A 57541-nucleotide genomic window follows, 5' to 3' on the forward strand; every position below is an offset into this window, starting at 1 on the left:
CTATCAAACGTGCTTAGCCGTTATTTTATGGTGGGCCTTAGGGCCACCTTCCAAAAATGGGGCGGAAGGCCGCAACGCAACGGAAAAGAGTTGAAACGTAAAGGCGACGGTAGTTTTATTTATTAGAGAGCATTTGCTTTAATTAGGAAAACTACTGCTCGTAAATAAATTTTTGCATGCTATAATCATCGGGATATTCTCGGCGTGCTTTGTCTTTAAGCGACTTATTGGCAGCTCTTTGCATATACTCTTTATCCGCTAATTGTTGGTCATAAACAAATTTTTGCATACTATAATCGTCAGGGTATTGCTTAGTAGCAATTAGCTTTACTTCCATGTCTGTAACCCTTTTCATATATGATTTGGCTGATATTTGTTGGTCATATACAAATTGCTGCATGCTGTAATCATCAGGGTATTGTTTTGTCGCTATTAATTTTACTTCTGCATCAGTTACAACAACCATATAGCTATATGCCTTTTTTTGTTGGTCATATACAAACTTCTGCATACTGTAATCATCGGGATATTGCTTCTTAGCTATTAACAATAGTCTGGATTCAATGCTTTGTCCGAAAGCTGTAGTGCAAAACATAACTACAGCTAAAAAAGAAAAAAATAGTCTCATTGTGATAAGATGTAATAAGGATGAGGAATTACGCTCAATATAACAACTCCAATTTTATTTATAGAAAATAATTTAAAAAAAATCACCAAAAATTTTGATATACGAAAACTATCGTATATGTTTGTACGAAGAAATTCGTATTGACAATAAAGATCTAAAATGCAGCGCCTAAATTACATAGCAGATACATATAAAGGATTAGTTGTTTTTAAAGGTGAGTTAACCCTAAAAGACGAGCAAATTGAAGCGTTTTTAAATGATACCGATAAACCTTTTATTGAAAATGTAAAGGAGCATTATAACTGGGCTTCAGCGTGGGCAGGTGTTAAATTGCCATTAGTGGATGAACTCATTCACCATGGTTATAACCTGTTTTACGCTAAAAGATATCAGGAGGCGATTGCCCTCTTTACCTGGGCACTTTCTGTTTATCCGCATAATTTGAATTTATATGACAGCATGGGTGAGATACAGCAAGGAGTGGGCAATAAACAAACTGCATTAAAATTTTATTTGGCGGGGCTTGATGAAGTAGAAAATCAAGAGCGAATATTGGACAATAAAGAGTACGATCAGTTTATAGCAGGTTTTAAAAGAAGAATTAAAGCATTAGATATATTAAAATGGAACTAAAACCAACAGAAAGCGAACTGGAAATATTACAGGTTATCTGGAAAAAAGGCCAGTGCACCGTGCGCGATGTACATGAAGAATTGACCAAAACCAAGGATGCCGGCTATACCACCACCCTAAAATTAATGCAAATAATGCATGATAAAGGTTTGGTTGAGCGCGATACAACATCCAAAACTCATTTATATAAAGCAGTTATTACCCGTGAGCAGGCCCAAAGCACCGCTTTAGACAAAATACTGGATACCGTATTTAAAGGCTCAACAGCCGACCTGGTGATACAGGCCCTTGGTCAACACCGTGCATCAAAAGATGAGATTGATGCTATAAAAAACTACTTGCAACAATTTGAAACTAAAAAGTAAACGTTATGGAACAGCTGTTTTATAATATAAGCCAGATACTGGGCACCACCATTATCCACTCGTTATGGCAGGGCCTGCTGATATACGGCGCGCTGCAATTGATATTTGTAGTAGTGCTGGGTTTATCGGCCCAACGGAAGCATAATATAGCTATGCTGGGTTTATTTAGTATGGTGGCCTGGTTTGGTTATACTTTTTATACAGAGTTTACCAACTATAACTGGAACCCCGCAGTAAGCAATTATAATTTAAGCGATAGCCTTACTTTATCCCTGTATAACACCTATGCGGTTACTCCTGTTGCGCATAGCACGTTTGAGGGTTATAAAATAGAGTTCTTTAATGCCATAAAAGTTTACCTGCCATATATAGCTATTTTGTATACAGCGGGGCTGATCATCAACCTGTTTAAATTGGGCGCCTCATGGAACAAAATACGCCTTATAAAAAAAGCATTAACCCCTAATTTGGCGTTGCAGGCACAGGTTAATGATATTTCGCGCAAGCTTGGCATACGCAAAGCCGTGCAACTAAACTTTAGTACCCGGGTAGACGTACCCTGTGTTATCGGTTATATTAAACCTATTTTACTGTTACCGGTAACCATAACCACCCAGTTAAATGCCGACGAGGTGGAAGCGATACTGATGCATGAGCTATCGCATATTCAAAGCAACGATTATTTGTTGAATGTTATACAGCAGGTAATAACGGTGTTGCTATTTTTTAATCCCTTTGTAATACTCATTAATCGCATCATCAGTACTGAACGCGAAAATCGCTGCGATGACCTGGTAGTACAAACCACCGGCGATCCTTTAATTTATGCGCAGGCATTATTAAAACTTGAAGAGACCCGCCACAGTAATTTACAACTGGCTTTAGCCGCCACCGGCAAAAAGTATCATTTATTAACCAGAATTGAACGTATCATGAAAAATCAAAAACCCACCGGGAACTTTAAACATATACTACTGGCAGTGGCCATAATGGCTGGCAGCATTGGAAGCATATCATGGTTAAACCCCGAAATTAAGGATGGCAAAGTGATCCTTAAACGAACTGCAGCTAAAGTATTAAATGAAACTCTTGATGCACCCCTATTTGAGACAGAAACACCTGTCGCCTCAAAAAATAAAAATCATTTTACCATTGTAGCTGACGATACCACGCGTTTAACCCAATTGGTAGATACTACTAAAAAGAAAAACACCATTAAAATTGTGATGGAGGATGAGAACGGCAACAAAAAAGAATATACCACCATAAATGATATGCCGGCTGATGCGCGTAAAGAGTTTTTAAGCCAAAACTTAAACATCAATACTGACTTGAACTTAAACCTTAAATTGGATACCGCCCGCTTTGGGGATGTTACCAGAAATCTAAATTTCAGATTGAACAACGACGTGGTATATAATGGTAACGTCCCGGTATTTAAAGGCAATGACTTGCAAAATTTGAGATTTAACAGTGACTTTAAGGTATTTAATGAAAAAGAGCTGAAAGAACTCAAAGAGATGAACGCAGAGTTTAAGAAGCTAAACGCCAAACAATTGGAAAAAATGAAGGCCGATTTAAAGAAACTAAATGCCAAAGAGCAAGAGAAACTCAAAGAAATGAATGCAAACTTAAAGAAGTTGAATGGGAAAGAGTTGGAGGCAATAAAGAAGAAAAAAACAAAAGAGTTGGAGAAAATAAAGAAGTTAAAAACAAAAGAGTTGGAAAAAATAAAGACCTTGAATACAAAAGAGTTGGAAAGAATGAAATCACTCCAAAAAAACTCGGCCGACTTAGATAAAATGTATTCAAGCCGTGAATGGCAAAAAAACATTGCTGATATCACCAAAGCGTCAACAGATTTTGCAGCTCAATTTACCCAAAGCGGCGAATGGCAAAAATCGTTGAAAGAACTAACAACAGAAAGCATGAAGTTTAGCAATGACTTTTTAAACAGTCCCGAATGGAAAAAGTACCAGGAAGACCTGATGAAACAGGTTCAGGAACTCTCAAAACTACAGGAAGGATCTTCAAAAGAAGCCAGAGAAAAAGCAAAAGAAATAGGCGCCGAAATACGTGAGCGGACCATGGAGTTAAGAAACAGCTTACAATCAGAACGCGAGGAACGACCTGAAAAAATAGAAAAGCCTGAGAAAGCCGAAAAGCCCGAGCGTCCTGAACTACCAGAAACTCCTAATAAACAATAGTTTTTCCATAACTATAATTGATTGAGTAACAAGAGGGGCCAGGCCCCTCTTTGTTTTTTATGTGGTGTGCACCCAATAAATAACCAGATATGAACTTGAAGTTAAAACTAAAGGTAATCGCTTTATTGGTTGTGGGGCTTACTATGCAGTTAAGCGGACAAAGCATCCCCGTAAACTTAAACCGGTATATTAACGAGGCATCCCAAAATAATGAAATTAATGCTAATGTTTTAATTGCCGATAATGGTCAAATCCTCTATAAAAAATCTTACGGCTACAAAAACATAGCCGGGAAAGAATTACTTAACGACAGTACCCGGTTTCCGCTGGCTTCCATATCAAAAACCATCACTGCAGTAGCCATATTACAATTAATGGAGCAGGGTAAGCTACAGTTAGATGATCCATTGGTAAAATACCTTGCTGACTTTCCATATCCCGCAATTACAATAAAGCAGCTTTTGTCGCATACATCAGGATTGCCGGACATTGAAGCGGTGATAGATGAATGGGTAGCCAAACAACCCGATAAAATTTTCACTAATGCTGATGATATGCCTGCCTTAAGGTTATATAGCCAAACCAAGCAATTACCTTTTCAACCCGGCGAAAGGTGGGGCTACTCTACATTAGGCTACCATTTTTTAGCATTGCTTGTTGAAAAAATCAGTCGCGAGACTTTTGACGGATATTTAAATCAGCACATTTTTAGGTCGGCAGGGATGAATGACACTTACTTACAAACCTCCTTGGCACAGGCAAAGGATAAAACTCGCACGCTAAATTACCTATATAACAATCACTATGAGATGAAACTGGAATGGGTTGACACGCTTGCCGATAGGCGTGAATGGACCTATAACTTAACCGGTATGGTGGGTGGTAATAATGTGGTGGGTACCGCTATTGACCTGCTTAAATTTGACCAGGCTTTATATAGCGGAAAACTGTTAAAGCCGGCAACGCTTGAATTAATGTTTACTCCTGTTAAACTTAATAATGGCCAAAACAACCAGGCAATAGCAGGCACATCATGCGGCTTAGGTTGGTTTATATTTACTGATACATCCAACGGAAAAATAGTTTGGCATTCGGGCTCAAACCCAGGTGTTACCACTCTATTCGTCATGAATATCACCAAAAAACAAACCTATATAGTCCTGCAAAATATTGCCATTTCCAATCCGGTATATAAAGATATGTTAAGTATTATTACCGGCAGCACTATTACTTATAAAATACCATTGGGTTTTATATACGCACAGGATATTTATAAAAAAAACGCGGATTATGCTTACGCCCGTTTAAATGAGCTTAGTGCCGACACCTTAAAATATTCGCTCAAAGAGGAAGACATGGCCCGCACAGGTTTGGAGTTTAGCCGCTCCCGACGCTTATATAACCTTGGCTTGGAAACTTACAAATTAAATACTTTACTTTTCCCAAATAGTTGGAGAGCTTATACTGATTATGCCGACTTGCTGAGTAGTCAACCGGCAAATAAAGAAACTGCAATTATGTTTTACAAAAAAGCGTTGTTGCTTAATCCGGCTAATGAAAAAAATAAAATTAGCTTGAAACAGTTGATAGAAAAGTAGGCCGTTACATCATTGGATTTTGTAATTTAGTATCCTCAACAAACAGAGGATACTTTTTTTATGCTCCAAAAGCTCAGTATAAGTAATTACGCGTTAATTGATAACCTGGAAATTAGTTTTGACAGTGGCCTAAACATCCTAACCGGCGAAACCGGCGCGGGTAAATCTATCATACTGGGTGCCTTATCATTAATACTGGGTCAGCGCGCCGAGAGCCGTTATTTTTTTAACCAGCAAAAAAAATGCGTGATAGAGGGCTCGTTTAAAATTGGCGAGTTTCATCTTAAATCTTTTTTTGAAGATAACGACCTGGATTACGAAGCCGAAACCGTTTTAAGGCGCGAGATATCTGCTGATGGTAAGTCGAGGGCATTTGTTAATGATACGCCGGTTAATTTAACCTCGCTAAAATTATTAGGCGAAAAGCTGATAGATATACACTCGCAACATGCTACGCTGGAGATCAACGACCCGGAGTTTCAGTTATTGGTGGTTGATTCGGTTGCCGGGCATCATGAGTTATTAAACGACTATCAAACCAAATTCAGATCCTACAAAAAAAGCACCGCTAAACTGGCGCAATTAATTGATGAAAGCGATAAGGCCAAAGCCGACCTGGATTATTACCAGTTTCAGTTTGATGAGTTAGAGAAAGCTAATTTAGATGCCGATGAACAGGAAAAACTGGAACAGGAATTGGCCGTACTAAACAATGCCGAAGAAATTAAGCGCAATTTATTGGGGGCACACTATTTAATGCAGGAGGGCGAAACATCAGCAATTTTGCTATTACGCGAGGGGTTGCATCAATTATCCGCCATAGAAAAATTTAATCCGCAGATAGAGGAACTGCACCAAAGGCTTAACTCTACCATTATCGAACTTAAAGATATAGCTGCCGAAATTGAAAATATTGAGCAGCGTACCCATACAGATGAGGCACGGGCAGAAGAAATAAACACTCGTTTAACGCTCATCTACACCCTGCAAAAAAAGCACCGGGTAAATACCAATACCGAATTATTGGAACTACAGGAAGAACTATCCGGTAAAATACAACAAGCCGTTTTTGGTGATGAGGCCATAGAAAAACTACAACAACAATTATCCCTGAATAAAAAAGAACTGGAAGAATTAGCAGGGCAATTATCTGCCAACCGCAGCAAAGCTATCCCCCAAATAGAAACCCAGGTACTGCAAACCCTGGCGGAAATGGGCATGGGTAATTCAGCATTAAGAATTGAGCAGGTGGTCCGCAAGTCGGGAAGTACGGAAGACGGAAAGAACGAAGCTTTGAGTAGAACCGGGGTGGATGATATTAAATTTTTATTCTCGGCCAATAAGGGCCACGCGCTGGCTGAAATGAGCAAAGTAGCATCGGGTGGTGAGCTTTCAAGGCTGATGTTAAGCATTAAATCATTAGTGGCTAAAAACACCGCTTTGCCGACCATTATTTTTGATGAGATAGATACAGGGGTGTCGGGTGAGGTAGCTCATAAAGTGGGTCAGATCATGGAGCAACTATCGCAAAACCTGCAGGTTATTACCATAACACACTTACCGCAAATAGCCGTTAAAGGTGCCAGTCATTATTTTGTTTATAAGGATGAAGAAGGTGCGACCACCTATACCCGTATTAAGCAACTGGATAAGCAGGAACGCGTGGTGGAGATAGCTAAAATGCTAAGCGGCGACAACCCCGGCGAAAGCGCCCTGCAAAACGCGAGGGAACTATTGAACTACTAAACTATTGCAGGTAAAATAATAATTATAACTTTACCGCTTTATAAACAAAATCAAACATGGCTTATAATTTATTAAAAGGCAAAAAAGGAATTATTTTCGGCGCGCTGGATGAAAACTCTATCGCCTGGAAAACTGCCCAGCATTGTTATGCAGAAGGTGCACAAATTGTATTAACTAACGCACCCATCGCTTTGCGCATGGGTACTATTAATAAACTGGCCGATGAGATAAACGCACCGGTTATACCTGCTGACGTTACCGTTGCGGAGGATATTGAAAACCTGTTTGCTAAATCAATGGAGCATTTTGGTGGTGGTGTTGATTTTATTTTGCACTCTATAGGCATGAGCATCAACGTGCGTAAAGGCATACATTATACCGAAAACAACTACGATTTTACCCATAAAGGTTTTGATATATCATCATTAAGCCTGCACCGCGTATTGCAAACTGCCATGAAAATGGATGCCATAAACGAGTGGGGATCAGTAGTAGCATTAACCTACATTGCAGCCCAACGTGTATTCCCTGATTATAACGACATGAGCGATAACAAAGCCGTGCTGGAAAGCATTGCCCGTAACTTTGGTTATTTTTATGGCACCAGGAAGAAAGTACGTGTTAACACCGTATCGCAATCGCCAACCCGCACTACTGCCGGATCGGGTGTAAAAGGGTTTGATGGCTTTATCAACTATGCAGAAAAAATGAGTCCGTTAGGTAATGCCGATGCCGACCAATGTGCCGACTATTGCGTAACCCTGTTTAGTGACCTGACCAGGATGGTTACCATGCAAAACCTTTTCCATGATGGTGGTTTTAGTTACACTGGTGTTACTGCCGATGTAATAGCACAAATGGAAAAATAGTTATTGATTTCGGATATCGGATTTTCAATTTCGAATTTAAAGGCTGACCAAATGGCCTTTTTTTATAAAATATAACCGAAATTAAAAGCGGGCAAAGGCCTGCCGGAAAACCGGGCCAGGGTGTTTTGCCTCGCGGGCGGAAGGTTTTTTCCGGCTTGATGTTTGGTTACTTTGCATCTAAGGTAAAGTAACAGCCTCCGCGGCAAATGAGCGGACGATGATATAATCTGGGAGTACAATAACTCTTTTGGTTTTGATTTGCGAGTGCAGAGATTGCTTCGTTCCTCGCAATGACGCGCAGAATTACGTCAAATAAACACAATCCTCTTCCCCCTCCTGATCCAACACCACCTCAATATGATCTTTAATAATGGTAGATAGCGCTATCCCTGCATAATCGGTTTTAATGGGGAAGCTTTTATGGTTACGGTCTATCAATACAACGGTGCGTAGTTTTTTAAGCGGGGCATTCAAAAACACACCGAAGCCATAGGCCAGGGCCTTGCCGCTGTTCAATACATCATCCACCAAAATAACTACTTTGTTATTGCACTCGGTTATGTCAAAATCAAACTTGGCATTAAGGCTGGTGCTGTTGCGGTCCACATCCAGGGTAAGCAGTTTGCTTTTAAATGGGGCTATTTTGTCCAGTATGGTTTTTAGGCGCTGGGCTATATGCGTACCTCGCGGCAGCATCCCGGCAATCAGAATTTCCTTTTCATCAAAATTATCTTCCAGTATCTGGTAGGCAATACGGTCTATCTTTTGCTGTATTTGCTGCTGATTAAGTATAAGGAGTTTTCTATCTGGCATGGAAGTAATTTATTGAAAGCTAAATTAATAAAAACCTGTGTTAAAACCTCTTGTCATTTCGAACGTAGTGAGAACTAACTCTTGAGCGTAGCGAAAAAATCTATACACATGCAAAGTGGGAGTATCTTTGTATGGATTTCTCCTCGTCCCTCGTCGAAATGACAGGTGGAGATGGCTACCCTTTCCCATAGGGCACAAACACAAAATTTGCACCCTCGGGCGTAACCACAAATACGCAGATAAATTTATTAGGATCTTTATAAGTATCCTCAAAGCGTTGCTTCAATTCTTTTTTGATCACACCGCGCTCCAAAAACTCTTCCAGCGTACTGGCGTGTATGCTCCAGGTGCTGGCCAGGTCATGGCGGTCCAATATTAACTCGCCCAGGGCAAGTTCATGCTGGTGGGCAACAAATATCGGGTATTCAGATAATCCCTCTACCCTTATTTCCATCGCCACTTCGCGTATCGAATCCTGGAAAAATTTCAGGTCCTTCTCCAAACTCAGCAACGGACTCTCCGCCGCAGCCTTGCGGCCATCGTTATTACCTTCGTTAAGCAGATCTTCTGGTTGCATATTCACCCCTCTAAATCTCCCCAAAGGGGAGACTCCATTATTGTTTAACATATTATAATTCCCCTGCTAGCTCCTCCCCTTTGGGGAGGCCGGGAGGGGTTTACCTCAACTCCAACAACACCACATTCTCCACATGCTGTGTATGCGGAAACATATCTACCGGCTGTATTTTCACCGTATCGTATTTTTCTTTTAGTACCAGCAGATCGCGGGCCTGTGTGGCGGCGTTACAGCTTACGTACACAATTTTTTGCGCTTCAATCTCCATTAACCGGGCTACCACATCCGGGTGCATGCCTGCCCGTGGCGGATCGGTGATGATCACATCCGGTTTACCATGCTCGGCGGTGAACTCGGGGGTCAATACATCCTTCATGTCGCCGGCGTAAAATTTGGTATTGGTAATGTTGTTAATGGCGCTGTTAATTTTAGCATCTTCAATCGCCGTAGGCACATACTCAACCCCTACCACCTCGCGCACGCTGCCTGCTATAAAGTTAGCGATTGTTCCCGCGCCGGTGTATAGGTCATAAACCAGCTCATCGCCTTTAAACCGGGCAAAGTCGCGGGTAATTTCATATAGGCGCAGCGCCTGTATGCTGTTGGTTTGGTAAAACGATTTCGGGCCAATCCTGAACCTAATGCCGTTCATTTCCTCGTGTATAAACTCAGGGCCTTTATAGGCCACTACCTCCTGGTCAAAAATGGTATCGTTCTTCTTTTCGTTAAGTATGTATAGTAATGATGTTATCTCCGGGAAACCGCTGTCAATAAAGTCCATTAGTTTATCAATCTCTTCCTGCGTAGGGTAGGCGAATACTACGATCACCATGATCTCGCCCGTGCTGCTGGTACGGATGATCAGGTTACGCAGCGCGCCGGTATGGGCGCGAAGGTCATAATACCTATAGCCATTAGCTTTGGCAAACTCGTCAATGCGGTTACGCAGGTCGTTGCTTGGGTCGGCTTGCAGGTAGCAGTGTTGTACATCCAGTATCTTATCAAACCGGCCAGGAATATGGAAACCCAGCGCATTCATATTCAATGTTTCGTCCTCCCGGCTCTCGCCGTCATATAGCCAGCGCTTGTTGCTAAAGGTAAACTCCAGTTTGTTGCGGTAATACCTGTCCGCGGGCGAAGGTACAATAGGCATCACGCCACCCACATCTATCTTAGCCAAACGGCCCAGCGCATCGGCAACCGACTTTTGTTTAAATTGCAGTTGCGCATCATACGTCATGTGCTGCCATTTACAGCCGCCGCAGGTACCAAAATGCTCGCAAAAAGGCGTAACCCTATGCTCCGATGGCTTTACTACGTTCAATATCTTAGCCTCGCCAAAGTTTTTTTTACTGCGATACACCTGCACATCCACCACATCGCCGGGCACGGCTTTCTCTACAAATAACACAAAATCATCTGCCTTGCCTACGCCCTTGCCTTCCTCGGCAATATCAATAATGGCAACGTTATTAAAAAGTTGGTTCTTGGCTCCTCTGCTCATTGCGGCAAAGGTAGCTGTAGATGTGCAGATGTGCAAATGGATGTGCAGATGTGCGTATATATCCCTATAGCTATCGGGACGGGGTTTGTAAAATGGGGGATGGTGGCAGTAGTTTGTCAGTAAAAACTATTATGGGGGTGTTTAAAGCACTCCTAACTTTCCAGTAGCATTCCCGGCTTAATGTCAAGTGCTTTGGCCAACGCAAACACTACCGATATACTGGTATTGAGTAAACCGCGCTCAATGCGGCTCACCTGGCTGTACTCCATACCTGCCGCGTTGGCCAATGCCTCCTGCGATAGGTTTTTAGCCGTCCGGTACTTTCTAAGGTTCAGGGCCAGGGTATTAATGGCTGTTTGGTTACGTAGTTGTGGCACAATTCAAAACTACTGTTACGCCCGCTTAAGATTCACGGCAAATTTGCCTTATTTTATTTGCTTATATGGCAAATTTGCCCTAATATTGATCGTAGTTCTTAACTCATATTTAATCACTTTATGAAAAGCAAACCGCCTAAACTTGATGCAACCCAACAAGAGTACTTAGTGCACTTTTGCAGCACTTATCCGTTAATTAACGTTAAAACAGAATTGTTGAAATGGCTGGTACTTACCGTTAAAGCCAAAGGCGAGGCAGGCACCTACGTGCAAACGGAAGAATTCCGTAATTTTTACGATGATTTAACCAATATGATCACCGCGGTTTATTGGGTGCATTATAAATCAAAGAAATAATTAATTTGTACTTCCAAAATGCTGTTTGTTAGTTATAACTACAATCATTTCGCTATCTTTAATGAAACAAACCACTACCCATGCTTACCATTGATAATTACCTGGATAACCATTATATAAGCCGCAGCAACTGGCTGCGGGCGGCAGTTTTAGGGGCCAATGATGGTATCATATCGGTATCAAGCCTGGCTATTGGCGTGGCGGCGGCAAGCCACACCCGCGAACCTATTTTGCTGGCTACCGTTGCCGGGTTGGTGGCGGGCGCATTATCTATGGCGGCGGGCGAGTATGTTTCGGTAAGCTCGCAAACCGACACCGAAAAGGCCGACATTGCCCGCGAAGCCCTTGAATTGCAGGAAATGCCCGAAGAGGAACTGCAAATGCTGGCGTTGATATACGAAAAACGCGGCCTTAAAAAAGAAACCGCCATGAAGGTGGCCCTGGAGCTTACCGAAGTGGATGCCCTGGGCGCCCACATGCGCGACGAATTAGGCATCAACGAGATTACGCAGGCTAACCCTATACAGGCGGCATTGGCATCAGGCGCGTCATTTACTGTTGGTGGCTTGTTACCGCTATTGGTGGTCATATTTGCCCCGGTATTGCACATGGAATATTATTTATACGGCTTCACTATTGTGTTTTTAGCCATACTGGGTGCCATGGCCGCCAAAACAGGTGGCTCGGGCATTGGCAAAGCCATTATACGCATTACCATTTGGGGTACGCTGGCCATGGGCCTGTCGGCACTGGTAGGGTATATTTTTGGCGTCAGGGTATAAGCCAAAAGGGCATCAGCAGCAGGCACATCCAAATATCGGGCTTTATAAAATCAATTATGCTGACGGTGGTTTGTCAGTCCGAAGGACGCTTATGGGGTGTTCCAAAGTGTTCCACTCACGCAAAATGGAACACTTTGGTACTATCGCTTTATGAACACACCCCTGCCCCTCTCAAGAGGGGAACCCTTCCCTAAAGCCAAATCAAATAAATTCGAAATCGAAAATCCGATATCCGAAATAAAAAACTACTAATCAAAATTATAAGTCAACACACCGTGCTGGTTGGCTTCGTCTTTTTTTAGCTTGCTAAATTTGGCTTCGCGTACGGCTTGCTCATATTTGGCAATCAGGTCGCGGTTGGTTATGGTAGTGGCGCGTGGGTCGGCTTTGGCGGCTATCACGTTACCTTTCCAGTCGATAGTGAACCCGATAGATATTTTACCTGATGCGGGCCTTACTTTGCCTAAATGTGGCTGTATTAATATATTGCGCCCCTCGGGGATATCAGATACATAAGCTATATCGTGGCGTTTTTGTGCCGAAGCGGTAAACACGCTGCCCAGCAGCAACATTACCAGTAGTGCTTTGGTTAACTTTTTCATAATTGTATTGTTGTATTAGTGGGGGTAACAGGTGAAGGGGTGGTTTTGTTTTTTTGGCTTATTGTGATTGCTTCGCAGAGGGCTGTAGTCCTAGATTGGAGCATCGTCCCGCTCATGGCCGCGGGAGGGCCTAGTCCTTTTTCCTTGATGAAAAAGTACCAAAAAATCAAGTCGGAAAAAACCTTCCCCGCTCGAGGCAAAACTCCCTGGCCCGGTTTTCCGGCAGGCCTTTGCCCGCTTATGTTTACGGGGGTGTTAGTAGGCACGTTCTAATTATTAAACGTGACTCCGTCAGCAGAAAAGCTTCGGGCGAAATCAGGTAAAACAATGGTGGGCTGTGCGGCTGCAGGGGCATACAACATTTGCAGAAGGGGTGGCTTGCGCGCCTTGGGGCAATTTTTGCGGCCCCAGGTTTTATCTGATTTGCAGGGCAAAGGCCAAGTGCGGCAAAGAAGCCTCTCTGCTGACTTGATCTTTGGTTACTTTCTATCAAGAGAGTAACAAGCCTTTCCCGCGGCGAATGAGCGGGCGGATGACGTCGTTTAGAATACATTTCGTGGCTTAGCTTTCGTAGAGATTATTGATGAGTTAATTGCTTTTAATGGTATCAATGAACTCGCTACGCTCGGTTGTCTTCGTTCCTCGCAATGACGGTTGGATAATATTTAAATGGATACCGCAGCCTTTACCAAATACGGCAGCATTTCTTTTTGGAAGGATACAAAGTTTTTGCGTACGTCGGAGTCAGATACCGAGGTGAACGCAAAACTGAAAACAATACTTTTACTGCATTTGATTAAAAATCGCATACGCTGCTGGTAAGAGTCTTGCTTGCGGATGCCACTGAGTTGGGTAAAGGATAGCACCAGCATTTCTTCCAGTTCGTTACTCAATCGCTTTAAAAACTCCTGCGAGTTGGTGCTCTCGCGGATGAAATCCCAGCCTATAAACTCATTACAAACGGTGTATGACAGGCGGCAGGTTTTCATGATGAGCATGCTTAAGTGCTCCTCTTCGTCCGTTTCGGAAATATTGCTGTGTATCAGGTCGTCAACACTTACGCGGATATAATCCATCAGCAAGCTATGCAATACCGCCTCTTTACTTTCAAAATACTTGTAAATAGTGGCTTTGGCAATTTTGGCCCGTTTGGCAATTTCGTTAACACTGGTTTTATGGTAACCAAACTTGCGAAACAGGTCCTGCGCGGCGCGCTTTATGCTTTCCTTTATTTTATCCGGCTCCATTTGTATCAGTTAGATACAAATATCTGAAAAGTATCGGTATTTACAGCATAAGGCTTAAGCGCCCTTGTAGCGGGTGCTTTTACGGGCGTACCGTCAGTTAACGAGAACTTGGAACCACTGCACGGATCGGTAGCGGTAAGTGTAGGGTTATCTAACGTTACTGCACATCGGTTTTGGGGCTGGTAGCTGCTGCATGCATCGTAAGCTACATAGCCGTAGGCACTGTGATATATGATTAATCCTGCCACGCCGTAGCCCTTAATAAAAACCGCGCCGCCAATACTTTTTAGGGGGGCCAGGCTTGGGTCGGCCAGGGTAGCCTGGAAGTATACGCCTACATTGGGTACTACATCGCCCGTTTTAGCACAACCCATACAACTCCAAATCACCAACACTGCTAAATATCCCAGGCGCTTCATAGGCTAAATAATTTCGGTTTTAAACTGCTTTAAAAAGCGTTCGTCGTTTTCAGAGAAAAGGCGCAGATCGCGAATAACATATTTCAGGTTGGTTATACGCTCAATACCCATACCAAAGGCGAAGCCGGTATACTTTTTACTATCGATGCCGCAATTTTCTAATACATTCGGGTCAACCATGCCACAGCCCAATATCTCAACCCAGCCACTGTATTTACACATATTACAGCCCGCGCCTTTACATATACTGCACGATACATCCATCTCGGCAGATGGCTCGGTAAACGGAAAATACGACGGGCGGAAACGTACCTGCGTGCCTTCGCCGTATAACTCCTGCACAAAGTGATACAGGGTTTGTTTTAGGTCGGCAAATGATACATTTTCATCCACATACAAACCCTCAACCTGGTGGAAGAAACAATGCGCGCGGGCAGATATAGCCTCGTTACGGTAAACCCTGCCCGGCATAATAGCGCGGAACGGCGGTTTGCCATTTTCCATCATACGCACCTGTACCGATGAGGTATGGGTACGCAAAGCGATATCGTCCTTACCTGCATTTTTCTTGATAAAGAAGGTATCCTGCATATCGCGGGCGGGATGTTCTTCGGGGAAGTTAAGTGCAGAGAAGTTATGCCAGTCATCCTCGATCTCCGGGCCCTCGGCTACGGTAAAGCCAAGGCGTTTAAAAATATCTATGATCTCGTTACGTACCAACGATAGCGGGTGGCGCGAGCCTACAGCAAAGCCGTCACCGGGAAGCGTTAGATCGATTTCGGATTTCGAATTTTCAATTTCGGAATTAAAGAATTCTTTTAATTCTGAATATTTGCCCTCTGCCATTTGCTTAAACTGGTTAAGCACTTTACCAAACACCCTTTTTTCTTCGGGACCAACGGTTTTAAATTCTTCAAAAAGGTCCTTTATCAAACCCTTGGTACCTAAATATTTTATGCGGAACGCTTCCAGTTCATCCGCGTTGGCGGGTGTAAAAGCGGTTATCTCGGCCGTGTACTGATCTATTTTATCTTGCATATAACATTCTTAAAAACTGCTCGGCTGTTAAAACCGGTATAGTTGCTTGTTGGTAATCTTTTATATTTCTGGTGATGATAACTTCTGCATCGCCACTTATTGCCGCATAATATTGAACCGCGTCTTCAAAATCAACAAAATCAGAATCAATAGCTTTCTGAACAATACTATTATCTTCTTTAATTACCGATAATTTAGCTGTGAGCATTTTTATTAATGCCCTTGCACTCTTCTCACCAAATTTCTTTTTGGCCAGATAGTGAACATTCAACAAAGCGTGTACCGATGTGCATCCTAAAATTTGCTTTTTATCTATTTCCAGGAAAACACCCAGTGCCCATTCATAAAATGGATCTCGTTCCAAAATAAGGTCAAGCAAAATATCCGAATCAAGAAATATTGATCTCATATACCATATTTTTCTTCCAAGTGCTTCCCGTACTCGGCTTTATGGTCAAAATCAGGCGTTGGTTTATCAGTAAGTGTCAATTGCTTTATCCAATCGGGTATTGCTGTTCTGCGTATTTTTTCCAGGATAGGGTCATTTTTCCTCTTCTCGGCATCTAACTCATTTATTAAAGTAGCAAATAACTTTGAAACGCTTACATTATCCTCCTCTGCCAATCTTTTTGCCACTTGCTTGGTTTTTCTATCTACACTTAAAGTTAATTTATCTTGCGACATAGCTACTTCCTTTATACGTACAAATATAAATATTTTATACGTATTAAGCAATCACCCCTAATGCTTTACCTACTTTAGTAAACGCGGCAATGGCTTTATCCAAATGCTCCACCTCATGCGCTGCCGACATTTGTACCCTTATCCGTGCCTTGCCTTTGGCCACTACCGGGAAGTAAAATCCGATAACATAAATACCTTCATCCAGCATTTTGGCGGCAAACTCCTGCGCTAAAGTAGCCTCGTACAGCATTACCGGCACTATAGGATGTATACCCGGTTTAATATCAAACCCGGCTTCGGTCATTTTTTGGCGGAAATATTTGGTATTGCTTTCCAGTTTATCACGCAACGAAGTGGTTTCGCGCAGCATATCCAGTACGGCTATGGATGCACCGGTAATGGCAGGTGCTAATGTATTGGAGAATAAATACGGCCTGGAGCGCTGGCGCAGCAGGTCGATAATTTCTTTCCTGCCGGATGTAAACCCGCCCGATGCTCCGCCTAATGCCTTACCCAGCGTACCGGTGATAATGTCAATCTTATCCATCACGTTATGATGCTCATGCGATCCTCTGCCTGTTTTGCCCATAAATCCGGTGCAATGACTCTCGTCAATCATTACCAGGGCATTATACTTTTCGGCCAGTTCCGTAATCTTATCCAGCTGCGCGATGGTTCCATCCATAGAGAAAGCCCCATCAGTAACTATAATCCGGTGACGGCAATCCTTGGCTTGCTTTAACTGTGCTTCCAGATCGGCCATATCATCGTGCTTATAGCGCAGGCGCTGTGCTTTTGACAAACGCACCCCATCAATGATGGAGGCATGGTTCAACTCGTCGGATATGATGGCATCCTGGTCGTTAAATAGCGGCTCGAACACTCCGCCATTGGCATCAAATGCTGCCGCGTATAAAATGGTATCCTCGGTCCCTAAAAACTCGGATAGCTTTTTTTCCAACTCTTTATGAATATCCTGTGTGCCACAAATAAACCTTACTGACGACAATCCGTAACCATGCGAATCCATGGCCTGTTTTGCCGCCTCAATTACTTTAGGGTTAGACGATAGGCCCAAATAATTATTAGCACAAAAGTTGATCACTTCCTTACCGCCCTGTACTGTAATATCTGCTCCCTGCGGCGAGGTGATGATCCGTTCGATTTTGTATAAACCGGCTTCTTTAATTTCAGCAAGTTCCTGTTGTAAAACAGGTTTTAGTGTGTTGTACATATTTTGCTTTTTAAACTATAAAATTACGTATTAACGTGCATTCAGTCAGTAATATTTACTTTTAAACGGCAAATCAAAACATTTAGCCTAAAAAAGTATTTTATGTGGAGAATGAAGAGATATTTACTCCCCCTTTTTATTATACTAACCACGCTAAGCTTTAATGCTGTTGCACAGCAATTTGTTTTATCGGGCAGGATAACTGATAAAAATAGCAAGCCTATTGGGTTTGTATCGGTGTATATCCGCAACTCTACCTATGGCACCACCAGTAACGAGAATGGCGTATACCGTTTTAAATTAGAACCCGGCAACTATGATGTGGTATACCGTTTTGTAGGCTACAAAGAACGCATTGAAAAAGTTACTATTACTGACCATGACGAGCGGCGCAACCTGCAAATGGAAAACGAGGTTTATCAACTGCGGCCGGTAACCATCAACAATAAAAAAATACGCGATACTGCTGCCATAAGTATTATGCGCAAGGTTATTGCTAAGCGCCAATATTATTTAAACGAGGTAGATAATTTTTCGTCTACGGTATACATTAAGGGCGTACAGCGATTGACTGATGCACCCAAATCACTTTTAAAAGACGGCGTGAACCGGGTGCTTGACCTGGATAGTAATGGCCGGGGCATCATTTATCAATCAGAGTCGGTGTCTAACTTTAGCTTTCAGCAACCTAATCAAATAAAAGAGGTTACGGTTGCTTCAAAAATGGAAGGTATTACCCCAACCTTTAGTTATAATAAAGCGTCAGACCTGCTGGCTAATTTTTACAATAACGTTTTTTATGTAGAGGGTTTAAGCAGCCGGGGTTTTACCTCGCCCATATCCAGCCATGCGCTTTCGGTTTATAATTACCAGTTAATAGGGTCGACCCTGGAAAACGGGCGGACCATACATAAAATTCAAATTACACCCAAGCGTTATCATGACCAGGCCTTTAGAGGTTTTATTTACATTATTGATGGCGACTGGCGCTTATACAGTGTTAACCTGACTTTAAACAGTGATGCCAATGCCCTAAACCTGGTAGATACCATGCGGATAAGCCAGCAATATGTGCCGGTTAAAGACAATGTTTGGATGCCCGGTTCAATACAGTATGATTATAAAGGCAATGTACTGGGCTTTAAATTTGATGGCTATTATTTAGGCATTTACAATAATTATAAATTTGATATTGCTACCCCACCGGGCTATTTTAATGGCGAGATATTAAGAATTGATACCGCCGCCAATACCAAAACTGCTGATTATTGGGCAGCTATTCGCCCGGTTCCGTTAACTACACAAGAGGCGCTTGATTTTAGGAAAAAGGACAGCCTGGCTACCGTGCAAAAAACCGATGCTTATATTGACTCGCTGCACAAAGCCAATAACAGCTTTTCGCCATTACCCTACCTGATATTTGGTTATACGGCTACCAGCAGAAACAATAAAGATTCGTTATATGTATTTCCGTTTATACAAACCCTGTATTACAACACGGTTGAAGGGTTGGGCATAAATTTAAAAGCGCGTTACACTAAAGTTTTTAATGATTTTCGAACCTATAGCATTACACCTGCCCTGCGTTACGCGTTAGGCAATAAATTATTCAGTGCCAATATCGCCACCTCTTATACCTATGATCCCAGCCATTCGGGCAATTTCTTTTTTAATATAGGGAGTGATATACTCGACCTGAATAATGTAGGTACACGGTCATTATACTTTAACACTTTAAGTACCCTACTTTACGAAAACAACTATGTTAAATACTACCGGTCGCAGTTTGGAACCTTTGGTTACCAGCGCGAACTGTCAAACGGCATATTATGGACGGCCTCCCTATCCTATGGTACCCGCACACAGCTGTATAATACCTCTTATTATAAAATATTTGATAACAAAAACCAGGAATTTACCTCAAACAATCCGCTGGCACCATTGGCACCGGCAGATGACAGGTCCTTCCTGTTCCCTAAACACCAGGCGCTTACTTTTAGCACTTCGGTAAAATTCACTTTCAACCAGCAATATATTACCCGGCCTACCGGTAAAATATTTTTACCGTCAAAATATCCAACACTAACCATTAACTATCGCAAGGGCATAAATAAAGTATTTGGCTCTGATGTTAATTATGATTTTGCTTCGGCAGATATTTCACAGTATAATATCCGTATTGGGCTATCGGGTTATTCGTCGTTCAAATTAACCGGGGGTGGCTTCATGAATACCAAAAGTTTATACTTTATGGATTTTAACCACTTTTTGGGTAACCAGGGTACCACCTTTGACCCAACCTATATTGGCAGTTTCCACTTTTTGCCGTTTTATACCTACAGCACCAGTTCGGCTTTTTTAGAGGCCCATTACCAGCATAATTTTTCAGGGTCGATATTAAGGCGTATACCCTGGGTACGTAAGTTAAAAATTGAAGAAATTGTAGGTGCCAATTATTTAACCACCCGTGGCAACAACAACTACTCCGAGTTTTATGTAGGCATACAGCGCCTTATATTCCGTATTGATTACGGCGTATCATTTATGGGAGACAAGAAATATCTGCAGGGGATAAGGATATTTTATGGTATAAGGTAGAGATCAGTGATTGGTTAATCAGTGATTAGTCTTGTCGAGTTTAAAAACTAATCACTATTCACTTAATCAACTAATCACTATATTTGCCCTTCATTTAACACCGTTTGCAGCGGTATCAATGTAGTTATGAAATACAATACCTTACTTTACTATTGTTACTCAACAATAGCAGATGCGGAGCAATTTGCTGCCGACCATTTAAAATTCTGTAAAGATTTAAATCTTACCGGTCGCATTATTGTAGCTAGCGAAGGGCTTAACGGCACCGTATCCGGCACAGCCGAAGCCTGTAAAACCTATATGGACACGGTACATGCCGATCCGCGTTTTGCTAATATTGATTTTAAGATTGATGAGGTAGATACGCCATCGTTTGTAAAAATGCATGTACGTTATAAGGACGAGATAGTACACTCGGGCCTGCGCGACCCTAATGTGATAAACCCACAACAAAAAACCGGCAAACACCTGGAGCCCAAAGAGTTTTTGGCCATGAAGGATGCCGAGGATGTGGTGATATTGGATGTACGATCCAACTACGAGCATAACCTGGGCAAGTTTAAAAATGCCATTACGCTGGATATTGAGAACTTCCGTGATTTCCCGGATATGATCAATAGCCTGGCCCAATACAAGGATAAAAAAGTTATTACCTACTGCACCGGCGGTATTAAATGCGAAAAAGCATCGGCCCTGCTATTGCACGAAGGATTTAGCGATGTGTACCAGTTACATGGTGGCATCATCAAATACGGCAAGGAAGCTGGCGGCGAAGATTTTGAAGGCAAATGCTATGTGTTTGACAACCGCTTATCGGTTGAGGTTAACAGCGTTAACCCGGTAACTATATCAACCTGCTACAACTGCGGCAAAACCACCGATAAAATGATCAATTGCGCCAACCCGGAGTGCAATGAACATTTTACCCAATGCGATGAATGCGGCACCGCCATGGACGGCTGCTGCAGCGATGCCTGCAAAACACATCCGCGCAAAAGAGTTTATGATGGTACAGGCTACTACGTAAAAGTACCCCAGCCGGTAAATGTTAAAAAGGCTTCTAAGATTTCTTTGGCTTAACAATAACCCCTTTTGTCATTTCGAGCATAGCGAGAAATCTATACAAATTCCTGAGTAGCATGTGTATAGATTTCTCCTCGTACCTCGTCGAAATGACAATTTGTTATTGATTTGCGAGGAACGATCTTATTCTCCCTCTGATTTTGGCGGAGTTGTTGGCTTAAACTTTGGCTTAAAGCCCAATTTTGGCGCGGCAGGTGTCGGTGTTTCCTCTTCCTTTTTTTCTTCTGATGCAGGTGCCGTTTCTACAGGCTTGGTAACCCCGGCTTTAAAACGTGGGGTAAAACCGATTTTGGGTTTCTCCTCAACAGGAGCAACCTCTTCCTTTTTATCTTCAACAGCAGGTGTAGCTTCAACAGGTTTGGTAACGCCCGCTTTAAACCTTGGCGTAAAACCGGGTTTGGGTGTTGTGGGTGCAGGTGTTTCTTCTACTTTCTTTTCCTCTGCAGGAGCATCTGCAGGTTTAGCCATATTAGCCGCTTTAAAGCGTGGGGTAAATCCGGGCTTTGGTGCGGCTGGTGCGTCTTCTTTCTTTTCTTCAGCCGGGGTTTCTGCCGCAGGTTTAGTTGCCCCGGCCCTAAACTTAGGCACGAAGCCCAGTTTTGGTGCGGGTGTTGGTTCGGCTGCTTCGTTTAAAGTATCCGTTACCGTTTGCTCGGCCAGCTGATTTTCAATTTTAGGCTTTTCGGTTTTTATTTCGGCAGCTAAATGGTAGATCTTGCGCAAGTTATTGAACCAGTACTTTTTAGTATGGTCAAAACTCTTTTCGCCCATTTGGTTGAAGTGGGTTTTAAATTCAGAAAACAAAGCCGGGTTGCCTTTTTCCAAGGCATCCAGGTCAATTCTTTTCTTCTTAAAAAACTCTTCGAACGTCATTAAATAGAAATATCTATATCCAGTTTATTCCAATGTATAATACTGCCTTTTTGCTCCCAATCCTCGCGCTCCTCATCGGTAGCGTTTAATAATTTAGGGTACCAATCCAACGGAAAAGCCTGTTGCTTCCCATCTTCTTTCTCCACAAAAAGTAGTCCATTGCTAAATATTATTTTAACTTTTTTGTCCGCTTTGCGTGTTGTGAATTGTGGCATAATTTATATTGTCTGAACCATGATTTGTAGGATTTAAAGATTATAGGATTAACTAATCACTATTCTCCAATCACTACTCACTTCCCGATAGCTATCGGGATTACTCCGCCATATTATGGTAAACCGCCTGCACGTCATCATCCTCTTCTAAACGGTCTATCAGTTTTAATACATCAACTGCCTGCTCTTCGCTTACCTCATGGAATGATTGCGCGACACGCTCCAACTTGGCCGACTTCGGTTCGATACCCAAAGCCTCTAATGCTTTTTGCATATTACCAAAATCTTCATAACCGGCACGAATTACAGCTATATCATTTCCCTCTTCGTCGGCTTCCACAAATATTTCTTCCAGTCCGGCATCTATCAATTCAAATTCCAGTTCTTCCAGGTCGCGGTCACCCGGATCAAAAGTAAATACCGATTTACGGCTAAAGATAAAATCAAGCGAACCGGTTTTACCTAATGAGCCATTGTATTTGGTAAAATAGCTGCGTACGTTAGCTACGGTACGGTTAGTGTTATCTGTAGCGGTCTCCACCAATACAGCAACACCATGCGCGGCATAGCCTTCATATACCAGCTCTTCATAATCTTTTTCATCGCGGTTGGTAGCGCGTTTTATAGCAGCTTCCACCCTATCTTTAGGCATGTTAACTGCCTTTGAGTTTTGTATAGCTGTACGCAGGCGCGAGTTGGTGGTAGGGTCGCCGCCACCGGCTTTAACCGCCATTACTATCTCTTTACCCAAACGGGTAAACTGTACGGCCATTTTGGCCCAACGTTTAAATTTTCTCTCTTTACGGAATTCGAATGCTCTTCCCATACGTTTTTATTAAGTCAATAGTCCATGGTATATGGTCCATAGATTAGGCGCTAAATATACGTTTCTTTTAAATAATGGTTGAAATAATCCGTAAACTAAGCTAATTGTAGAAATTACCTTTTGGCATAGGGTTCCTTTATGTCACTCTCTGTGTAAAGGTCTTCCTCATCATTCAAAAATTCAAATGACTTTCCCGAGGCCAGGCTTGTTAAGTCATCGGTCGAAATATCTTCCATTTCCTCGTCTTGATGAAGCTGATTAACAATAGGTGCATTAACACTTTGCTTTGCCATACTCAAAAATACTAAATTAACATAAGTTTATTATGAACCTTGACCCGTAGGGTCTACCCGTTTGTAGAACAAACAGCCCCGATTACCTAATTGCCCCGTAAGGGGTTACCCAAATTGGCAAAGGGTAGCCCTTAACAGGGCATAAAAAATTATTTTACTATGTGCTACAAAGGGGTAGACCCTACGGGTCATATTTAATTATCACTATTTACTTTTGCAAATTCCCTAACATATCAGCCACAATAGCAGGCAGGTCATATTGCGGCTGCCATCCCCAGTCCTTTTGGGCATAACTATCGTCAATGGATTTGGGCCAGCTATCGGCTATGGCCTGGCGAGGATCATTATCCGCATAAGTTATTTCAAAATTGGGTAGGTGCTTTTTAATTTCAGCGGCTAACTGCGAAGGTGTAAAACTGATGCCCGCTAAGTTATAGGATGACCGTATCTTCACTTTATCCGCAGGGGCATCCATTAATTGGATGGTAGCATTAATGGCATCATCCATATACATCATGGGCAGGGCAGTATCGGCGCTAAGGAAGCTTTCATATTTACCCTTCTCCAATGCTTCATGAAATATATTCACCGCGTAATCGGTAGTGCCGCCTCCGGGTGCCGACCGCCAGCCTATTAAACCGGGGTAACGCAAGCTGCGCACATCAACGCCATACTTGGTAAAATAATACTCGCACCAGCGCTCGCCTGCCAGTTTGCTGAAACCATAAACGGTGTTAGGGTCCATTACACAATACTGTGGTGTATTTTCCTGCGGAGAGTTTGGCCCGAACACCGCTATAGAGCTTGGCCAAAAAACTTTAACAGGTTTATACGCAACCGCATAATCAAGCACATGTATCAACCCCGTCATATTCAGATCCCAGGCTTTTTTGGGGAACTGCTCGCCGGTGGCGGATAGCATGGCGGCTAATAAGTAAACTTGTGTAGGATGATACTTTTCAAAAATATAATGCAACTCCGTATCCTGCATTACGTTCACATGCTCAAACGGACCATCCGTATGCGGCTGCGTAGGGTTATGTATATCCGCCGCGATAACATTATTGGCGCCATGAATATTGCGCAGCACACGTATCAACTCCGTACCTATTTGCCCGTTGGCACCTATAACTAATATCCTTTCGCTCATGCTATAAACTGTAACAATAAAGGTAAGGTTTTGATTGCAAGGAATACTTAACTACTTTTAACTATCCAATAAACCAATTCTATGAAAATGAGCGCAATAAATGCCGGCAAGGTATTCTTAATACTGTTGGTGGCACCTTTTATGGTTTCGGCACAAACGCCTGCTGCTAAACCAACCGAGGCGGTGCCAGATTGGGCACGTCCGGGAACCGCCACACATCAACAGGTTGCGCCACCAGCCGACTACCACCGCCCAACACGTACCGAATATAAACCCATAGGCATATTTACCGCGCAAAGCGATATTGGCTCGCCCATAATTGAAGGCAGCGCTACGTATGATCCGGCTAAAAAAGCTTATACCATACACTCTGCCGGTTATAATATCTGGTACATGCGGGATGAGTTTCGCTTTTTATGGAAAAAAGTATCCGGCGATGTTTCCTTAGCTGCCGATATTACCTATACCGATAAAGATGGCTACGAGGACCGAAAAGCGGTACTGGTTATCCGCCAAAGTTTGGATGATGATTCAAAAGAAGCAGTAGCGGCCTTACATGGCATTGGTATGTTCCATTTAGCCTGGCGGCCCGAAAAAGGCGCAAAGGTGGTTGACATGGAATACCGTGTAGGCAGCCGCGGCTATTTACCCGGCGGTAAAAATGGCGACGACCTGGTTACCGCGCACCCCAAACGTATAGGCATTCAAAAACGCGGCGATGAATATTCCTTGTTTGTAAGCATGGCTGGCGAGTCTATGCACCAATATGGCGCACCTATCAAACTAAAAATTGACGGTCCCTTTTATGTGGGTATAGGTTTTTGCTCGCATGTTCCTGATAAAATAGACAAGGCTATATTATCTAACGTGGTTTTGGTGAATAAGGCGGGGATGGTGAGGTAAATAAATTCAATTTTCAAATTAGGACATGGATCAAAACAATGAAGTTGTTTGTTGCTTTTGTGGATTAGGCTTAAAAATACAAGAAGCAGTATTACTTGTGGTATATCCCGTATATAATAATGATGAGTCTCAACAGCTTTACTGCCATAGGGAGCATTTAAAAGAAAAACTAATAGAATCAATTCCTTTACACCCTGATTTATAGCCCAATGGGAAAAACTATCTATGTAAAATTACTTAATGAAGGAACTGATGTTTATCGGCCAGTTACTGCTACCGATTTAGGTAATAATATATATAAAATTGATGAATCAAATTTGTATGACACAGAGGACGAGTTATGGGAATTTCCTACAGGCAGTTGCGTCGAAGTCACTGAAAAAATTATTGACAAGGAGAGTATTCTTGTGGCATATCAATTATCCCGTTAGTCCAAATTTATAATCCTGGAAAATCATGGTTTACACTTTTTGACGTTAAAAAATCATAAGTATTTAATTATCAATACATTAAACCATAGTTAACATCAAAATGTGTTAAGTTGTGTAAACCATGATTTTTAAAAACATGAACTTAAAATAACAATACGCATCCCACCCAAACAAAAAAATCCCGATATTTGGGGTTCAAGTAATTAAATTATTTATAAACAAACAAAAGAAATGAAAATCGCAGTTGTAGGTGCTACGGGCTTAGTGGGCACCAAAATGTTGCAGGTTCTTGAAGAACGCAACTTCCCGGTAACAGAATTATTATTGGTTGCATCAGAAAAAAGTGTAGGTAAAGAGATCACTTTTAAGGGCAAGCAGTATAAGGTAATTTCTGTTGAGGATGCGATTAAACAGAAACCGGATATTGCCTTGTTTTCGGCAGGTGGCAGCACCTCAACCGCGCAGGCACCGTTGTTTGCAGCGGCAGGTACTACGGTAATTGATAACTCATCAGCCTGGCGCATGGACCCAACCAAAAAACTGGTTGTGCCCGAAGTTAACGCCGATGTATTAACTCCTGAGGATAAGATCATAGCCAACCCAAATTGCTCAACCATACAAATGGTAGTGGCTTTAAAACCATTGCATGATAAATACAAAATTAAACGTGTGGTGGTTTCTACTTACCAATCAGTAACCGGTACGGGTGTTAAAGCTGTTGAGCAGTTATTTAACGAGCGTAAAGGTATTGATGGCCCTATGGCATATCCGTACAAAATTGACCTGAACGTTTTACCTCAAATTGATGTATTTACCGAAAACGGCTACACCAAAGAGGAAATGAAAATGGTTAAAGAAACCAACAAGATCATGGGCGATGACAGCATCCGTGTTACGGCTACTACGGTGCGTATCCCGGTTATGGGTGGACACTCAGAGTCGGTTAACATTGAGTTTGCTAATGATTTTGATGTAGAAGAAGTAAAAGCTTTATTGGCAAAATCGCCGGGTATAATTGTTACTGATGATATTGCTAATTTAAAATACCCAATGCCGCTTGACGCGCATGACAAGGATGAAGTATTTGTGGGCCGTATCCGCCGTGATGAGAGCCAGCCAAATACCTTAAACTGCTGGATTGTTAGCGATAACCTGCGTAAAGGTGCCGCTACCAACGCGGTACAAATTGCTGAATATTTAGTGGCGAAGAATTTAGTGGGGCAGGCTGTAGAAGCTTAGTTAGAGATTAGTGATTGGAGACTATAGATTAGTTTCCGGCAAAAAGGGATGGTTGGTTGACTATCCCTTTTTTGTTTCAAAAAATTAAAACCATTACCATGCCCGGCTGTAATTTATATAACAGATTGTAATATAAATTATAAAAGAGGAGTGTAGATTATGGCCAATTTAAGTAATAAAAAAGTAGCTATCCTTACCGAAGAAGGATTTGAGCAGATAGAATTAACCAGCCCTTTGATGGCGTTAAAAGAAGCGGGGGCAACCGTGCATGTCATATCACCCAAAAGCGGCATGATCAAAGCATGGAACAGTACCGACTGGGGTATTGAAATTGATGTAGACAAATCGTTAAGCGAGGTAAATCCCGATGACTACGACGCACTGGTTTTACCGGGTGGTGTATTTAACCCTGATAAGCTAAGACAAAATAAAGACGCGGTTGCCTTTGTATCCGCATTTTTAGATGAGGGTAAACCCATTGCGGCTATTTGTCATGGACCGCAAACCTTAATTGAAACAGGCAAGCTGAGCGGCAGGCGCATGACATCCTACCCATCTTTAAAAACTGATTTGAAAAATGCAGGTGTTGAATGGGTAGATGAAGAAGTTGTGGTTGACCATGGGTTAGTTACCAGCCGCAAGCCTGATGACCTGGAAGCATTTAACCGAAAAATGATTGAAGAAATACGCGAAGGCATTCATCAAGATGCATAATTAGAGATCAATTTTCGCAAAGGGATGATTATTAAATCATCCCTTTTTGTTTATACTATCTCGTTAAATATAACCTTAAAGGTTGAGCCCAAGCCCGGCGTGCTGTCTACCTCCACACTTCCGCCTTGCGATTCGATCTGTATTTTGATCAGGAACAAGCCTACCCCATTGGCATCTGCATGCTGGTGGAAGGTTTTATATAGTCCGAAAACTTTGGCACCGTGCTGCTCCAAATCAATACCCATGCCGTTATCCTTACACTCTAAAATTACATGGTGCTTTTTATTGATATAGGTTTTTAAAGTGATATGCGGGTCAACATCCGGCTTCCGGTACTTGATGGCATTGGTCAATAAGTTCAAAATAATACTATCCAGGTAAGCCCTCGGGAAATCAATATTCTCTACCGCGAAATCCAGATCAATTTGTGCTTTGCTGGCTTTAACATCCGATTCTATTACTTCCAGTACCTTATGGGTTACCTCATTAAAATTCAGATGCTCTGCCATCGGCACATTCTCACGGATCTTTATCGCGTCAGTAAGGTCATTTAAAGTAGTATTCAATCCTGCAGATACCCTTTTGATCTTTTCAAACAGGTCCTTGTTATGTTCATCCAATGTTGATGTCTCTACCAGCGCAGATACAGCAGCTATGTTATTAGCATGGTTACGGATGTTATGCGATAAAATATGCGTAAAACTTTTGAGGTGCATATTATTTTGCGACACCAGCTCCATTGATTTATTTAATGATATCTCGGTATTTTTAAACCTTTCAATATCCATAAATACACCGCGCAGTTTAACCACTATTCCATTGCGGTCATAAACCGGTTCACCGTAGGAACGTACCCAGCGCAGGTTCTTTTTTGCAGTGAGTATCTGCACATCAATATCCCATTTTTTGCCCTTGTGGATGGCATCGTCAATAACCGTTTTTAAGGTTGTATTATATGGTTCTAAAAAATAGGTATCAATATCATGCTTACTGGTATCATAATCGTAGGGTAACTCATAAACATCATATATCACCCTTGACCATACAGATTCGAAGGTAAGCAGATCTGTTTCCCAGCCCCCCATTTTACCCATGCGGCCGGCTTCTGATAATAAAAACTCGCTTTGCGAAAGTTTATCTTCCAGTTCCTTACGTTCGTCAATTTCCTGCTTCAGGTCTTCTACCGTACGTAGCGAATGTATTTTAGGCAATACTCTATAAAGGGCAATTACGGTAATGGCCGAAACAACACCTGTAGCGAATCTTAAAATAGCGCTTATCCTGTAAGCCGGCCACCAAAACAGCAGGGCGTCAAGCAAATGGGTTAATCCGCATAAAATAATAAAAGCGATAAACAAATGAATAACCCCAAGGAAAGGCAGATCCTTGCGTCGTTTTACCAGTAATATTAATAAAACAGGAATGGCAAAGTAAGATGCCCATATCAGCAGATCGGAGAAAATGTATAACCAGCCATGAAACTCGCTCCAGGTACCGCATACCCAACGGGCGGGCCAGTCGGCAGTACTAAAAATACCCGCTATAAATTCTTTTGCCTGGTCGGCAACACTTAAATGCTGCTGATGAGCCGAAGTTTTGGCCAAACATTCCGGTCCGCAAATTAGTGATGGTTTTACAGGCAGTGTACTCAAGTGTTAATTAATTAAAGAGTATTAAAAATGCAATTTTTTTTAATTTATAGTATATGCCACTTGCATTTATTATACCAATAATAAACATACGTAATTGGACGCTAAAAAACACTATCGCTAACTTAAATGAGTATATATTTCCCCAATAAGTAGCATTGTTACTATACCTTAGTAACTTTACAGCATGCCTCCACAAAAAGCATTTATTATAGGCGCCGGTATAGCCGGGATTGCTACCGCTATCCGTTTAGCGGTTAAAGGATACACGGTGGAGGTTTTTGAAGCCAATAATTATCCCGGAGGTAAGCTAACAGAATTTACACAGAACGGCTACCGTTTTGATGCCGGGCCAAGCTTGTTTACTATGCCGCAATATGTGGACGACCTTTTTAAACTGGCTGGCAAAAACCCGTCCGAGTATTTTAACTACCAAAAGCTGGATGTGGTTTGCCAATATTTTTATGAGGATGGCACGCAATTGACTGCGTTTGCAGATTCAGAAAAGTTTGCCAAAGAGGTTACTGATAAAATGGGCGAACCTTCTGCATCGGTAGAGAACCACATCGCCAATAGCCGCAATATTTATAACATTACCAATCATGTTTTTTTAGAGCGATCTCTGCATCAGCTTAAAACCTTTTTAAGGTGGGATACGGTCAAATCTATTTTGCGCTTGCCGCAGATAGATGCCATGCGCACCATGCACAAGGCCAATAAAGGCTTTTTTAAGGATAAAAGGATGGTGCAGCTTTTCGACAGGTATGCTACCTATAATGGCTCAAACCCCTATACTGCACCTGCAACCTTAAATGTTATTCCGCATTTGGAGCAGCATTTTGGGGCTTATTTTCCCGAAGGCGGTATGCATAGTATAACAATCGCATTGGTTGATTTGGCAGCCTCATTAGGAGTGAAGTTTAATTATAATTCACGGGTGGATGAAGTGGTGGTAGATGGCGAAAAAGTATCAGGAATTAAAGTAGATAGGGAGTTAATTGAAAGCGATTTGATTATATCTAACATGGATGTTTGGTACACTTACAAAAAGCTATTGAAGGTTCACCCGAATTTACATCCGCAAAAAATACTGCAGCAGGAGCGTAGCAGTTCGGCATTGATATTTTATTGGGGGATAAAAAAGCAGTTCCCCAAACTCGACCTGCATAACATTTTTTTTAGTGCCGATTATAAAGCGGAGTTTGACCACATTTGGAAAGAACAGGTTATATACTACGACCCAACCATTTACCTCAACATCAGCTCCAAATTAAAACCTGATGATGCCCCCGAAGGTTGCGAGAATTGGTTCACGATGATCAATGTGCCAGCCAACACCGGGCAGGATTGGGATAAGCTGATTGCTGATGCCCGCAAAAACATCATCACCAAGTTATCACGATTGCTGGGTGAAGATATGGGCCCATTAATTACTACCGAAAGTATATTAGATCCGCGGAGTATTGAAAGCAAAACATCATCCTACCAGGGCTCGCTTTATGGCACCAGCAGCAATAGCCAATTCGCGGCGTTTTTGCGCCATGCTAATAAGTCGTCAAAAATTAAAGGCTTATACTTTTGCGGCGGTAGTGTACACCCGGGCGGGGGTATCCCGCTTTGCTTACTATCCGCAAAAATTGTGAGTGAGTGGATCGCAGACTAAACTATTTTGATGCCATAACTGGTTAATAACCCCGGCAATCCCTGTGCTGAAAAAATGGCTTTTTTAATGATATTCAATTCCGGCTCGATGATGTAATTATAGGCAGTTGAAAAATCAACTGAGGTTAAATCTGTTTGATTAAAGATGGCGCTGTTCAAATCGCATTCGTCAAAAACAGAACCGGTCAATACCGCACGGCTAAAAGTTACTTCTTTGAGTGATGATTTTTTAAAAATTGTCTTCACCATTTTTTTATCCATAAATGATGAATAATCCAACACGCAATCATCAAAACTTATACTGAATAGAAAATCCTGTGTAGGACTAAAGTTAATACCCATTACTTTGCAACCTTTAAAAACCACATCGGTTAAAGTGGTTCGTTCAAACTTCACCATGGATAGGTTGCAGCTTTCAAAAGTGCATTCTATAAACTTGGTGGTGGAAAAATCGGCTTCGCTAAAATCACAGTTCTTGAACACACAGCTTTGAAATTCTTTGCCCGTTAGTTTTTGCCTGGAATAAACCAGCTTATCAAACGTTTTATCATCGTACATTAACTCATCCATCAGAATATTTTTGGCTCATCAAAGATAACTTTTTGGCTATCTTTATATCAATTATGCAATCACAATTCAATAAATACAACGCCAAATTCCAGGAAGCATTAGCCGGCTTAAACCCCGAGCAATTAGCCGCCGTAAATAAAATGGATGGCCCGGTTTTGGTAGTGGCTGGCCCCGGTACCGGCAAAACGCAGATACTGGCGGCACGTATTGGTAAAATTTTAACCGATACTGATGCCCGACCCAACGAGATATTGTGCCTAACCTATACTGATGCCGGCGCGGTTGCCATGCGCAAGCGTTTATTTGAATTTATCGGACCCGATGCATACCGCATTAACATCTATACCTTCCATGCTTTTTGTAATGAGATCATCCAGGAGAACCTGGAGTATTTTGGCAAACTGAATTTGGAGCCATTGTCTGATCTGGAATCGGCTATGTTGTTTAGGGAGTTGGTGGATGAGTTCCCGAACGATCATTTATTGAAGCGATTTACCGGCGAACGTTACTACGATATACCAAGGTTAAAGAACCTATTCTCTGATATGAAGCGTGAGAACTGGAACCAAGCCATGATAGAAAAAGCGGTAGAAGAATATCTGCAGGACTTACCGAACCGTGAAGCTTATATATATAAGAGGGCCAATCCCGCAAAAGGCATCAGCATAGGCGATCCTAAGCAAAGGGATATTGATGCCGTACGCGATCTGATGAAAAAGCTATTAGTAGCAGCGGGTGAATACCAGCGCTATGCTGCTAAAATGGAAGAAAATAAACGCTATGATTATGACGATATGATCCAATGGGTGCTTAAAGCCTTCCGCGAAAACGAGGATATACTGCGCTTTTACCAGGAGCGTTACCAATATATTTTGGTAGATGAGTTTCAGGATACCAGCGGGTCGCAAAACGAGTTGCTCAAGTTTTTATTAAGCTACTGGGATAACCCTAACGTTTTTGTAGTAGGTGATGATGATCAATCTATCTTCAAGTTTCAGGGTGCTAATATGAAAAACATATTGGACTTTTATAGTGATTATGCACGCTGGCTATCAATTGTAATATTAAAACATAATTACCGCTCCAATCAGCATATTTTAGATATATCCCGTGCGTTAATTGACAATAATAGTGAGCGATTGACCAAGCAATTAAAGCTTGATAAAAATTTAAAAGCATCACATCCCCGATTTGAGGAAGAAGTAGTTGTACCATCTATCCGCGAGTATGATAATCCCGGGCAGGAAGTGGTGGATGTGGCTATGCAGATCAAAAGGCTAATAGCAAAGGGAACACCGCCAAACGAGATAGCCGTAATTTACCGCAACCACAGTCAGGTTGAAGAACTTTTGCACTTTTTAGAAGTACAGAAAATAGCGGTAAACACCCGCCGTAAAATTGATATCCTGACCATGCCCTTTGGCGAAAAGATCATTAATATACTGCGTTACCTGGCTTTGGAACTGGAAACCCCTTATAGTGGCGACGACCTGCTGTTTGAAATATTACATTACGATTTCTTTAACATTCCGCCCATTGAAGCCGCCAAGGCGAGTGTGGCAGTAGCTAAAGAAAACTTTAGCGCATTCAGTAATAATCAGCCTAAAACATCTTTGCGCCGGTACATCAGCGAGATGCGTACCCCTGCTGCACAGCCCGGTTTATTTGATGCGCAGCAAAATGTAGAGATGAAATACCTGATCAATAATATTGAACTGTTATTGACCGAGGCGGCAAGCGTTACTTTACAGCAGTTATTTCAACAGGTTATTGCCAAAATGGGCATACTACGGTACATTATGCAGCAGCCGGATAAAGGCGCGCATATGCAGGTGCTCACCAACTTTTTTGACTTTTTAAAAGACGAAAGCCGCAAAAACCCCGGCATTAAAATAGCTGACCTGCTGGCTATTATTGAAACTATGAAGAGCCATAACATCCGGCTGGATCTGAACCAGGTCATATTTTCAGACAACGGGGTTAACTTCTTTACTGCGCATGGTTCAAAAGGGCAGGAATTTGAGCACGTATTTTTTATTGGCTGTGATAAAAAAATATGGGATAGCAAGGGCCGTAATACCAGCTTTAGTTACCCGGATACTTTAACACAAGCCTCGTCAGATGATATAGCGCAAAAAGAAGAAGCCCGTCGTTTATTTTATGTGGCGCTAACCCGTGCCAAACAATGTTTAATGATATCCTACGCTAATAAAGATAAAAAAGGAAAGGACCAGGAAGCATCGCAATTTATTGGGGAGATATTAGCCGATACCGAATTGGTTGTCCAGCATCCAAAAGTTGAAGAAGATGCCATGCTGGAGTTTTATGCCACCCAGTTTAGCGAAGAAGATAAACCCAAAGTTGAACTGCTGGATCATAACTACATTAACCAGTTGCTGCAAAATTACACCCTGTCGGTAACTCACTTGAATAACTTTTTAGATTGCCCGCTGCGGTTTTATTTTCAGTGTTTGATAAGAGTGCCGTCGGGCAAAAGTCCGTCTGCTACGTTTGGCCAGGCTGTACACTGGGCGCTAAACAAAGCCTTCCGTTGGTTAAAGGACGATGATAATAATTTCCCGAGTACCGAGCAATTTATGAAGGAGTTTAAATGGTACATGTACCGTAACCGCGACTCGTTCACCAAGGAGGAATTTAAACTGCGCATGGATTATGGTGATAAAATATTACCGCCATACTATGAGCAAAGTGTGCTTACCTGGAACAAAATTGCCGTTACCGAGCGCGCCATTAAAAACATTGAACTGGAGGGCGTACCCATTAAAGGTAACCTGGATAAAATAGAGTTTGACGGTAAAAACGTAACCATAATAGATTATAAGACGGGTAAACCTAAAAACTCGTTAGAGGGTCAAAAAAACAAGTTCATCCGCCCTACCAATGACCAACCTAATGGTGGCGATTACTGGCGCCAGGCTGTATTTTATAAACTGTTGATAGATAACGACCCTACCAATGACTGGGAGGTAGTTGGCGCCCAGTTTGATTTTGTGGAACCCATCAGCGAAGGTGAATACCATAAAGAGAAGGTATTTATCACACCCGATGACGTTGCCACGGTCACCGGGCAAGTAAAAACTGTTTATCAAAAAATACAAAACCACGATTTTAATACCGGCTGCGGTAAAAAAGAATGCGATTGGTGCCATTTTGTGCGCAGTAACTTTAAACAGGCCGATACCATTTTAGAGTTGTCTGGTGAGGAAGAAGAGGAATAAAAGAGCGTTGTCATGGTGAGCCCGTCGAACCATATCGGGCTGGCCTACACCGCATCCTTCGACAAGCTCAGGATGACATCCGAATTGGTTGGTTTTATGTAACCCCAATGCCATAATACGGCATTAGCTTCGCCAACTACAACCTTGCCTGTATTTTTGCGTTCTATACAAACAATATGGACACAAAAAATATCCGCTTAAGCGTATTGGATCAATCGCCGGTGAGGAAAGGCGTAACTGCCGAGCAGGCCGTACAGGAAACCATCGCGTTAGCAAAATATACAGATGAATTAGGCTTTTACCGTTTTTGGGTATCAGAGCATCATAATACCGGTAGCCTGGCAGGTTCAACGCCCGAGGTACTAATAGCATACCTGGCATCGCAAACTAAAAATATACGTGTTGGATCGGGTGGCGTAATGATGCCCAACCACAGCGCGCTAAAAGTTGCCGAAAACTTCAGGATGCTGGAAGCGTTAGCACCGGGCCGTATTGATCTGGGCATGGGCCGCGCACCGGGTACGGATCGTATAACTGCTTCCATGCTCAACCCATCCAACCAATTCAGGGAGCAGGATTTTGTAGAACAGTTGGCAGACCTGGTTAACTATTTTCATGACCGTGCCGTTCCGGGAACTATTCAGCAAAAAATAAGGGCCATACCGCAGGTAAAAACAGTACCGGCCATGTGGCTGCTAAGTTCAAGCGGACAAAGCGGTTTATTTGCCGGGCATTTTGGTATGGGCTTTTCGTTCGCGCATTTTATAAATCCCGTGGGTGGCGCGCAGGCGGTAAAGATGTATAAAGAGCGCTTTCAACCATCTGATGATCTGAAAGAGCCACAAGCCAACATGGCCATATTTGTTTTTTGCTCAGAAGATGAAGAAAAGATAGCGCAACATAAAGCTATAATGGATTACCGTTTTATACAATTTGAAAAAGGCGCGGGTATATTACCATTAGGCTATGATGATGTAAAAGATGCAGAATATACCTTGCCCGAACAGGACCGCATACGTTACAATCGCCAGCGCGTGGTTGCCGGCACACCCGCTATGGTAAAAGAGCGTTTAAGCAACCTGGCCGAAAGCTATGGTGTGGACGAAATTATTGCCGTAACCATTGCCGAAGATTTTAATGACAGGCTGCAATCGTATAAATTATTAGCCGAACTATTTAAGTTACAAAACATACCGATTAATAATTCGTTTACTATTTAGCGGTCAAAGCATTAATTGTATCTTTGCCGATTATAATATTATAACAACACCCAATTAATAATACCCAATACGTGATCATATTAGCCTTCTTTTTAGCGCACTGGTTTCTGTCGCTGTTCTTTCAAACATTCTATTTACACCGGTATGCTTCACATAAAATGTACGTTACCAGCAAATTTATGGAGCGTGTATTTCATTTCCTGACTTTCTTTTTCCAGGGGTCGTCTTTTTTAAACCCGCGTGCTTATGCTATAATGCACCGCGAGCATCATGCTTACAGCGATACCGAGAAAGACCCTCATTCACCTCATTTTTTCACAGATGTTTTCCAGATGATGTGGCGTACGGCACAAAGCTATAAGTTATATGAAAAACGCTTAAAGGAACCTGATGCGCAGTTTGCCGGCAATATTCCCGAGTGGAGATTGATAGATTATTGGGGATCAACTTACGCTTCACGCCTGTTGTTTATGGCAGGATACACTGCTTTTTACATCGCTTTTGCAGAATATTGGTGGATGTACTTATTATTACCTATCCATTTTATAATGGGTCCCATACATGGCGCTATTGTAAACTGGTGCGGACATAAATACGGCTATTCAAATTTCGACAATGGCGATAAATCAAAAAACACCACACCGTTTGACTTTTTTATGTTGGGCGAATTATTTCAAAACAATCACCATAAGCGCCCTAACAGCGCCAATTTTGGTGCAAAATGGTTTGAGATAGACCCCGTATACCCGGTAATGAAGGTATTGCATTGGATAAGGATAATCAAATTACGTAAAGCCTATTTATAACGAAAAGGTAAAAGCAGAAAGCTAAAAGCTATCTGCATATTATAAAATTAAAGCTTTAAGCTTTGGTCTTTTAGCTTTCACCTCTACAAAAAAATGAAAGTATCTGCATTAGCCCAAAACCTGCGCGGCTCTGAAATTATAAAAATTGCCGGCGAGATCAACGAATTAAAACGCCAGGGGCAAAATATTGCCAACCTAACCATTGGCGATTATGACTCGAACATCTACCCTATTCCTGATGAATTAAAACAAGGGATTGTGGCTGCCTATGCCGAAAATCAAACCAACTATCCACCTGCAGATGGTGTATTAGCCCTGCGTGAAAGTGTATCCGTGTTTTTAAAGAATCGTTTAGGCTTAAACTATGGCGCTCATGAGATATTAATTTCCGGCGGTTCTCGTCCGCTCATATATTCAACCTTTTTAGCCGTGGTTGATCCCGGTGATAAAGTAGTTTTCCCGGCACCCTCATGGAACAATAACCACTATTGCGATTTGCTGAAAGCCGAAGGGATTATGGTGCAAACCACTGCCGAGAATAATTTTATGCCTACGGCAGATGAGCTGCGCCCGCATATAAAAGGCGCGGCTTTGTTGGCATTATGTTCGCCTTTGAACCCTACGGGCACCATGTTTGACAAAAAGGATCTGGAAGAAATTTGCGACCTGGTAATTGCCGAAAACAAAACCCGCGCTGCAGATGAAAAACCTTTATACTTTTTATACGACCAAATATACTCTCAACTAACTTTTGGCGATAACCAACATTTTGACCCGGTTACTTTACGCCCCGAGTTAAAGGACTATGTGATATTTATCGACGGTGCATCTAAATGTTTTGCGGCTACCGGTGTACGTGTAGGCTGGGGTTTTGGACCGGAAAAGGTTATCAATAACATGAAAGCTATTGTTGGCCACATGGGTGCTTGGTCGCCTAAGGCCGAGCAGGTGGCTATGGCCAAATACCTTTTGGATGATACTGCCGTAACCCAATATTTAGATACCTTAAAATCGCGCGTACAAGCCAGCTTGAATGCATTGCACAAAGGTTTTCAGCAATTAAAAACTGATGGCTTCGCGGTAGATTCTATAGCACCAATGGGAGCTATTTATTTAACTATTAAAATTGATGTTGCCGGCAAAAGTACACCTGATGGCACTATATTGAAAAACTCTGCTGATATCAACTTCTATCTCATCAAAGAAGCCAGGATAGCTTTTGTGCCATTCTCGGCTTTTGGTACGTGCGATGATGTAAACTGGTTTAGGGCATCTGTAGGGGCTTGTACTTTACAGGATATTGAGCAAGCAATTCCGCGTATTAAAGAAGCCTTGGCTAAGTTAGTTTAGTTGGGTTTTACCTGATACGTTTAACGTTATACGTATGGTGTTCCATTTTGCGAAAGTGGAACACTTTGGAACATTATGGCATGAAACAATAATTTAACAATTACTTAACCCTGATATAGTTAATATTGCCGATATTTATATAAACCTAATATACCATTATTATGGAGATAAATTATTGGTGGATAGCACCGATTGCAATAGCTGTTATTGTAATGATCGTCTGGGTACTTAAGCGCGACCAAAAAGACAAAGATGATTTTGTTCAGGATATCATCGAATCAGAATTACATGCTGAAAAACATGACGGTGAGCGGGATAAAGAAGTGAAGCCGTAAATCCCAAGTTCTCCATGCGTCATTACGATCCGCCTAAAGCAGGAGGAATGGTAATCTCTCTACATAAATTAGTTAACTAATTTTTTAAGCAAATATTTGCACATATAAATATTTATCCATTACTTTGAACAACAAAGTACTTTTAAGTGAAAAAAGAAGAAATACAGGACGATCTGGCTTCCATCCGCAGTTTGATGGAGCGTTCATCAAAGTTTGTTTCCCTTAGCGGATTATCGGGCATATTAGCCGGTGTTTATGCTTTAATAGGTGCTGCAGCTGCCTACTGCATCATGGATCATCCCTCTTTAAACTATAGTGATGTTACTTTTTTGCAATTTCTTCATGCATTACCCTATTTGATATGGATAGCTATAGTTGTTTTAATAACATCGGTAGCTACAAGCGTTATATTAAGTTACCAAAAAGCCAAACGTAATGGACAGCCTATTTGGGGCAATACCAGCAAAGCCTTATTATTTCATATGGCGGTACCCCTGTTAACGGGCGGGTTGCTCATACTTATATTTTTATATAACGGATATTTTGGTACAGCCGCACCTGCAATGCTGGTATTTTATGGCCTGGCACTTATTGGGGCAAGCAATTTTACTTTTACTGATATAAAGTACTTAGGTTTATGCGAAATTATACTCGGCCTGATAGCCGCCTGCCTGCCGGGATATGGCCTGGTATTTTGGGCCATTGGGTTTGGCGTTTTGCATATAGTGTATGGTAGTGTGATGTATTTAAAATACGATAAGTGAAAATTCCTTTTGAAAAATTAGATAAAGCTTTTGAGAACCGTATACGTTTACAAATTATGAGTGTACTGGTTGCCAATCAACGTTATGATTTCAACTCATTGAAAGAGTTGCTGGATATTACTGACGGTAACCTGGCATCGCATTTAAAGGGGTTGGAGAAAGAGGAATATATTTTGGTAAACAAATCATTTTTGGGCCGTAAGCCTAATACCAATTACGAAGCAACTAACAAGGGCAAAAAAGCTTTTAAAGATCATTTGGATGCTTTGGAACAATTAATAAATTCAGCTAAAAATTAAACCTATATTTTTTTATCCAATTACTTTGAAATACAAAGTACTTTTAAATAATAATTATGATACAACAACCTCAAAAACCACAAGGATTATTAAACTGGCTCCAGGAGTCGGTTACGGTTAAATTAATGTTTATTGGCTTGCTAACCATACTGTTGCTTATACCATCATTACTGGTAACTAATTTAATTGATGAGCGAAGCCACCGACAGGAAGAGATGGAGCAGGACATTTCAGATAAATGGTCGGGCAGCCAGCTAATACAGGGGCCAGTGTTGGTAATACCCTATAAAAAATTTGTTAAAGAAAAGGATGCCAATAATAAAGATGTTACCAAAGAGACTATTGAGAATGCCTATATATTACCGGGTGCATTAAATTTTAATTCGACCGTTAAATCAAAAATATTAAACCGGGGCATTTTTGAAACGGTGGTATATAACACCGTAGTTAAGGTTGATGGGGATTTCAAAGCCGAATTAGCCAAGCTTTCTATAATCCCCGAACAGTTATTGCTGAATAAAGCTAAAATAACGTTCAGTATATCTGACCTGAAGGGATTAAAAACCAACCCTAACATTAAAGCAAATAACCAAAACATACAGGCCGAACCTGTTTTTAATGAAAAAGGACTATTTAGTAACGGTTTGCAGGCTAACGTTGACCTTAGCGGAACTATTGATAAAACAATCCCTTTTGATTTTATCCTGGACCTTAAAGGCAGCCAGGAACTTCGCTTTTTGCATAGCGGTAAAACCACTACGGTAGATGTATCCGGCGACTGGAAAACCCCAAGTTTTGACGGGCGCTATTTACCCGATGACAGAAAAGTAGATGACAAAGGGTTTACCGCCAAATGGCGCATGTTATACTTTAACCGCCCGTTTGCACAGCAATGGGCCAATAATGATACCCTGCTTAATGATATGCATAACCACGAGGACGCCCTGTTTGGTGTAAAGTTAAAATTACCGGTTGATCAATATCAAAAAACTATGCGTACCAGCAAGTATGGCATTTTGATCATCCTGCTCACTTTCATCTCATTGTTTTTAACAGAGATGATCAGTAAACAAAAAATACATGTGTTTAATTATATTCTGATAGGCGCCGCGCTGGTTATTTACTACACCCTGCTACTGTCATTTGCCGAACAGGTAGGCTATAATTGGGCATACCTTATTGCCTCCGCAGCTACTATAACATTGGTAGCAGGCTTTATTGCATCTTTGCTCAAAAACAAAAAGTCGGCTATATTATTTACCATTATCCTAACCATATTTTACATATTTATTTATGTGATTATACAATTAGAGGATTTGGCTTTGCTGATAGGAAGCGTCGCGCTATTTATTGTAGTATCCATATTAATGTACTTCTCCAGAAAGATAAATTGGGATAAGCATTAGTTTTTTAAAAAGCTCCCGATATGGGCAGCTTTTTAAAATTAGATTGTAACATTAATAGCTTAAATTTGTCATATTATAATAATAATAAACCTATTTAAAGCGTTAAGTGGCATGAAATCTTTGCAAACAATCAACAAAATATCTTTAGTAATACTGGCTACAGCGGCAGGTTTATCTGCGCAAGCACAAAAATTACCTAATGTACAGGAAGCCAGCGTTTGGGCACCGGCCAATGTTAAAGTTGATGCCCGTTTAACCGACTGGGGCGATAATTTACAAGCCTATAATAAAACCATTGGTGTAAACTATACACTGGCTAATGATGATAAAAACCTTTACCTGGCTATTAAAGCGACAGACCAGGCCATAACCAGTAAGATCACCGCGGGTGGTATTAACCTGGCTATTAATACCGACGGTAAAAAAAGTGAAGAAAATGCTTACATCATTAGTTTCCCGCTGGTAGATGTCAATAGCTTTCGTAACCAAATGTCTTCTTTCCGCGGATCGCGCGGTGGTGGTGCACCTACAGAACTGGATTCGGCAGCTATAGATAAAATGCGCAAAGACGCGGTTAAAACATTTAAAGAAATTAAACTGGTTGGCTTTAAAGATATTGCGGATAGTGTAGTATCTATATATAATGTATATGGTATTAAGGCTGCTGTTGACTATGATGATAAAGGTGCCATGATATGCGAAATGTCTATCCCGCTTAAATATTTTAACACCTCTACATCAAAACCCGAATTTGCTTACAACCTTAAACTAAATGGCCTTGACATTAGCGCTATGATAAACAGCATGATGGCCGGAGGCGGTATGCCGGGTGGTGGCGGCGGCTTCGGTGGTGGAGGCGGCGGCTTTGGCGGCGGCGGCGGCTTCGGTGGCGGAGGCGGCGGCTTCGGTGGTGGTGGCGGCGGCTTTGGTGGCGGCGGAGGCGGTATGCGTGTGCGCGGTATGGGTGGCATGGGCGATATGCAGGGCATGACAGCACCAACCGATTTTTGGGGTAAATATACCCTGGCAAAAAAATAAATATAATAGGAAATATAGAAAAGGCCTTGCTTTTAAAAGCGAGGCCTTTTGCGTTTCATCTGCACATCTGCATATCCTCACATTTGCACATCTACGCAGCCGCGTCTGATATAAATTTTACTAAACTACGTTTGGCTATCGGCAATAAAGTTTGCTCCAGCGGGAAAGTAATATCTGTATACACATAATATACCGCCGGGTTGGGCAGGTGCTTTCGGCTTTTAATCAGGTTCAGTTTGATAGTTTCGGGGGTGTTAGCCAAGCTATGCTGGTAGGTATCCACCAGGCTTATGTTAATGCCGCGGTATTTATCGTCTTTGCCCTCAAAAATGGTCAAATGGTACTCATATACCCAATTAGTATTTTCGTTGCCGTTACGCAGCGAAAAATAGCCACTAAAGGGCACTAGCGGTACAATGCCTACAGGGTCAATACTCAAACGGCTCTCTACAAAATCATATATCTCTTTACCGGTTTGTATAGCAGGGTCCATTTTGTCGATCGCGTAAGTGATGATGCGCTCGATCTCCAGCATGGTGCTGTCATCCTCCACTATTTTTTGATAGGTCAATTTTACCGCATCAATATCTGCCTGCGTTAACCGTTGCGGAAATGCCTGCTGCAGCATGGTTTTATTTTGCTTAAAGTAGCGCAGGTTATTGTAATGATACACCAGGTCGCTTAGGTTGGGATATAATTTACTCTTATCAAAATGGCGGTTTATCTCCTGCAAATAATCCAACAGGATATATTTTTTATACTCAAAATCTATTGAACCTTCAATAAACCAATTAATACCTAATGATTTCATAAAGACATTATCCTTTCATGCCCATTAAATTAAACAAAAATGAGCAATTTTGCAATATGCCCACCGGAACCCTTTTTTTAATACCCGTACCGCTTGCCGAAGACGCGGCAGCAAAATCATTTACGCCATTTTTAACTGATACCATTAATAGCTTAAAGGAGTATATTGTGGAGAATGAAAAAACCGCGCGCCGCTTTTTAAAACTGGCCGGGCTTAAAACTCCGCAAAGCGAACTGGTGATACATGATTACGGCAAGTACAGCCGCGATAGCATTAAATCATTTTTTGTAGGATTAAACAGCGGTAAGGATGTAGGTTTAATGAGCGAGGCTGGCTGCCCGGGCGTAGCAGATCCCGGCGCAGAGATAGTAGCCGAAGCACATAAACGAGGTATTAAGGTAGTGCCCTTAGTTGGCCCAAGTTCCATTTTATTGGCGCTGATGGCATCCGGTTTTAACGGGCAAAGCTTTACCTTTCATGGTTATTTGCCTATTGATAAGGTGCTGCGCAGCAAACGTATTAAAGAACTGGAAGGTTTATCGGACCGATTGAGCCAGACACAGATATTTATTGAGACCCCTTTCCGTAATAACCCCATGCTGGAGGAGATATTAAAAAGCGGGCATCCTAAAACGAAGCTATGTATTGCCTGCAACTTAACCGCTTTGGACGAAATGGTGCAAACTAAAACCATAGCCGAGTGGCAGGCCAACGTGCCCGATCTGCATAAAAAGCCAACTATTTTCCTGTTATCGCGTATTTAATAAATGGCATTAACGGGGCAACATACCAAAGTTTTAATAGTAGGCGCGGGCCCTTCGGGTTTAATGATGGCTGCGCAGCTATTGCGCAATGGTGTGCAACCTATAATTATCGATAGCAAGCAAGGGCCAACCAACCAATCAAAAGCATTGGCGGTGCAGGCACGGTCGTTAGAGATATATAGGCAGATGGGTGTCGTTGCCCGTGTATTACACGGTGGCAAACAGGCAGGCGGCGTAGTTTTTAATGCTGATGAAAAAAAAATGGCCGAACTATCGTTAGCCAATGTTGGCGAAGGTGAAACAATGTTCCCGTTTGTGTTTCTTTATCAACAAAGTAAAAACGAGCGCCTTTTATTAGAGTATTTAACACAAAATTGCTGCCCGGTTTATTGGGATACCAGCCTAGTTAGCCTGACTCAAAATGGTAAACAAGCTGAGGTACAACTACAGTCAGTTGCCGAAACCATGATGCTTACCTGCGATTGGGTAGTAGGTGCCGATGGATCGCATAGTGCGGTACGTAAAAAATTAAGCATTCCATTTACAGGCGACTCCTACCAGCATACCTTTTTTCTGGCGGATTTGGAACTGGACAATCCCAAGATCAATGGCGACAAAGTACAATTATACTTAGCTAATAATGGCTTCGCCGGATTTTTCCCAATGCCCGAAGCTAACTGTTTCCGTATTATCGGAAATCTTACGCCGGATATAGAAAACAAGAACGAGCTTGCACTTGAAGATGTATTGCCGCATTTAAACAGCATTACATCGACATCTATAAATGTGGTTAATAATAATTGGTTCACCACCTATAAATTGCACCACCGCATGGCAGATGATTTTAGACGACAGCGTTGTTTTTTAATAGGCGATGCGGCGCATATCCATTCGCCGGTTGGCGGGCAAGGGATGAATACCGGCTTGCAGGACGCTTATAATTTAGGCTGGAAACTGGCAGGGGTAATAAACGGACAAATTAAAGAAACTGTTTTAGAAAGCTACGCTATCGAGCGTATGCCGGTAGCTAAAGAGTTATTAAATACTACTGATAAAATATTTAAGGTGATAGCCTCTCAGGGCTGGTTGTCGCTATTATTCAAAAGATGGTTGATGCCACCCATACTCAAATTTGTATGGAACAGTAAAAATTTGCGCGAATTATTTTTTAAACGATTGGCACAGATAAATATCAGCTACCGTGATAGCAATATAAATTTACACCTAAGCAATGCTACCCAAATAAAAGCCGGCGACCGACTGCCCTATTTTAAAGTATTTGACGAAAAGAAGCAAGAAGAAACCGACCTGCATGAATGGTGCAGCAAACCGGGCTTTACGTTTATTGCATTAGGTACATTGAAAGAGATAGACTTATTTACCCTGGCTAAATGGCTAACGCAAAATTACCCCGGGCTCATCAACTTTTTTTACCTGCCGCCATCAGCCAAAAACCAGGAAATATTTGATGCCTTTGAAATTGCAGCCGGCAAGAAAAAGGCCCTTATAGTCAGACCGGATATGCACATAGGTTTAATAAACGATGTGGTGGATATTGATATGATGGATAATTACCTAAAAAACGTAATTGGAATAAAATAAAAAAAGCGTCCCGGTTGTTCCGGAACGCTAACCAAGTAACAGGTTGTAATAGTGCACCAATTAGCACGTATTACCAGAGGGGTATTACATTATGTACTGTTATGAATAATGTACAAATAATAGGGGTATCTTTTTTTCAATATAAATATCGGGCTAATTGAAAGCTGCCGCTAAGAAGTGTCGGTGAATAGCCTTTTTGTGTCGACAAATGGGATAGGAGAATTTAAAAAATTACTTTTTTCCCCAATTTTTAATAAAATCAGTGTAGCTGTCGCTAATAGGCAACTGTACAGTACCTATGTAGGCCTTACGGTTTTGAATAGCTCTTACCTTGTTTACTGCCACTGCATAGCTACGATGAATGCGCTGAAACTGATCGGCGGGCAGTTTTTCAAGTATCTTTTTTAATGGCATAAGGGTAAGTATGGTAGGCTGGTTATGCTGATGTATTTTTACATAATCTTCCATACTCTCAATATATTCAATATCCTTCAGGTCAATTTTTACCATGCGGTACTCTGAGTACACATATAAGCTTTCGGTATTATCTTCGGCCGGGACGGTATTTTTATATTTATGGTATTCCAGGGCTTTGTCAACTGCTTTTGAAAAACGGTTAAAATCAATTGGCTTCAACAAATAATCCATGGCCTCCAGTTCAAACCCTTCGTAAGCGTAATTTTTATACGCCGTAGTAAATATAACCATGGGTCTATTCTCCAATGACCGCACCAGTTCAACACCGGTTATATCGGGCATATTAATATCAACAAATAATAGGTCAACTGTACCCTTTTTTAAAAATTCGGCACCTGATAAGGCATCATCAAATGTATGCAGTAATTGTAGCTCGGGGATACGGGCTACATAATTCTTTATCAGTTCTAACGCCAAAGGCTCATCATCAATAGCTATACATTTTAGCGGCATATAAATTTATGATTGAAGCGTTAAACTAACCTTATACTCTTTACTGTCGTTTACAATATCTAAAATGTATTTGTCGGGGTACAAATGTTTAAGGCGCTGCACGGTATTTTTTATACCGATACCGGTACTTGGATTTTCTGTTTCGCCTTTATTAATAAACACCAGGTTCTCACAAAAAAATGAGATACTTATATCCGACACTTCAATTTTTATAAATATAGGCGAATGCTCTCTTTTACTTATCCCATATTTAAATACATTTTCAACAAAGGTCATCAATACCAAAGGGGCTATAACTTTACGTTTGGGGTCGCCAGATACTGTAAACTCAATCGGCGAGTTTTTGCCAATACGTAACCGTTGTAACTCAATGTAATCATTTATACAATCTATCTCGCTTTGCAATGGTACAAAATCGTGGGTTACATCATCTGTAACATAGCGCATAATGTTTGATAGCTTCATTACACTATCGGCCGCATTCTCGCTCCCGGTTAATATCAACGAGTAAATATTGTTTAGCGTATTAAACAAAAAATGAGGATTTATCTGCGCTTTTAAAAACGACAGTTCGGCGCTTGCCTTATCAGCTTCGGCCTGCGCTATCCGGCGCTCGGTAAGCTTCCATTGCTGTACGGTTTTTGATGCCGTGCTTAATGCCATTATTAATATAAAAATAAATGTACTGGTATAACCCATAGGGTACCAGCGCGGCCCTGCACCAAATTCGCCGCGGCCACGGCCACCCAGACCTCGTTCAAAGCCACGGCCACCACCTGGTCCGCGTTCGCCCGTACGAGGTGCTCCTCTCCATTGTCTTCCTTCGCCAATATTAGCTCTTTCACTGCTGTCGCTTCTTCCGCCTCTCCATTGCGTTTCTTCGCCAATGTTTGCTCTTTCACTGCTGTCGCTTCTTCCGCCTCTCTCTTCCCATCGCTCAAATCCTTGCTCAGTTGGCCTACCGTTACCTGGTTGCGCTCCAAATTGTTCTGTTATCCAATGAGTAAAACTGGCCCGCATTAATTGGTCAAATGGCCGCAAAAAGTAAACACAGATAAATAGCAATAAGGTGATAAAGCTATATTGAAGGTATTTTCTTTTTAATAGTAAACGTGGTATTAAAAAATAAACGTTTATATAAAAAAGCGAGATATAGGTAAGACAAAAAATCCAATAAGAAGAGTCTTTTAAAACCCATAATGAATTACTCGCGCTGCCATAGGGGCCGCCATTTAAAAACAATAGCGGCAAAGCCATAAATAATAGCCAGGCCGCAACATGTATTATAATTTTATATACTTTAAATCCAGACATATTACAAAGCAACGTTATTACAACTAGCTAACAATCAATGTATCGGTAAGTGGGCTAAGTGTATAGATGAATCAGCCGTGTATGGTTTCCTGCTTACCGTAATTTTGTATTACCTGCGCTTCAAAAGCTAAAAACTCTTTCCAGCGTTTATCTACATCAATAGTTTCGGCATGCTTTTTAGCCAGGCCAATAAACATCGTGTAATGGGTAGCCTCGCTTATCATCAGTTCATGATAAAAAACGGATAACTCCTCATCGTTAATATTTTCAGACAATACTTTAAAACGCTCGCAACTGCGTGCCTCAATCATTGCAGAAAATAGCAGTCTATCAATCAATTGCGCTTCCCTGCCGCCGCCAACTATAATAAACTTACGCAGTTCATTTACATAATCGTCCTTACGCTCGCGGCCCAGGGTAAAACCTCGTTGTAATATAATTTCATGCACCCGTTTAAAATGGTCTATTTCCTCTTGCGCCAAATCTATCATTTGCTGTACCATGTCTGATAGGTTTGGATTTTGAACAATTAAAGTAATGGCATTAGTAGCTGCCTTTTGCTCGCAATAGGCATGGTCGGTTAGTAACTCTTCAATATTGCTTTCTACCACATTTTTAACCCAGATAGGGTCGGTTGGTAATTGTAGCTTAAGGATTGTTTTTTCGCTCACGGCAACAAAATTAAATTAAATAATTAAAACATTATTTACCTGCGATCATTGATTTATAAGGGACTTAAATTTAATTATTATGGAAAATCATGATCATACAGCATTAATTCAAAAATTATTGGATTGTGTATTGGCTTGCGAAAACTGTGCTACCTCATGCTTAGACGAAGACAACGTTAAAGATATGGCGGCCTGTATAAAGCTGGATAGGGATTGTGCCGATATTTGTGCGCAGGCCGCAAGGTTGTTAAAGCGTAATTCGGTAATAGCGCATCAGTATTTAGTTTTATGCGAAGAGATATGCCGTCTTTGCAGCAATGAGTGTGGCAAGCACCAACATGACCATTGTCAGCAATGCGCCGAGGCTTGCCTTGCATGTGCCGAAGCATGCCATGAGCATCATCAGCCAATCACCCAGAATTAATTGCTATAAAGGCTTTTGCTTTCGATAAATTTCAAAACAGGGTCGGGCACAAAGTATTGCACATTCTTTTTTTCGGCGATGGATTTGCGGATAAAGGTTGCAGATAGCTCCATCTGTGGCGTCATAGTAATGGTCACAGATGGGTGCGATGCCAGTTCGGCATTTTCATAGCCAGGGCGAGGGTAAACATATATTCGGTAATCGCGCAATATCAGTTTATAGTTTTTCCATTTAGGTAACGATACCAGGTTGTCTGATCCCATGATCAGGGCAAATTCATGCTCCGGGTATTTTTCTTTTAAATGGGTAAGGGTATCAATGGTGTAGGATGGTTGTGGCAGTTTTAGCTCAACATCGCTTACCGCTATGTTATGGGCATTATCTGTGGCCAGGCGCGCCATTTCTAACCTATCATAAGTATTAATCAGGTCGCCGTATTTTTTTAGGGGGTTTTGAGGCGATACCACCAACCAAACTTTGTCTAAATTGGTATGGTTGGCCAGGTAGTTGGCTATTATTAAATGGCCAATATGAATGGGGTTAAATGAACCGAATAGCAAGCCTATTTTCATTCAATTATTGTTTTCAGTTAATAGCCTGGCTGTATTATTTAGCAATAAAATGTTTAACCAAAATTTCTGCCTCTAAACACGCCGTTTGAAGATCGTAATTTTTCAAGATAATATCAAATTTGGGCGCATAATTTAATTCCTTTTCCGCTTTGGCAAAACGTTCCTTTAACTTCTCCGGGCTATCAGTACCACGGCCAATTAAACGTTCTTTTAATACCTCTAACGATGGGGGTTGTACAAATATGGCCAAAGCGTTGCCATCATATTTGCGCTTAAGGTGCAGGCCGCCTTCCACATCAATATCAAAGATTACAGTCTTACCCTTTTTCCATATGCGTTCAATTTCGGTACGCAGGGTGCCGTAAAAGGTGCCGCTGTAAACTTCCTCAAACTCCACAAATTGCTTTTTGGCTATCAGGTGTAAAAACTCTTCCTTAGTTATAAAATGGTAGGCTTTATCATTTTCTTCGCTACCGCGAGGCTCCCTGGTGGTAGCCGATACAGAAAACTCCAGCTCGGGAAACTTAGTGAGCAAGTGCTGCACTATGGTAGTTTTACCGGCTCCTGACGGGGCTGAAAATATGATGAGTTTACCTTCTGTCTCTTGTGTCATTGGTCATTGGTCATTGGTCATTGGCATTTGTACTAGTTCTAATGACTAATGACAAATGATAAATGACTACAATACATTCAATAATTGTTCTTTTATTTTCTCCAACTCTTCCTTCATCCCCACTACCAGTTTTTGCATATTGGCATCATTGGCTTTTGAGCCCAGGGTATTTATTTCGCGGCCTATCTCCTGCGATATGAAGCCCAATTTTTTCCCGTTGGCATCCGCGTTTTTCAAGGTCTCAATAAAATAATCGCAATGCGCTTTTAAACGTATTTTTTCCTCGGTGATATCTAATTTATCGATATAATATATCAACTCCTGCTCAAAACGATTCTGGTCAATAGCCTCACGTGCGGTGGCCTCGCTTAAAAATTGGTTCAATCGCTCGCGTATTACAGGTACACGCTTAGGTTCCTCAACCTCAACCAGCTTTAAATTATCTAAAATAATGCCTATGCGCTGCTTAACGTCCTGCTCTAAAATAGCACCTTCATCCACCCTGAATTGTTGAAAAGCAGCCATAGCTTGCTGAAAAGTTTTTTCAACTACTTTCCATTCATCTTCTGATGCAGTTTCTTCGCCGTATTTCACCACTTCGGGCAAACCTAAAGCCAATTGCAGCAAATTGCTGGTGGGTTCATTTAAGTCATTACTAACGGTTTTTAATTGCGCATAATAATGTTTTAATAGTTCGGTGTCAATACCGGCTGCTTTTACGGTTGAGCCCGCCTGTTCAACGTTAATAGACAGGTTTACCTTGCCGCGTTCAATTTGCTTACTGCAATCGTTACGCAACTGAAACTCCTTTTCCGAAAAAATTTTAGGCAGCCTTAAGGATAGTTCAAGAAACTTGCTATTAAGCGATTTGATCTCAACGGTGTATTTTGAGTTACCCGAATCAAAACTGGCAATTCCATACCCTGTCATGGATTTTATCATGTGCAAAGATAGTTTTTTAGTCCGAAAGTTAGGAAAGTCCGTTAGTCAGAAAGTAAATTGACGCTACTTTTACTTCCGGACTTTACTGTCTTTCAAACTTTCCGACTCCCCTTTTAACACTTTTTTACATTTGCTATAAAAAACAATGTGTAAATTTGATGTTTCGATTATACCTTTAAATGCATTTCCGCTTTAGTTTTTTAATAATACTTAGTTGTTGCTTTACCTTATGTGTACATGCACAGCAGTTATTTACTATAGGCGGAACTGTTTATAAAAAAAACTATACCGACAGGATAGCGCAAGTACAGGTCACAAACTCCAGCAAAAAAACCAATACACTTACTGATGACTTTGGCGTTTTTCATATCCAGGCGGCAAAGGGTGACACCTTGCTTTTTAGAAAGCTTGATTTTACGCCTGAATACTTCGTTATTTCCGGCGCTTATGATATCAATGTATATATGCAGCCTGTATATGTACTTAATGAGGTTACCGTAAAAGAGCAAAGTAAAAAGCAGGAATTAAATGATGTGCTTAACCAATATCGTAAGCAAGGAGTTTATGCTGATGGGAAACCCAAGGCACTTTCTTTTTTGGCATCACCTTTAACGGGCATGTACGAACTTTTTGGCAAAGACCCGGGCAGGGCACGCCGTTTTAAAGAATATTCAAAAATTGAACTGGAGCGACTGGAAGTTAGTAAAAAATATAATAAGGCTGTTGTAAAAAAACTTACCAACCTGCCGGATAATGAGATAGAAGATTTCATGAATGCTTTTTCGCCATCATACGAAATTGTAAAGGATTGGAACGAATATGATGTTATTACTTATATCAACAAATCGTTTAAATATTTCCAGGAGAATAAGGGAAATTTGAAATTGCAAAAGTTGTATTAACCTATATGCCCAGTGCTTCGCAGGCTTTTTCTGCTGCTAATTTCTCGGCGGTTTTCTTGTTAAATTCTTTTCCCAAACCCATTATTTCGCCATCGACGCTGGCTTGCACGGTAAACAGCTTAACACTTTCGCCATCACTATTGGCAATCAGGTCAAAAGAAATATCCTTACTGTGGCGTTGGCACCACTCAATCAATTTACTTTTAAAATTAGTTTCAGTTTGCTCAAGCGTATGTATATCAATGTGCGATTTGATAATATGATTTATCAAAAAATTGCGGGTAAAGTTATAGCCTTTATCCAGGTAAACAGCACCAATAAGCGCTTCAAAAGCATCGCCCAATAATGACCCTTGCCTTGACGAGCCCAGCACACGGCTATCGTACTCAATTAAGCCTTCAAAACCCAGCTTACGTGCCAGCTGATTAAGGTTAACCCGGCTCACAATTTTCGATCGTAGTTCGGTTAAAAACCCTTCATCTTCATAAGGGTATAGTTTAAAAAGCACTTCGGCAACTACGCTGCCCAGTACGGCATCGCCTAAAAACTCCAACCTCTCGTTACTGTTTTTTACGCCCTTTTTTACGTTTTGTGCTACTGATTTATGGCGAAATGCCAAACGGTATAAAGACAAATTACCGGGCACAAAACCCAATAAATTTTTTAAAACTTTAACGTATTTTCTGTGGGGGGATAGGTAAAGTTTATATAACCGGCTTACTGGCATCCAACTTTATTCTTCGAATTTTTTGAAAATTACAGAAGCATTATGGCCGCCAAAACCAAAACCATTGCTTTGCACTATATTTACTTTACGCTGTTGAGCCTTGTTAAATGTAAAATTTATCCTTGGGTCAAAAGTCGGATCATCAGTAAAGTGATTGATAGTTGGGGGAACCATATCATTGTTTAGTGCTAATATAGCGGCAATGGCCTCAACAGCACCTGCAGCACCCAGTAAATGGCCCGTCATTGATTTGGTTGAACTAATATTTATATCATAAATACTATCGCCATACACATTTTGTATCGCTTTAATTTCCTGCGGGTCGCCAATGGGTGTTGAAGTTCCATGAACGTTAACATAATCAACATCTGATGCCTGTATACCTGCGTCGTCTAAAGCAGCACGCATAACCAGCGCGGCACCTAAACCTTCGGGATGCGGAGCCGTCATGTGGTAAGCATCGGCACTCATGCCGCCGCCAATCATTTCGGCATATATTTTAGCTCCCCTGGCTTTTGCATGTTCCAGTTCTTCTAAAATAATGGTACCTGCACCTTCACCTGCAACAAATCCATCACGATCAAGGTCAAAAGGCCTTGAAGCAGTTGCCGGATCATCATTACGTGTTGATATAGCATGCATGGCATTAAACCCGCCTATACCTGCCTCATTAATAATAGCTTCTGAACCACCTGTTATAAACATATTGGCTTTGCCCAAACGTATATAATTAAATGAGTCAATAAGCGAGTTATTGGATGAAGCACAGGCAGAAACTGTAGTGTAATTTGGCCCACGCAGGCCGTACTTGATAGAAATATGGCCAGGGGCAATATCAGCTATCATTTTAGGAATAAAAAACGGGTTAAAACGTGGTGTTCCGTCACCTTTGGCAAAAGCAATAACCTCATCCAAAAATGTTTTCAAACCACCTATACCCGAACCCCAGATACAACCAATACGGCTGGTATCCAGTTTTTCAAAGTTTAATCCCGCATCTTTAACCGCTTCTTCGGTAGCATATAACGCGTATTGAACAAATTGGTCCAGCTTACGCGCTTCTTTTCTTCCTAAAAAGCCTTCTGCATCAAAGTTTTTTACTTCACATGCAAATTTTGTTTTGAACAGCGTGGTATCAAAACTTTTAATTAAGGCAGCACCACTTACTCCATTGATCAATCCGTTCCAATATGCTGAAACGCTATTGCCAATTGGAGTAAGTGCTCCAAGCCCGGTTACTACAACTCTTTTAAACTCCATTTAATAGGTTTAAGGGGAGTCTTACTTAACGTTTTTTTCAAGGTAAGCAATAGCTTGGCCTACAGTACCGATAGTTTCAGCCTGATCGTCAGGAATAGCCACGTTAAATTCTTTTTCAAACTCCATGATTAATTCCACGGTGTCTAAAGAGTCAGCACCAAGATCATTGGTGAAGCTAGCTTCTGGGGTTACTTCACTTTCGTCAACACCCAATTTTTCTACGATAATAGCTTTTACTCTTGAAGCGATATCAGACATAGTATTATAGTTTAATGATTAATAATTTCAGTGCAAAGAAAAATAAAATCTATCAAATATCAAATCTAAAACTTTTTAGTTTAGAGGGGTAACAAAATTTTAGATCAAAAGGTTTCAAATTGTATTTTTACCGGTGTAAATGTAATGATTTTGAATAGGAAATTTTTAAAGTTTGAAATTGATCTTGATTTTGTGCTTATCGCAGTAACAACTTCGCTTAAGGATTATCGTATTTGCTACCTCATTAACAAACATTTAAACTTTAATTTCATTAAAAATACCGATCTTGCGGTTGATATTAATCCCGGTGCACCGGCTGTTTATTTTTCGATATATAGTTATAATTGGGAGGATAGCGAGACAGATTTTTATTTCATAAGTAATAAAGGCTCAGATGGGTACTTGATACCTGAAATGAAAAAAGCAGATTATTTTTTAATGATTAAAAATTATATAGATGATAATGAGCTTGATAACTTAATTAATCGCCTAAATAAGATATCTGAAATTGTTGCCGCCGTAAAGATTGACCCTAAAAAAATAAAATCACGCGAAAATCTGTTATTTTAGCAGAAATTTTAAATGTGTATTTTGCACACTATGTGTTGATGCAGTAATTGACCTAATAATTATGAATTTATCCTATAACAGAACTAAAATTGTTGCTACCATGGGGCCAGCCTCGGCTCCAAAAGAAACATTATTAGCCATGATAAAGGCAGGCGTAAATGTTTGCCGCCTTAATTTTTCGCACGGACGAACCGAAGATCATAAAAAAGTAATTGATACTATACGTGAGATCAATGAACAACATAAAACCAATGTAGCTATCCTTGCCGATTTACAGGGACCAAAGATCCGTATAGGTTTGGTAAAGGATGGCGGCATACACCTGGTAAATGGCACACATATTAATATTACTACCCATGAGTGTATTGGTGATGACAATCAGATATATATAACTTATGACACTTTTCCGCAGGATGTACAGGCCAATGAAATTATTTTATTAGACGACGGCAAAATACAAATGCGTGTTTTAGAAACTAATAAAATTGATAAAGTAGTTTGCGAGGTTGTACATGGTGGTATTTTAACCTCGCGTAAAGGTGTTAATTTACCTAATACCAAAGTATCTATACCCAGCTTAACCGAAGAGGACCTGGAGCATCTGCATTTTGCTTTAGATTGCGATGTTGATTGGATAGGCTTATCGTTTGTACGTAATGCTGATGATATTACCGAGTTAAAACAAGTTATCAACGCGCGTGGAAAAGCAGCTAAGGTAATAGCTAAAATTGAAAAACCAGAAGCTATTGAGAATATTGATGCCATTATTGCCGCAACAGATGGTGTAATGGTTGCCCGTGGCGACCTTGGTGTTGAAATGCCGTTAGAAGAAGTGCCGTTACTACAAAAAATGATTGCCCGCAAATGCCGCGCGGCATCAAAGCCGGTAATTGTTGCCACGCAGATGCTGGAATCAATGATAACTACCCCACGCCCTACGCGTGCCGAAGTTAATGATGTGGCAAACTCTGTACTGGATGGCGCAGATGCCGTTATGCTTAGTGGTGAAACATCTGTAGGCGAGTTCCCGCTTATCGTTATTGAAACAATGGCAAAAATTGTGCGTAATGTGGAGGAATTAGGATATCCTTTTAACGTAAAAGACCCTATTGAAACCACGGATACTACAACACCGAGCTATTTAAGTAACGCGGTATGCGAATCGGCTGTTTACCTGGCCGAGCATACTAATGCGGTGGGCATTGTAGCTATGACCACATCCGGATATACCGCTTTCGAAATATCAAGCTACAGGCCAAAAGCACGTACTTTTATATTTACATCAAACAAGCACCTGTTAAACGCGTTAAGCTTACTTTGGGGAGTACGTACCTTTTATTATGATAAACTGGAAAGTACCGATCAAACCATAGCTGATGTAAACGCTATGCTGAAAGCAGCAAACCTGATTGGCGTTGGCGAAGTGGTAATTAATACGGCTTCTGTACCAATTACTAACCATGGTAAAACCAATATGCTTAAAGTATCGGTTGTTGAATAATTGCTAATAAAATTTAATAAAAAGGGTTATGTATAGTAGCACATAACCCTTTTTATTTACATCAGCTTTAATAAATTTCTGCAGCGCAAACTTTTAAAAATATTTTATCCCTGCTGCTAAAGTAAAAATCCCAATAAACACGTAATATTTCCATAATCACCTTTTTGGTTTTTTTGACGATTAGTTTTACTTAAGGTTTAAATCAATTTAACAATACATTATTACTGATTGCACTTGGCAATTTCAAATCTTTACAATTATATTGCAATAGTTAAACCTTTATAAACTTATAAAATTGTTTAAAAGTGTAGTTGAAAGATTTGCCCTGGCAGTATCTGTTATATTTTTGAGTTTTGGAGTATGCTTTTCGCAGGAAAAAAATGACTCAAAGGAAGTGTTGGACAAGCAAACAGATGCAATTGATGTAATAAAAGACATTTTTAGTAAAAAAAAAGATGTTGGTGCCGATACTGTCAAAAAAACACACTCGGCTTTTTCTATTCTTCCGTCAGCAGGTTATAATCCAAGCGTGGGTTTTTCAATAGGTGTTACGTCAACAACAGGTAAAACCTTTGGCGATCCTAAAACAACCTCATTCTCTGTATTTAATGCTAATGCTTATACTTCAACGGCTGGTCTATCCTCTTTTGAATTTAAAAACAATGCATTTACCAACCACGATAAATTTAACATACAGGGCAGCGTCCAGGTTGGAAAAACCGTTGCACTTGATTATGGTGTAGGTACGGGCCGTCACGCTATAGGTGAAGGAAGTTTTTCAATTAATGGGTTCCCTTTGGCCAATAACGCTGATGTTTTTCCGATAGAGTTTACCTATATTAAATTTAACGAACGTGTATACATGCAATTAATGGATCATGTATATGCCGGGGCCGGTGTTGTTATTAATTATTACAATAACATTGATGATGAACGAAGGATAGGGCCTAACATTGGCACTCATAATTATAGGTATAGTGTAATTAATGGGTATCCAACAGATGGATACTCGGCTAATGGCCTTTTGTTTAACGTTGCCTACAATACACGCGACCATGTTAACCGACCATATTATGGTATGTATATTGATTTAGTTTTACGCGTAAACCAAAAATGGATGGGCAGCCATGCATACGCCTCGCAATTAAAAACCGAATTAAGAAAATATTGGAGCCTATCAAAAAAAAATCCGGAACATATATTAGCTTATTGGTTTTGGGGCAGTTATTTATTGGATGGATCGTTACCTTATTTAGAACTTACAGGCACCGGCAGCGATGCTTTGAACCGGTTAGGAAGGGGTTATACTATAGGGCGGTTTAAAGGGGCAAATTTTA

General features: G+C 41.2%; 60 protein-coding genes (1 of these 60 cut by a window edge). 31 read left to right on the top strand and 29 right to left on the bottom strand.

Features of this window, described 5'->3' with window-relative positions; genetic code table 11:
- Nucleotides 1–151: 151 nt before the first annotated feature.
- Nucleotides 152–628, bottom strand: a complete 477-nt coding sequence (locus tag ACYVJ6_RS13605; RefSeq protein WP_460694635.1) for a hypothetical protein — start codon at nt 626–628, stop codon at nt 152–154.
- A 159-nt stretch (nt 629–787) separates the two neighbouring features.
- On the opposite strand from ACYVJ6_RS13605, the gene ACYVJ6_RS13610 reads away from it, so the two are divergent.
- The 6 genes from ACYVJ6_RS13610 (at nt 788) to ACYVJ6_RS13635 (ending at nt 8046) form a co-directional block, all read left to right on the top strand.
- Nucleotides 788–1261, top strand: a complete 474-nt coding sequence (locus ACYVJ6_RS13610) for a tetratricopeptide repeat protein (protein WP_460694636.1) — start codon at nt 788–790, stop codon at nt 1259–1261.
- Nucleotides 1252–1626: a BlaI/MecI/CopY family transcriptional regulator gene (locus ACYVJ6_RS13615; protein WP_460694637.1), complete on the top strand. Its 375-nt coding sequence runs from the start codon at nt 1252–1254 to the stop codon at nt 1624–1626. The genes ACYVJ6_RS13610 and ACYVJ6_RS13615 overlap by 10 nt, the downstream gene beginning before the upstream one ends.
- Nucleotides 1627–1631: 5 nt before the next feature.
- Nucleotides 1632–3833, top strand: coding sequence for a M56 family metallopeptidase (locus ACYVJ6_RS13620; protein WP_460694638.1), 2202 nt, complete (start codon nt 1632–1634; stop codon nt 3831–3833).
- Nucleotides 3834–3922: 89 nt separating this feature from the next.
- The gene (locus ACYVJ6_RS13625; RefSeq protein WP_460694639.1) at nt 3923–5431 is read left to right on the top strand and encodes a serine hydrolase domain-containing protein; all 1509 of its coding nucleotides are present in this window, start codon (nt 3923–3925) and stop codon (nt 5429–5431) included.
- A gap of 60 nt (nt 5432–5491) precedes the next feature.
- A complete protein-coding gene (gene recN / locus ACYVJ6_RS13630; RefSeq protein WP_460694640.1) occupies nt 5492–7177 on the top strand; it encodes a DNA repair protein RecN in 1686 nt (561 codons plus the stop codon).
- Nucleotides 7178–7233: 56 nt separating this feature from the next.
- Nucleotides 7234–8046 (top strand): enoyl-ACP reductase FabI, encoded by an 813-nt coding sequence (locus ACYVJ6_RS13635; protein WP_460694641.1) that lies wholly within the window; start codon nt 7234–7236, stop codon nt 8044–8046.
- Between the two features lie 303 nt (nt 8047–8349).
- On the opposite strand, the gene ACYVJ6_RS13640 is transcribed toward ACYVJ6_RS13635, so the two are convergent.
- From ACYVJ6_RS13640 to ACYVJ6_RS13655, 4 genes are all read right to left on the bottom strand, one after another.
- On the bottom strand, nt 8350–8859 hold the full coding sequence (locus tag ACYVJ6_RS13640) for a phosphoribosyltransferase family protein (RefSeq protein WP_460694642.1): 510 nt from the start codon (nt 8857–8859) through the stop codon (nt 8350–8352).
- A 175-nt stretch (nt 8860–9034) separates the two neighbouring features.
- A complete protein-coding gene (locus ACYVJ6_RS13645) occupies nt 9035–9436 on the bottom strand; it encodes a hypothetical protein (protein ID WP_460694643.1) in 402 nt (133 codons plus the stop codon).
- Nucleotides 9437–9536: 100 nt separating this feature from the next.
- Nucleotides 9537–10940 carry a 23S rRNA (uracil(1939)-C(5))-methyltransferase RlmD gene (gene rlmD, locus ACYVJ6_RS13650; RefSeq protein ID WP_460694644.1) on the bottom strand — a complete coding sequence of 468 codons (1404 nt, stop codon included), beginning with the start codon at nt 10938–10940 and terminating at the stop codon, nt 9537–9539.
- A gap of 152 nt (nt 10941–11092) precedes the next feature.
- Nucleotides 11093–11317: a helix-turn-helix domain-containing protein gene (locus tag ACYVJ6_RS13655; protein ID WP_460694645.1), complete on the bottom strand. Its 225-nt coding sequence runs from the start codon at nt 11315–11317 to the stop codon at nt 11093–11095.
- Nucleotides 11318–11437: 120 nt separating this feature from the next.
- Here ACYVJ6_RS13655 and ACYVJ6_RS13660 point away from each other — a divergent pair, with 120 nt between their 5' ends.
- A complete protein-coding gene (locus tag ACYVJ6_RS13660; protein ID WP_460694646.1) occupies nt 11438–11674 on the top strand; it encodes a hypothetical protein in 237 nt (78 codons plus the stop codon).
- Nucleotides 11675–11754: 80 nt separating this feature from the next.
- Nucleotides 11755–12456 carry a VIT1/CCC1 transporter family protein gene (locus ACYVJ6_RS13665; RefSeq protein WP_460694647.1) on the top strand — a complete coding sequence of 234 codons (702 nt, stop codon included), beginning with the start codon at nt 11755–11757 and terminating at the stop codon, nt 12454–12456.
- Between the two features lie 248 nt (nt 12457–12704).
- Here the strand turns inward: ACYVJ6_RS13665 and ACYVJ6_RS13670 are convergent, their stop codons facing one another.
- From ACYVJ6_RS13670 to kbl, 7 genes are all read right to left on the bottom strand, one after another.
- The gene (locus ACYVJ6_RS13670; protein WP_460694648.1) at nt 12705–13058 is read right to left on the bottom strand and encodes a hypothetical protein; all 354 of its coding nucleotides are present in this window, start codon (nt 13056–13058) and stop codon (nt 12705–12707) included.
- A 665-nt stretch (nt 13059–13723) separates the two neighbouring features.
- The gene (locus ACYVJ6_RS13675) at nt 13724–14305 is read right to left on the bottom strand and encodes a TetR/AcrR family transcriptional regulator (protein ID WP_460694649.1); all 582 of its coding nucleotides are present in this window, start codon (nt 14303–14305) and stop codon (nt 13724–13726) included.
- A gap of 5 nt (nt 14306–14310) precedes the next feature.
- Complete coding sequence (locus ACYVJ6_RS13680; RefSeq protein ID WP_460694650.1) at nt 14311–14724, bottom strand: Rieske (2Fe-2S) protein; 414 nt, start codon at nt 14722–14724, stop codon at nt 14311–14313.
- Nucleotides 14725–14727: 3 nt separating this feature from the next.
- Nucleotides 14728–15762 carry a phenylalanine--tRNA ligase subunit alpha gene (pheS, locus tag ACYVJ6_RS13685; protein ID WP_460694651.1) on the bottom strand — a complete coding sequence of 345 codons (1035 nt, stop codon included), beginning with the start codon at nt 15760–15762 and terminating at the stop codon, nt 14728–14730.
- Nucleotides 15752–16171: a type II toxin-antitoxin system VapC family toxin gene (locus ACYVJ6_RS13690; RefSeq protein ID WP_460694652.1), complete on the bottom strand. Its 420-nt coding sequence runs from the start codon at nt 16169–16171 to the stop codon at nt 15752–15754. The genes pheS and ACYVJ6_RS13690 overlap by 11 nt, the downstream gene beginning before the upstream one ends.
- Complete coding sequence (locus ACYVJ6_RS13695; RefSeq protein ID WP_460694653.1) at nt 16168–16446, bottom strand: DUF6364 family protein; 279 nt, start codon at nt 16444–16446, stop codon at nt 16168–16170. The genes ACYVJ6_RS13690 and ACYVJ6_RS13695 overlap by 4 nt, the downstream gene beginning before the upstream one ends.
- Before the next feature lie 43 nt (nt 16447–16489).
- The gene (kbl, locus tag ACYVJ6_RS13700; protein WP_460694654.1) at nt 16490–17680 is read right to left on the bottom strand and encodes a glycine C-acetyltransferase; all 1191 of its coding nucleotides are present in this window, start codon (nt 17678–17680) and stop codon (nt 16490–16492) included.
- A gap of 111 nt (nt 17681–17791) precedes the next feature.
- Here kbl and ACYVJ6_RS13705 point away from each other — a divergent pair, with 111 nt between their 5' ends.
- Together ACYVJ6_RS13705 and trhO are read left to right on the top strand one after the other, a co-directional pair.
- On the top strand, nt 17792–20278 hold the full coding sequence (locus ACYVJ6_RS13705; protein WP_460694655.1) for a DUF5686 and carboxypeptidase regulatory-like domain-containing protein: 2487 nt from the start codon (nt 17792–17794) through the stop codon (nt 20276–20278).
- A gap of 126 nt (nt 20279–20404) precedes the next feature.
- The gene (gene trhO / locus ACYVJ6_RS13710) at nt 20405–21358 is read left to right on the top strand and encodes an oxygen-dependent tRNA uridine(34) hydroxylase TrhO (RefSeq protein WP_460694656.1); all 954 of its coding nucleotides are present in this window, start codon (nt 20405–20407) and stop codon (nt 21356–21358) included.
- A 126-nt stretch (nt 21359–21484) separates the two neighbouring features.
- Here trhO and ACYVJ6_RS13715 read toward each other — a convergent pair whose 3' ends face one another.
- The 5 genes from ACYVJ6_RS13715 to ACYVJ6_RS13735 all read right to left on the bottom strand — a co-directional run bounded on the left by ACYVJ6_RS13715 (nt 21485) and on the right by ACYVJ6_RS13735 (nt 24718).
- Nucleotides 21485–22234: a hypothetical protein gene (locus tag ACYVJ6_RS13715; protein ID WP_460694657.1), complete on the bottom strand. Its 750-nt coding sequence runs from the start codon at nt 22232–22234 to the stop codon at nt 21485–21487.
- Nucleotides 22234–22449, bottom strand: coding sequence for a DUF2442 domain-containing protein (locus ACYVJ6_RS13720; protein WP_460694658.1), 216 nt, complete (start codon nt 22447–22449; stop codon nt 22234–22236). The genes ACYVJ6_RS13715 and ACYVJ6_RS13720 overlap by 1 nt, the downstream gene beginning before the upstream one ends.
- A gap of 100 nt (nt 22450–22549) precedes the next feature.
- Nucleotides 22550–23275 carry a YebC/PmpR family DNA-binding transcriptional regulator gene (locus ACYVJ6_RS13725; protein WP_460694659.1) on the bottom strand — a complete coding sequence of 242 codons (726 nt, stop codon included), beginning with the start codon at nt 23273–23275 and terminating at the stop codon, nt 22550–22552.
- A 113-nt stretch (nt 23276–23388) separates the two neighbouring features.
- Nucleotides 23389–23568, bottom strand: a complete 180-nt coding sequence (locus ACYVJ6_RS13730) for a hypothetical protein (protein WP_460694660.1) — start codon at nt 23566–23568, stop codon at nt 23389–23391.
- Between the two features lie 208 nt (nt 23569–23776).
- A complete protein-coding gene (locus ACYVJ6_RS13735; protein WP_460694661.1) occupies nt 23777–24718 on the bottom strand; it encodes an NAD-dependent epimerase/dehydratase family protein in 942 nt (313 codons plus the stop codon).
- 87 nt (nt 24719–24805) lie between these two features.
- On the opposite strand from ACYVJ6_RS13735, the gene ACYVJ6_RS13740 reads away from it, so the two are divergent.
- The 4 genes from ACYVJ6_RS13740 (at nt 24806) to ACYVJ6_RS13755 (ending at nt 28005) form a co-directional block, all read left to right on the top strand.
- On the top strand, nt 24806–25621 hold the full coding sequence (locus tag ACYVJ6_RS13740; RefSeq protein ID WP_460694662.1) for a hypothetical protein: 816 nt from the start codon (nt 24806–24808) through the stop codon (nt 25619–25621).
- 209 nt (nt 25622–25830) lie between these two features.
- Nucleotides 25831–26052 carry a hypothetical protein gene (locus ACYVJ6_RS13745; RefSeq protein ID WP_460694663.1) on the top strand — a complete coding sequence of 74 codons (222 nt, stop codon included), beginning with the start codon at nt 25831–25833 and terminating at the stop codon, nt 26050–26052.
- A gap of 231 nt (nt 26053–26283) precedes the next feature.
- The gene (locus tag ACYVJ6_RS13750) at nt 26284–27291 is read left to right on the top strand and encodes an aspartate-semialdehyde dehydrogenase (protein WP_460694664.1); all 1008 of its coding nucleotides are present in this window, start codon (nt 26284–26286) and stop codon (nt 27289–27291) included.
- 159 nt (nt 27292–27450) lie between these two features.
- Complete coding sequence (locus ACYVJ6_RS13755; protein ID WP_460694665.1) at nt 27451–28005, top strand: type 1 glutamine amidotransferase domain-containing protein; 555 nt, start codon at nt 27451–27453, stop codon at nt 28003–28005.
- 50 nt (nt 28006–28055) lie between these two features.
- Here the strand turns inward: ACYVJ6_RS13755 and ACYVJ6_RS13760 are convergent, their stop codons facing one another.
- Nucleotides 28056–29657: a sensor histidine kinase gene (locus tag ACYVJ6_RS13760; protein WP_460694666.1), complete on the bottom strand. Its 1602-nt coding sequence runs from the start codon at nt 29655–29657 to the stop codon at nt 28056–28058.
- A 184-nt stretch (nt 29658–29841) separates the two neighbouring features.
- On the opposite strand from ACYVJ6_RS13760, the gene crtD reads away from it, so the two are divergent.
- Nucleotides 29842–31317, top strand: coding sequence for a 1-hydroxycarotenoid 3,4-desaturase CrtD (crtD, locus tag ACYVJ6_RS13765; protein ID WP_460694667.1), 1476 nt, complete (start codon nt 29842–29844; stop codon nt 31315–31317).
- Here the strand turns inward: crtD and ACYVJ6_RS13770 are convergent.
- On the bottom strand, nt 31314–31886 hold the full coding sequence (locus ACYVJ6_RS13770; protein WP_460694668.1) for a pentapeptide repeat-containing protein: 573 nt from the start codon (nt 31884–31886) through the stop codon (nt 31314–31316). The genes crtD and ACYVJ6_RS13770 overlap by 4 nt on opposite strands.
- A 53-nt stretch (nt 31887–31939) precedes the next feature.
- Between ACYVJ6_RS13770 and ACYVJ6_RS13775 the strand changes: the two genes are divergently transcribed.
- The 9 genes from ACYVJ6_RS13775 to ACYVJ6_RS13815 all read left to right on the top strand — a co-directional run bounded on the left by ACYVJ6_RS13775 (nt 31940) and on the right by ACYVJ6_RS13815 (nt 42343).
- Entirely contained in the window at nt 31940–35125 is a 3186-nt protein-coding gene (locus ACYVJ6_RS13775; RefSeq protein ID WP_460694669.1) for an ATP-dependent DNA helicase, read from the top strand.
- A 176-nt stretch (nt 35126–35301) separates the two neighbouring features.
- A complete protein-coding gene (locus tag ACYVJ6_RS13780) occupies nt 35302–36345 on the top strand; it encodes an LLM class flavin-dependent oxidoreductase (RefSeq protein ID WP_460694670.1) in 1044 nt (347 codons plus the stop codon).
- 71 nt (nt 36346–36416) lie between these two features.
- Nucleotides 36417–37151 carry an acyl-CoA desaturase gene (locus ACYVJ6_RS13785; RefSeq protein ID WP_460694671.1) on the top strand — a complete coding sequence of 245 codons (735 nt, stop codon included), beginning with the start codon at nt 36417–36419 and terminating at the stop codon, nt 37149–37151.
- A gap of 93 nt (nt 37152–37244) precedes the next feature.
- Nucleotides 37245–38501: a pyridoxal phosphate-dependent aminotransferase gene (locus ACYVJ6_RS13790; protein WP_460694672.1), complete on the top strand. Its 1257-nt coding sequence runs from the start codon at nt 37245–37247 to the stop codon at nt 38499–38501.
- 161 nt (nt 38502–38662) lie between these two features.
- Entirely contained in the window at nt 38663–38836 is a 174-nt protein-coding gene (locus ACYVJ6_RS13795; RefSeq protein ID WP_460694673.1) for a hypothetical protein, read from the top strand.
- 146 nt (nt 38837–38982) lie between these two features.
- Complete coding sequence (locus ACYVJ6_RS13800) at nt 38983–39600, top strand: hypothetical protein (RefSeq protein ID WP_460694674.1); 618 nt, start codon at nt 38983–38985, stop codon at nt 39598–39600.
- Nucleotides 39597–39899 carry a winged helix-turn-helix domain-containing protein gene (locus tag ACYVJ6_RS13805; RefSeq protein WP_460694675.1) on the top strand — a complete coding sequence of 101 codons (303 nt, stop codon included), beginning with the start codon at nt 39597–39599 and terminating at the stop codon, nt 39897–39899. Before ACYVJ6_RS13800 ends, ACYVJ6_RS13805 begins: the two co-directional genes overlap by 4 nt.
- A 56-nt stretch (nt 39900–39955) precedes the next feature.
- Nucleotides 39956–41305: a cell envelope integrity protein CreD gene (gene creD, locus ACYVJ6_RS13810; RefSeq protein WP_460694676.1), complete on the top strand. Its 1350-nt coding sequence runs from the start codon at nt 39956–39958 to the stop codon at nt 41303–41305.
- Nucleotides 41306–41416: 111 nt separating this feature from the next.
- Nucleotides 41417–42343, top strand: coding sequence for a DOMON domain-containing protein (locus tag ACYVJ6_RS13815; RefSeq protein WP_460694677.1), 927 nt, complete (start codon nt 41417–41419; stop codon nt 42341–42343).
- 91 nt (nt 42344–42434) lie between these two features.
- Here the strand turns inward: ACYVJ6_RS13815 and ACYVJ6_RS13820 are convergent, their stop codons facing one another.
- Entirely contained in the window at nt 42435–43154 is a 720-nt protein-coding gene (locus ACYVJ6_RS13820; protein WP_460694678.1) for a hypothetical protein, read from the bottom strand.
- Nucleotides 43155–43210: 56 nt separating this feature from the next.
- On the opposite strand from ACYVJ6_RS13820, the gene ACYVJ6_RS13825 reads away from it, so the two are divergent.
- Together ACYVJ6_RS13825 and ACYVJ6_RS13830 are read left to right on the top strand one after the other, a co-directional pair.
- The gene (locus ACYVJ6_RS13825; RefSeq protein WP_460694679.1) at nt 43211–43918 is read left to right on the top strand and encodes an SAM-dependent methyltransferase; all 708 of its coding nucleotides are present in this window, start codon (nt 43211–43213) and stop codon (nt 43916–43918) included.
- Between the two features lie 3 nt (nt 43919–43921).
- On the top strand, nt 43922–45520 hold the full coding sequence (locus ACYVJ6_RS13830) for an FAD-dependent monooxygenase (protein WP_460694680.1): 1599 nt from the start codon (nt 43922–43924) through the stop codon (nt 45518–45520).
- Nucleotides 45521–45751: 231 nt separating this feature from the next.
- On the opposite strand, the gene ACYVJ6_RS13835 is transcribed toward ACYVJ6_RS13830, so the two are convergent.
- The 3 genes from ACYVJ6_RS13835 to ACYVJ6_RS13845 form a co-directional block, all read right to left on the bottom strand.
- Entirely contained in the window at nt 45752–46450 is a 699-nt protein-coding gene (locus ACYVJ6_RS13835) for a LytR/AlgR family response regulator transcription factor (protein WP_460694681.1), read from the bottom strand.
- A 6-nt stretch (nt 46451–46456) separates the two neighbouring features.
- A complete protein-coding gene (locus tag ACYVJ6_RS13840; RefSeq protein ID WP_460694682.1) occupies nt 46457–47764 on the bottom strand; it encodes a sensor histidine kinase in 1308 nt (435 codons plus the stop codon).
- Nucleotides 47765–47835: 71 nt separating this feature from the next.
- Nucleotides 47836–48435 carry a MiaE family protein gene (locus tag ACYVJ6_RS13845; RefSeq protein WP_460694683.1) on the bottom strand — a complete coding sequence of 200 codons (600 nt, stop codon included), beginning with the start codon at nt 48433–48435 and terminating at the stop codon, nt 47836–47838.
- A gap of 79 nt (nt 48436–48514) precedes the next feature.
- On the opposite strand from ACYVJ6_RS13845, the gene ACYVJ6_RS13850 reads away from it, so the two are divergent.
- Nucleotides 48515–48859, top strand: a complete 345-nt coding sequence (locus ACYVJ6_RS13850) for a four-helix bundle copper-binding protein (protein WP_460694684.1) — start codon at nt 48515–48517, stop codon at nt 48857–48859.
- On the opposite strand, the gene nadD is transcribed toward ACYVJ6_RS13850, so the two are convergent.
- From nadD to ACYVJ6_RS13865, 3 genes are all read right to left on the bottom strand, one after another.
- Nucleotides 48856–49431 carry a nicotinate (nicotinamide) nucleotide adenylyltransferase gene (gene nadD / locus ACYVJ6_RS13855; protein ID WP_460694685.1) on the bottom strand — a complete coding sequence of 192 codons (576 nt, stop codon included), beginning with the start codon at nt 49429–49431 and terminating at the stop codon, nt 48856–48858. The genes ACYVJ6_RS13850 and nadD overlap by 4 nt on opposite strands.
- Before the next feature lie 34 nt (nt 49432–49465).
- Complete coding sequence (gene gmk / locus ACYVJ6_RS13860) at nt 49466–50044, bottom strand: guanylate kinase (protein WP_460694686.1); 579 nt, start codon at nt 50042–50044, stop codon at nt 49466–49468.
- Between the two features lie 66 nt (nt 50045–50110).
- A complete protein-coding gene (locus ACYVJ6_RS13865; protein ID WP_460694687.1) occupies nt 50111–50986 on the bottom strand; it encodes a YicC/YloC family endoribonuclease in 876 nt (291 codons plus the stop codon).
- 179 nt (nt 50987–51165) lie between these two features.
- Between ACYVJ6_RS13865 and ACYVJ6_RS13870 the strand changes: the two genes are divergently transcribed.
- Nucleotides 51166–51888 carry a hypothetical protein gene (locus ACYVJ6_RS13870; RefSeq protein ID WP_460694688.1) on the top strand — a complete coding sequence of 241 codons (723 nt, stop codon included), beginning with the start codon at nt 51166–51168 and terminating at the stop codon, nt 51886–51888.
- Between the two features lies 1 nt (nt 51889).
- Here the strand turns inward: ACYVJ6_RS13870 and rnc are convergent, their stop codons facing one another.
- Genes rnc through ACYVJ6_RS13885 form a run of 3 tightly spaced genes read right to left on the bottom strand, consistent with a single transcriptional unit; the run spans nt 51890 to nt 54133 of the window.
- The gene (gene rnc / locus ACYVJ6_RS13875) at nt 51890–52615 is read right to left on the bottom strand and encodes a ribonuclease III (protein ID WP_460694689.1); all 726 of its coding nucleotides are present in this window, start codon (nt 52613–52615) and stop codon (nt 51890–51892) included.
- Nucleotides 52616–52621: 6 nt separating this feature from the next.
- Nucleotides 52622–53875: a beta-ketoacyl-ACP synthase II gene (gene fabF, locus ACYVJ6_RS13880; protein ID WP_460694690.1), complete on the bottom strand. Its 1254-nt coding sequence runs from the start codon at nt 53873–53875 to the stop codon at nt 52622–52624.
- A 21-nt stretch (nt 53876–53896) separates the two neighbouring features.
- The gene (locus tag ACYVJ6_RS13885; RefSeq protein WP_008508386.1) at nt 53897–54133 is read right to left on the bottom strand and encodes an acyl carrier protein; all 237 of its coding nucleotides are present in this window, start codon (nt 54131–54133) and stop codon (nt 53897–53899) included.
- A gap of 144 nt (nt 54134–54277) precedes the next feature.
- On the opposite strand from ACYVJ6_RS13885, the gene ACYVJ6_RS13890 reads away from it, so the two are divergent.
- The 3 genes from ACYVJ6_RS13890 to ACYVJ6_RS13900 form a co-directional block, all read left to right on the top strand.
- A complete protein-coding gene (locus ACYVJ6_RS13890; protein ID WP_460694691.1) occupies nt 54278–54703 on the top strand; it encodes an IPExxxVDY family protein in 426 nt (141 codons plus the stop codon).
- Between the two features lie 61 nt (nt 54704–54764).
- Nucleotides 54765–56204, top strand: coding sequence for a pyruvate kinase (pyk, locus tag ACYVJ6_RS13895; RefSeq protein WP_460694692.1), 1440 nt, complete (start codon nt 54765–54767; stop codon nt 56202–56204).
- Between the two features lie 295 nt (nt 56205–56499).
- On the top strand, nt 56500–57541 hold the 5' portion of the coding sequence (locus ACYVJ6_RS13900) for a BamA/TamA family outer membrane protein (RefSeq protein ID WP_460694693.1). Its footprint extends 251 nt past the window's final position; the window shows 1042 of its 1293 coding nt (coding positions 1–1042); its start codon is at nt 56500–56502; its stop codon lies off the right edge, out of view.

It is taken from the genome of Mucilaginibacter puniceus (genome assembly GCF_054783175.1).

Excerpts from the sequence above, each read along its gene's own strand:
- ACYVJ6_RS13705 (WP_460694655.1), top strand. The coding sequence starts at position 17,792 with ATGAAGAGATATTTACTCCCCCTTTTTATTATACTAACCACGCTAAGC.
- ACYVJ6_RS13715 (WP_460694657.1), bottom strand. The coding sequence starts at position 22,234 with ATGACGTTCGAAGAGTTTTTTAAGAAGAAAAGAATTGACCTGGATGCC.
- gmk (WP_460694686.1), bottom strand. The coding sequence starts at position 50,044 with ATGACACAAGAGACAGAAGGTAAACTCATCATATTTTCAGCCCCGTCA.
- ACYVJ6_RS13740 (WP_460694662.1), top strand. The coding sequence starts at position 24,806 with ATGAGCGCAATAAATGCCGGCAAGGTATTCTTAATACTGTTGGTGGCA.
- ACYVJ6_RS13890 (WP_460694691.1), top strand. The coding sequence starts at position 54,278 with ATGATTTTGAATAGGAAATTTTTAAAGTTTGAAATTGATCTTGATTTT.
- ACYVJ6_RS13825 (WP_460694679.1), top strand. The coding sequence starts at position 43,211 with ATGCCCACCGGAACCCTTTTTTTAATACCCGTACCGCTTGCCGAAGAC.
- ACYVJ6_RS13680 (WP_460694650.1), bottom strand. The coding sequence starts at position 14,724 with ATGAAGCGCCTGGGATATTTAGCAGTGTTGGTGATTTGGAGTTGTATG.
- nadD (WP_460694685.1), bottom strand. The coding sequence starts at position 49,431 with ATGAAAATAGGCTTGCTATTCGGTTCATTTAACCCCATTCATATTGGC.
- crtD (WP_460694667.1), top strand. The coding sequence starts at position 29,842 with ATGCCTCCACAAAAAGCATTTATTATAGGCGCCGGTATAGCCGGGATT.
- rnc (WP_460694689.1), bottom strand. The coding sequence starts at position 52,615 with ATGCCAGTAAGCCGGTTATATAAACTTTACCTATCCCCCCACAGAAAA.
- ACYVJ6_RS13750 (WP_460694664.1), top strand. The coding sequence starts at position 26,284 with ATGAAAATCGCAGTTGTAGGTGCTACGGGCTTAGTGGGCACCAAAATG.
- ACYVJ6_RS13645 (WP_460694643.1), bottom strand. The coding sequence starts at position 9,436 with ATGCAACCAGAAGATCTGCTTAACGAAGGTAATAACGATGGCCGCAAG.
- ACYVJ6_RS13795 (WP_460694673.1), top strand. The coding sequence starts at position 38,663 with ATGGAGATAAATTATTGGTGGATAGCACCGATTGCAATAGCTGTTATT.
- ACYVJ6_RS13885 (WP_008508386.1), bottom strand. The coding sequence starts at position 54,133 with ATGTCTGATATCGCTTCAAGAGTAAAAGCTATTATCGTAGAAAAATTG.
- ACYVJ6_RS13790 (WP_460694672.1), top strand. The coding sequence starts at position 37,245 with ATGAAAGTATCTGCATTAGCCCAAAACCTGCGCGGCTCTGAAATTATA.
- ACYVJ6_RS13820 (WP_460694678.1), bottom strand. The coding sequence starts at position 43,154 with ATGAAATCATTAGGTATTAATTGGTTTATTGAAGGTTCAATAGATTTT.
- ACYVJ6_RS13615 (WP_460694637.1), top strand. The coding sequence starts at position 1,252 with ATGGAACTAAAACCAACAGAAAGCGAACTGGAAATATTACAGGTTATC.
- ACYVJ6_RS13815 (WP_460694677.1), top strand. The coding sequence starts at position 41,417 with ATGAAATCTTTGCAAACAATCAACAAAATATCTTTAGTAATACTGGCT.
- pheS (WP_460694651.1), bottom strand. The coding sequence starts at position 15,762 with ATGCAAGATAAAATAGATCAGTACACGGCCGAGATAACCGCTTTTACA.
- ACYVJ6_RS13755 (WP_460694665.1), top strand. The coding sequence starts at position 27,451 with ATGGCCAATTTAAGTAATAAAAAAGTAGCTATCCTTACCGAAGAAGGA.
- kbl (WP_460694654.1), bottom strand. The coding sequence starts at position 17,680 with ATGTACAACACACTAAAACCTGTTTTACAACAGGAACTTGCTGAAATT.
- ACYVJ6_RS13745 (WP_460694663.1), top strand. The coding sequence starts at position 25,831 with ATGGGAAAAACTATCTATGTAAAATTACTTAATGAAGGAACTGATGTT.
- ACYVJ6_RS13665 (WP_460694647.1), top strand. The coding sequence starts at position 11,755 with ATGCTTACCATTGATAATTACCTGGATAACCATTATATAAGCCGCAGC.
- rlmD (WP_460694644.1), bottom strand. The coding sequence starts at position 10,940 with ATGAGCAGAGGAGCCAAGAACCAACTTTTTAATAACGTTGCCATTATT.
- ACYVJ6_RS13660 (WP_460694646.1), top strand. The coding sequence starts at position 11,438 with ATGAAAAGCAAACCGCCTAAACTTGATGCAACCCAACAAGAGTACTTA.
- ACYVJ6_RS13730 (WP_460694660.1), bottom strand. The coding sequence starts at position 23,568 with ATGGCAAAGCAAAGTGTTAATGCACCTATTGTTAATCAGCTTCATCAA.
- recN (WP_460694640.1), top strand. The coding sequence starts at position 5,492 with ATGCTCCAAAAGCTCAGTATAAGTAATTACGCGTTAATTGATAACCTG.
- ACYVJ6_RS13690 (WP_460694652.1), bottom strand. The coding sequence starts at position 16,171 with ATGAGATCAATATTTCTTGATTCGGATATTTTGCTTGACCTTATTTTG.
- ACYVJ6_RS13640 (WP_460694642.1), bottom strand. The coding sequence starts at position 8,859 with ATGCCAGATAGAAAACTCCTTATACTTAATCAGCAGCAAATACAGCAA.
- ACYVJ6_RS13620 (WP_460694638.1), top strand. The coding sequence starts at position 1,632 with ATGGAACAGCTGTTTTATAATATAAGCCAGATACTGGGCACCACCATT.
- ACYVJ6_RS13735 (WP_460694661.1), bottom strand. The coding sequence starts at position 24,718 with ATGAGCGAAAGGATATTAGTTATAGGTGCCAACGGGCAAATAGGTACG.
- ACYVJ6_RS13625 (WP_460694639.1), top strand. The coding sequence starts at position 3,923 with ATGAACTTGAAGTTAAAACTAAAGGTAATCGCTTTATTGGTTGTGGGG.
- ACYVJ6_RS13725 (WP_460694659.1), bottom strand. The coding sequence starts at position 23,275 with ATGGGAAGAGCATTCGAATTCCGTAAAGAGAGAAAATTTAAACGTTGG.
- ACYVJ6_RS13670 (WP_460694648.1), bottom strand. The coding sequence starts at position 13,058 with ATGAAAAAGTTAACCAAAGCACTACTGGTAATGTTGCTGCTGGGCAGC.
- trhO (WP_460694656.1), top strand. The coding sequence starts at position 20,405 with ATGAAATACAATACCTTACTTTACTATTGTTACTCAACAATAGCAGAT.
- ACYVJ6_RS13610 (WP_460694636.1), top strand. The coding sequence starts at position 788 with ATGCAGCGCCTAAATTACATAGCAGATACATATAAAGGATTAGTTGTT.
- ACYVJ6_RS13675 (WP_460694649.1), bottom strand. The coding sequence starts at position 14,305 with ATGGAGCCGGATAAAATAAAGGAAAGCATAAAGCGCGCCGCGCAGGAC.
- fabF (WP_460694690.1), bottom strand. The coding sequence starts at position 53,875 with ATGGAGTTTAAAAGAGTTGTAGTAACCGGGCTTGGAGCACTTACTCCA.
- ACYVJ6_RS13870 (WP_460694688.1), top strand. The coding sequence starts at position 51,166 with ATGCATTTCCGCTTTAGTTTTTTAATAATACTTAGTTGTTGCTTTACC.
- ACYVJ6_RS13780 (WP_460694670.1), top strand. The coding sequence starts at position 35,302 with ATGGACACAAAAAATATCCGCTTAAGCGTATTGGATCAATCGCCGGTG.
- creD (WP_460694676.1), top strand. The coding sequence starts at position 39,956 with ATGATACAACAACCTCAAAAACCACAAGGATTATTAAACTGGCTCCAG.
- ACYVJ6_RS13695 (WP_460694653.1), bottom strand. The coding sequence starts at position 16,446 with ATGTCGCAAGATAAATTAACTTTAAGTGTAGATAGAAAAACCAAGCAA.
- ACYVJ6_RS13835 (WP_460694681.1), bottom strand. The coding sequence starts at position 46,450 with ATGCCGCTAAAATGTATAGCTATTGATGATGAGCCTTTGGCGTTAGAA.
- ACYVJ6_RS13635 (WP_460694641.1), top strand. The coding sequence starts at position 7,234 with ATGGCTTATAATTTATTAAAAGGCAAAAAAGGAATTATTTTCGGCGCG.
- ACYVJ6_RS13605 (WP_460694635.1), bottom strand. The coding sequence starts at position 628 with ATGAGACTATTTTTTTCTTTTTTAGCTGTAGTTATGTTTTGCACTACA.
- ACYVJ6_RS13830 (WP_460694680.1), top strand. The coding sequence starts at position 43,922 with ATGGCATTAACGGGGCAACATACCAAAGTTTTAATAGTAGGCGCGGGC.
- ACYVJ6_RS13865 (WP_460694687.1), bottom strand. The coding sequence starts at position 50,986 with ATGATAAAATCCATGACAGGGTATGGAATTGCCAGTTTTGATTCGGGT.
- ACYVJ6_RS13775 (WP_460694669.1), top strand. The coding sequence starts at position 31,940 with ATGCAATCACAATTCAATAAATACAACGCCAAATTCCAGGAAGCATTA.
- ACYVJ6_RS13840 (WP_460694682.1), bottom strand. The coding sequence starts at position 47,764 with ATGTCTGGATTTAAAGTATATAAAATTATAATACATGTTGCGGCCTGG.
- pyk (WP_460694692.1), top strand. The coding sequence starts at position 54,765 with ATGAATTTATCCTATAACAGAACTAAAATTGTTGCTACCATGGGGCCA.
- ACYVJ6_RS13850 (WP_460694684.1), top strand. The coding sequence starts at position 48,515 with ATGGAAAATCATGATCATACAGCATTAATTCAAAAATTATTGGATTGT.
- ACYVJ6_RS13770 (WP_460694668.1), bottom strand. The coding sequence starts at position 31,886 with ATGGATGAGTTAATGTACGATGATAAAACGTTTGATAAGCTGGTTTAT.
- ACYVJ6_RS13720 (WP_460694658.1), bottom strand. The coding sequence starts at position 22,449 with ATGCCACAATTCACAACACGCAAAGCGGACAAAAAAGTTAAAATAATA.